This window comes from Actibacterium sp. D185-2, from assembly GCF_054954595.1.
The window spans coordinates 1-51,936 of record NZ_JBPWNX010000017.1 but is presented as its reverse complement, the minus strand read 5'-3'; the positions used below and the strand labels follow the sequence as shown (position 1 = coordinate 51,936).

Below are 51,936 nucleotides of genomic sequence, written 5' to 3'. Positions count from 1 at the left end.
GACGCTTGAGCAATTTGAGGGCTCCGCGCCCGACGCGCTTGCCCAAACCGAAACCGAGGAATATGAAAACCAGACCCGCAGACTCTCGTTATGAATGAGGGACCATCGGGGGGCAGGTCACGGACAACTGAAATACCACCATCAGTCGCCACTGCAATCGTCGGAACTGGCAGGCCGGTGTCCGGATCGACTGGCGCATTAGGCAAAACGGTCATCGCAACATCTTTGACCGACGGGTTGACTAAGACCGAGGATGAAGCGTAGGCCAAGAGGCCTTTGGCACCTGCCTGTTGCCATGTCCCATTTCGAGTGGAAATTGACGGCACGTTCATGTGCAGGTTCCAATAAACATGGCCGCGTACACCGATAGCATCGTCGTTCAGAAACCGCGCGACCAGTAGCCCGGCGAAGTTAATGCTTGCCGGAGACCCCGCGCACATGATGCCGTTTCGCATAGAAACGCTGTTGAATGACGTAAGAAGGCTTCCAACCCCAAGGCCGAACACCATCCACATCGGCAGTGCGGGATCATCCCCGTCGTAAATCGTGACCTTACCCACCTCAGCCACAATCACCGCGACCGCAGGGAACTCGCGCCGCGAGCCGCGTATGGCCGTGTTGAGCGTCTCGTTATACCAGCTCGTGTGCTGGCACCGCTTGCGCCATGCCCCGCCGTCGCTGTCGAGGCTCGTGTCGTAGATGAACACATCCACGGCGGTCATGGCCTTCTCCGCGAGAAACGCGCTGATGCCCTGATAGGTCACGCCAGTCTTCACGATCGCAAGATGGGTGGCAGCGTCGGCCACTTGCGTTGCCGCCTCGTCCCGGGCTGCATCGGTCGCGTTCTGTTCGGCCTGTGCCGTAACGACCGCCGCTTCGGCCAGCGCCACCTTGGCGTCGAGCTGCGCCTTGGTGACGTTCGCCTCACCGGTCAGCTCGTCGACCGAGGTGGTCAACTTCGAGATCGAGCTCATCAGGGTCATGTCGTTTTCCTCGATGGGGGGAAATGGGATGGGGGCGACACCGCGCAGTCAGCGCCTCCCCGACTGGGTCATGCATCGACGACCATGCCGCCGGCAGCCGCGATGGCCGCGCCGACCGGGGCCGTCGTGTTCGCCACCCGGCGCAAGCCCTTGAACACCGACCGGCCCGCCGACGTGCCGACGTGCAGGAGCCCGGTGTCCGGATCGTGCGCGAGCGCCGTCACCGCGTCCGACGCGCCGAAGAACGTGCAGGCGGCATTCTCTTGGAACAGCACCTTCTCGTCCTCGTAGATGCGGCGGATTTGGTCGGCGGTGGGGATCGAGTTGGTGATCCGGAATAAGGCCATCGCAGCCGTCGTCACAGGACTGATGCGGAGCTCATGCAATTGCGCTGTAATCCCGTGAGAACTGGACGATTTCAGACCCCCGTTTTGGTAGTGCTTGAACGAACCGCCTTGGAAGATCGCAACATGAAAGGCCCATTGACCATCGTGCGGAGGGCAGTCACCACCGACGTTGAGACTGGTCCTGCCCTGCCAAACAAAGCGCGGCTGCCCTGTGTTTGCGTCGAAGTAGAGGTTGAGGAAAGCCGTACTTGTCCCGCCGCCTGGGGTTTCAAACCATCTGAAACCTTGCGATGAGCGGTTCCCTTTCGCCCAAAAAATGACTGCGAAAGTCGATTGGCCGTTGAGATCCCCGGCAAAATCCCGGGAAAGATAGCTTGCGGAGTTGCACGTATAGCCCATCAGCTCCGCCCCGGTGACGACAGATGCCCGGGTCACGCTCCCGTTAACCAAAAGCCCACGATTGTTAGCCGATCGGTCGGCGTCAGCTGGACGAACCGAAATGTTATCGGCCAGAGAGAAGTCTCCGAGCGTCCCATCCGCGTTGATGATCTGCACCTGCGTCGCCGTCGATATTGCAACAAAGTGGAGCTCGTAGGCCCCAGTTGCGCTCACGATCTGCGTTGACAGCACAGCTAAATTAGTCTCGTTGCGTGCGCGGAAAGTAACGGCTGTGTTGCTGATTTCGATCTCCGCGGTGAGAACATAAGCTCGGCCGGGAACGGTCGCGATCGTCTGGGTCGTGCCGCCGAAATTTACGACATCGTTGTTGATCTTCAGCTTCCCATCGACCGTGCTCAGGCCAGCTCCGCCAGTTGCAGACCATCCCGTCGCATCAATATCGAACGTACCGTTCGTCACGACTTCCGAGGCCACAAGATCGGCGTCGTCGGTGTCCGCAAGGAACGCGCCTCGGATCACACCAGGAAGCCAGCCGGTGTTGTACGAAGAGGTGGTGTAGGCAACAAGATTAGGTCCGCCAGAAACACCGCGCTTGTGACAGACAAGACGGGTTCCGGGGTAAACTGTCGCTGCCGGGTGCGCCAAATCAAACGAAGAACCGCCAGCGGCAACTCTGCGTAGCGCAGTAGCGTAAGCGATGCTTTCACTTAGATTGACCCGCTGGAATGGGTAGTTATCATTTGATGCTTGATACCCATCCGGCAAAACATAATCCTGAGAAAGGCCAGCAACGTCGCAAGCGAGCCAGTAGTAAGATGCTTGCATGAAATATAGCGTTCCGCGGTCAAAAATGAGGCCACTGCTGGACCCGCCCCAGTTTGTCCCAGTGATGTCCCAGATGTTCCCATCGTCCTTTATTACCGACACGCCACCTGCAGTCGCCACGGCGATCGTCGGCACGGGCAGACCTGTCGCATGGTCGATAGGGGAGTTCGGAAGAACGGCCATGGCGACGTCGTTGACGCCAGAATTCACGATTGAACCAAGTGTGTTTCCTACCGAGATACCAAGGCTCGCATTCCGTTTGGCGATATTCGGGTGGTTTGTATAGCCGTTGTACCCGGAGCCGGACGCTTGGGCCAACCGCCCACGCTCCTTCACAAAATCAATTATGTGAAGTCCAGAAACACTTGAATGAAACGTACCGACCGTTAGCACGGCGTTTCGCATAGATATTGCTCGAATTGGCGCCTGATCGATTGACGCCAAAACCAGCATTTTCCCTGTGCCGTAGGACCACGAACCTTCAAAGACCATCCACATTGGCAGCGTGGGATCATCGCCATCGTAGATCGTAACCTTGTTGCTCTCGGCCACAATCACCGCCACCGCCGGAAACTCCCGCCGCGATCCCCGCGTCGCCGTATTCAGCGGCTCTCGATACCAGCTTGTGCCAGCACACCGATGCCGCCATGCGCCACCATCGCTGTCTTTCGAGGTGTCATAAATGAACACATCGACCGCCGTAACCGCCTTGGTTTGCGCGACGGCAGAAAGGTCCTGATAGGCAACAGCTGAGGCAGCCGACTGCGCGGCAGCGTAGGCCGCATCCTTGAAGGCCCCAGCCTGATCGCGGGCAGAAAGCGCATTCGCCTTGGCGGCTTGCGCCTGCGCGGTTGCGGACTGCGCATCGGCGACGGAGGCATCCAGGGTGGCCTTCTTGGAAACCACGGCCCCCCTCAGGTCTTCCACGGATGCCCTCAGGGCGTCCACTTGCTGTTCAACACTCATAGGCGGGGCTCCTTACGAAAAGGCGACGGCGGAGACATACCGCGTCTGCGAATTGGCGAAGGCAGTCGCCATTTCCAGCATGGCAGTCTGGATATCGGTGAGTGGCCCAGCAGCGTCTTGCACAGTTCCGATATTGGTCGCGACCACCTGGATTTCGTCGGCGAGAGGCTGCACGACGGCAGCGGCGGCGGAGGCCGTGGCCTCGCTGGCGGCTGCATTGGCTTCACTCTGAGCAGCGGCTTGTTCACTAGACAAAGCCGCCGCTTGGGAAGCTGCAGCAGCCTGTTCAGATCCCGCGGCATTGGTCTCGGAACTGGCCGCCTGCACAGCCGAAGCTGCTGCATCAATCGCGCTTTGCGCCGCCTGAGATGCGCTCACTTCCGACGCGTCTTCCGACCCCTTCGCATTCCCGGCCGACACAAAGGCCTCAGACGCTTTGGCTACTGAGGTAGTCGCGGCATTCTGCGCCGCCGTCAGTTGGCTGTTGAAAGTCGCAAGCTGCGCCTGCCCCGCTTCGATCGCTTCTTGCGCCGCCAACATCTGGCTGTAGGTCGCATAAGCCGGCAGGGTTGCATAATCCGAGGCACCGTCGCCCACCTTGGTGATGCCGGTATCGATCTCGAAGGCAAATTCGCCCTCAGACAGGATCGGGTTCGCGGCGGCCCATTCGGCCGCGGTGCCGCGGCGCATCTGGATTTTGGCAAAGACTGTGGAGGTCATGGGGTTTCTCCTTGGATGCGCCCATCAATGGTTCGAAGATTTGGATCGGCGGCAGCGCCACCGCAGTCGATGACGGCAAGACCGGCGTAGTCGGTGTCTGGTGCCCCGCCATCAAGGATCTGCGGGACGTAGGGCACCTCGATCTCGACGGGGCCTTGCGCGCGCAATCGAAACGGTGATTTCCCGAAGTAGACGACGCCGGACATGCTGTTTCCTTGATAAACGGTGACGGTGGCTGACGCAGTGTCTGCGCGCAGCCAAAGCGCCTCGAAAGGCGCGATGCCCCGAATGAGGCGCATGCCCCGGATCGCAAACCCGCCCTCGTTGGGCGGTTCATCCTCCGGTGCCACTTGCCCCCAGATCCGAGCACCGGCTGGAGGCACCACAAGCGCAGTGGAGGCGTTGAAAGCCACCATAGACCAGGCATCTGGGCTCAGGTCATACTTGGTCCCGTCCACGGATCACCTCGAGGATTTCACGGATCAGGGCCGCCAACCGCAGAGGCGCGCGCCGATTTCATTATGGGTGACGATCTGGGCCAACGTGCCGTCGCTGAGGACGTCCGCGCGGGAGGGCCGAATGGGTGCCGCCCAATCGCAGGCATTGCGATCTCGCCCCGGATCAATCGCGCATCCAGCGGTTAAGGCGGCGCTCAAGATCAGCACGATCAGAGTTTTGCACCTCATTTGACACCTCCTTCACAGTTTGCAGAGATCGGATCCGGGCATCGGCTCGGCGAATAATGAATTCGGCCTCAGCCTCCAGACGGCCGCGCCGAAACGCGATCCAGAGTGCAGCGCCAATCGCAACGACGATCGCGCCCCATAGAGCGGCCTTGCGGCCGATTTCGGAGAATATCGCGGTCAGGATCGAGATCATTCCTCGCCCTCCGCTGAGATGGGCTGGCCCGCCGTTCTGAAGCAGTGGGTGTTGAGCGACAGCACGGTGAGACTTTCGGCATCTGCCGCCGCTCGAATTTGGTCGTGGTTTAGGACGGCGGCGTCCTCGCACTCGGTCAATGTGCGCATCGCCACGGGATGGATATCGGACCCACAGGCCGGCGCACCGCCGATCGACATGCACATGGAAACGATCAAGACCCACATCACGGGGTCTTCCCACTGCGATGATCCTCGATCCGCGCATTGCGGGCTTTCAGGGCGTAGAAGATGACGCCAATGAACACAGCCGCCCCGATCCAGGGCAATGCCACTTGCACGGCGCCTGTCAACCCGACCAGATCTAGCACCCGTTCCGCGGTGTCACGCGCCTCTTCTGCCTGTGTCAGCGCCGGCGCAATCTGCGCGGCCACCGATCCTGCAGCGCCGAGGACACCAAGCCCGACCTGGGCATTCGCCGCCGTGATAATGCGACTGCCTTCTGGCACGCCCGCCGCCCGTTCCGGCGCGACCGGCCGCGGCTCTGCGCTGGCCAGCGCCTCCGTCAGCGCCACATCGATGATCGGCACCAGCGGCAGCCCAACTTCATCCCGAAACGCCAGGATCGCCGCGCGGGTGCGAGGCCCGAACTGACCATCAACCTGGCCCACCTCGTGATAGCCAAGTGCTTTGAGGCGCGCTTGCACCCCACGGACCGAGGGCGTCACGGCCGGGGCCACATTCCCCGCGCGCCGCACCCCGAGCAGCCGCGATTTCGCATAGCGCTGAATAGTAACAGCATCAGACTGATTGCCGCCCAGCACTTCGATCATGGCCCCTGTCGTTTTCACGAAGAAGCCGAGATGGCCCTGCCAGGATTTAGAACCCCTTGAAAAGACGACGATGTCCCCCGGCTGCGCATCGGCCAGATCAACCGGAATACCCCAATCGAGATAAGACCGTGCATTGAGGCGCCGGGTGGAGCGCAGCCCCGCCTTTTCCAAGCAGTGGCCCACGAAAGCCGCGCACCAAGCCACGGAGTCATGTTCCACCCAGTCATGCCCAACCGAGGCATACATGGCCATGATGGCCGGGTTGTCTTCAGGGCCGGGGCCTTCGACGGTGCCGATGTAGCCTTGGGCGATTTCAAGATGGGTCATGCTGGCCTCCTTGCAAAGGAAAACACCGCCCCAGAGGACGGCGTGTGATCAGGCGATCGATGTTTGGCGGCTGTTATTTCTTGCGGCCAATCCAGGCGCAGAGCAGGCTTTCGGCGCCACGGGGGCCGAGATAGGCAAGCGTGGCAACGAACCCGGTTGAGACCGGCTGGGTCAGACCGATGTAATTTGCCGCTGCATCGCCAATGAGCGCCATGCCCACGGCCACTGGGATTTCCCAGAGAAGTTCCTTGCCAAAGAAGCGGCGATTGCCAAGTTTCACCTCTCCGGAATGCCACATGAGCCTGCCGGTGAAGGCACCGATCAGGGTGGTGATGGCCCCGCCAAAAAGGTGGTTGATGGTTTCGATAAAGCTGTTGTCCGGCATCTGCCTGCCTCCTTGGTCTCAGAACGGCCCGGTTGCATCCGGATCGATGATGGGCGGCACATTCGCGCTTGGCGCCACTGGGCTTGTGCTTTCCACCCGCGCATCCGTACCGGCGCCGAGCTGAGGCTGTTTTAGCTCCAACGTGGTGACAAAGCCGCCCGCGCGGGTCAGCCTGTGGGTCACGGCCTCAATGCGATAGGACCCGTCCACGCCGGGCCGTGTGCCTGACACGGTACAAAGCCCATCGGGCACGGCCGCCGTATTGCCCTCGATCACCACTGTGCCTTCGCCCGCATCTCGGGCGGTTGTTGCGGCATCGCTTTCGCCCTGTTGGGTGGTTTCCAGCTCGCCCGCTCGGGCGAAACGACCGGCGTAGATGCTCGGTACATCAACGCCGGTTGCGCGCTCGACAACCTGCCAAACCCCGGTCGCCACATCATACCAGCGCCCTCTGACCGCCCCAAATTGCGGGCGACCGAGCCTCGGGGCAATGTCCCAGCTGTGCAGGTTCTGGCCCCAGGTCGCGGCAATAGCAGCCGCATAATCCGCATTGCGCTTTGAGAGCACAATCCGCCCGCCTGTGATGCGAAAGTTGCCACCGATTTCGCGGGCCAACCTCTCACCCATGGCGATCAGGCTTTCATCGCGCATCTCGAAATAGCCGCGGCTCAGGTTGCGTAGCGCCGGATCAATCTCGATTTGCGTGATCCCGACATGCGCCGCCGCATGACGCAGGATTGTATCCACCGTCGCCCCATCCCAATGGCGCTGCTGGCCTTCTTTGGCCCGGCCCGTCGTATCCATGCCTTTGGCCGTGATGCGGAGACGCCGGCCGGCGCTCCGGGTGCCAGAGGATTTCACCTCATCGACGGTGCCCTCGAAGACGACACGCATCCCCTCGCTGTCCCAGCCGAGCGCAATCGACGCGAACGCGCCGATCTGCGGTAGAACAATGCGCCCATCGGTGTCGTCAATTTCCAAATCCGCGCTATCGGTATGGGTGCCAACCTTGTCCGAGACTTGCAGGCCCAAAAGGACCGGCATGAGAGCTCTGGTGATATTCGTCCCCTCAATGGTCACGTTAAAAAGCGCACGCTTTGACATGGGCTGGCTTCCTCACCAAAGCCGGATCGGATCAAGAACCTGCTGCTCCCGCGGGATCGGGATGGGCATGTCGAAGCTCGTCCCTACCGGCAGGGTCTGGCCCAGATCGGCAAGGCCTGGATTAAGATCATAGATGACCTCCACGAGCCCCGGCATTGGCCGTTTGAACCTGCGCCATACGATCACCGACACTGTCAGCCCGTCGCCTTCCACGGTCACGGTTTCGATCACCTGGTCCATAGGAGCACATCCGCCAGAAGAGAGAAGAATGACCCCGCGCTTGGCGCGCTGGCCCGTTTCACGGTGATGTCGACATCGATCACCTTGCCGACGCCATTGCGGCCCAGATAGGAGGCGCGCTCGGTCACTGAGAGGATATTGACCCAACCCATCAAGGCCCCATCGCCCCGCATCATATATTGCGGCCGTCCCGAGGCGCGGGCTTGCGACAAAAGCGTCAACTGTCCCATGCCGCCGAACTTTTCTGGATAAAGCCGCGCCTTGATGCTCCAGCTTTCCGGGCCTTCGCCCACATATTCAAGGATTGGCCGCGCCCCGAGCACGGGCTTTTCGGCAAAGCTGGCCTCCGTGCCATGGCTGTACCCATCGGTGTTGAAGGGCAGGATTTCAAACTGGACGGGTCCGAGCATCATCAGCATCAGGCAAACCTCAACCCGGTATCGGCATAGACCCCACGAAACGCTTCGCGGATCTGATCGCGCAGCTGCCGGGTGATTTCTGCAGCAAGCTGCTGCGGGTCCGCCGTCGCGCCAGAAATGGTGATCGGCGCATTGACCGAGACCTCCACCGGCCCCGCACCGCCCATCCTTCCCGCCGGGTTTACATAGCCATTGCGATTGGCCGTAATGAGCTCCGGCCCACGCTCGCCCACCAGATAAGTGCCACCGCGCGAGATGGGTCCACCTGCTGCGCGTGTGCCATCGACGCCCGAGAATTCATCCACCGCCACGGCCGGGGATTCATCCCCACCGCCAAGCCAGGCCGGCATCGAGGGCCAGCGGATGATGTTCGTCAGATCAATATTCCCGATCGCCTCGACAATGCGGCTTGGGATGCCCCGGATCCAGGCAATCAGCTCTTCGAACTTGGCCACCATCCCGTCCCAAAGTGCCTGGATTGCTTCGAGCCCCTTGTCGTAAAGCCCGGTCACAAGCCCGGCAAAGCCATCGATGATCCGACCGGTCAGATTGGCCGCGTTCTGGGCAATCCGGGCCTGCTCTTCCTCGGATAGCACTTCCTGCTCGAAAAGCCCCGAGCTGAAAAAACCGGTGATGGCATCCACCGCTGCCCCGAGGGCCGATCCCAACCTCGAGAAAGCGCCCGAGATGGCATCGGTGATCGGCGTCAGAAAGCTGAGCTTTTCGCCGAGCCAGTCCAGCGGGCCCTGCAGGCGTTCGGAGATCGCTTGGCCGACGCCCGAAAGCGTGGCCGTGATCCGATCCCAATAGCGGTAGATCGTAAAGCCTGCCGCTGCGACGGCGGTCGCAACAGCTGCAAAAGTCGCCCAAACCGGTGCGGAGATCGTCGCCACGGCCGCCCCGATGGCGGCAATGCCAGAGGACAGCGCCCCAACACCTGGGACCGCCAGCGCAATGCCGGTCAGGCCGGCGCGTAGTCTCCCCAGGGTCCCGAGGGGCTGTCCGCCCATCGCTGCCAAGGCCGACTGCAACCCGATCATTTCCGTGGCGGCGGTCCGCGCGCCAATCGCCGCCCGCCCGATCGTGTTGTAGCCCGCCGCAATCAACGAGAGCACACCGCCGCGGCCCAAGAGCCCTGCGAACTGCAGCGCCGACATCGCGCCTTTGAAGGCGATCACCGCTGCGGTGGCCCCCGCCACAGCGAGTGTGACTTCCGGATAGGCCGAGGCTAGTTCGGAAATCCGCATGATCAGCGGGGTGATCGCCTCTGCCAGCGACGTGATCGCCGGCATCAGTGCATTGCCAATTGTGACCTGCAGCTCGGTCAGCACGTTCTGGAACCGCTGCATATTGGCCTGAAACGTATTGTTGCGCGCCTCGAATTCCGCGAATGCGGAACCTGCGTAATTGGCGCGATCGCCCACCATGCCAAGCGTGTCTTCCACGAGGCCGAGGTTGGTCAGGAGCGGCCCCAATGCCCGCGCCTCATTGCCAAAAAGCTGGCTTGAGATGGCGGCCTGCTGCTCACGCGGGATCTGACTGATGCGGCGCAGCACATCAAGCGTGGTGCCGACCGCGTCTTCCTGCATCCGCCGCGCGACAGCTTCTGCATCAAGCCCCAGCTCTTGAAACGCCTCCCTTTGCGCCCGCGTGGCTGCGGACCCGCGTGTAAGAGCCGCGCCCATATTTCGGAAACTCGTCGCCGCCACTTCGCTTTGCGCGCCCGCAGCCAACATCGCCGAGGCAAAGGCCGAGGCCTCTTCGGCCGAAAACCCGAAGAGCGTCGCTTGCGCGCCAACACGGCGGACCACATCGAGAATATCGGCGGCACTCGAGGCTTGGCTGTTGGAGAGATGGTTCATGGCGTCTGCCAGGGAAACCGTCTCGTCAATCGTGAGCCCCAAGGCCGTCATCAGGTTGGCCATAGAGGCCCCCGCCTGATCGGCGCTGATATCGAATGCCACCCCGATCCGCGCAGCGGCATCGGTGAAGCGAATGAGGTCTTGCCCGGCAATCCCGGCTTGCCCTGCAGCCGCAGCAATTTCTGCGAGCCCCGTCACGGCGATAGGAATGTCGCGCGACAGAGCAAAGAGATCCTGCTGGAACTGACTGAACCCCTCCGGCGTCGGAAAATCCACCACCTTGCGCACATCTGCCATGGCGCTTTCAAATTCGGACGCCGCGGCAATCGGACCACCGATGGCCTCGCGCAGCGCATAGAAGCTGGCGGCCGCATCAACCAGTCCACCCCGTGCAGCTGCAAGGGATCGGTTGTTGCGCGTGATCGCGGCGTTCAACCGGTCGCCGAAGGTCATAGGCAGACCGTTGTTTTCTCGGATGCGGGTCGAGATGCCGGCGAGCGCACTGGCCGCTTGCCGCGCAGGGCTTGTGACGCGATCGAGAAGCTCGATCACCAGTTGGGAGGTCAGCGTTGCCATGGGGTCAGGTTCACTTCGGTATTGCGGCGCGTGCCAGACGACGGGCCTCGGCGTGCCAAAGCACCAGCTCTGGCCAGTCCATATCCATCAGATCCGTGATCGACGTGTTCAGCCAGTGGGCAGTTTCGGCTGTGACGGCGCGCCAGTCGCGGATGCCGTGCCCTTTGGGAAAAAACCGGCGATCACCTCGGAGATCGCGGTAAAATCATCCGTATCCATCTCTTCGATCGCCTCGCGCGGCAGATCGGTCAGAACAGCAGCCATAAGAATGCCCTGTTCCAGCTGATCCTCAATCCCTGCCAACGCATCCTGCAGGGTCTTAAGGTCCTTCACTTTCGGCTTCTTGACACTGACCTCGGACAGGGTCTGATCCCCCAAGGTGATGGGTGCCGCAAGCGGCAGTCGTTTATTGCGATGCTGTGCCATGGGCCCCCTCAAAATCCGTTGGGAATGCGCAGAATGTTGCGTTCATCGGCGTTCTGGGAGGTGCCATCCACGCGCCAATCGGCGGTGAAAAAATCCCAGTAGAGTTTCTCGACCCCGCCAAAATGCAGCTCGTAATGCAGGATTTCCGAGATTGCATAGTCAAAGCCCTGCATTTCGCCGCGCTGGAAGGCTTCAGAGTTTGCCGCCCCAAGCCGGCCTTCAAGCACGGCTTTTGCCTCGATGGCCTCGCCCGTGCGCTTTGAGCGGATCGAGCCATAGGCGGTGAACTTCTTGCGCGAGGCAGCGCCCAGTCCGAACTGGGTCAGAAGATCCGGGTCCCATCCAGCCAGTTTGAAGCTCGCTTCCAGTTTCTGGATGCCGACGGCCACCTCGATCTGCACTCGGGATCCGCCCGGGTGATAATCCTGAAAGCTTTCCTGCAGATTGGGCAGCTGCAACTCGGTCAGCGTCAGGTGTTTCGAGGCCGTCGGGTCCTCATCGCCGCAAAAGAGGTTTGCGGCTTCCATGATGTAGATATTGCTCATGTTGCGTTCCCTCAGCCGGTGATGGTGCCGACCTGCGCGAGCAGGTCATCCAGAAGCGCATCGAGCGCCGGGCGATACCGGGCAGATTGAATGCCAAGATAGCGCAGCACCGGCGCCTCTTCGGCGGCAAAGCTGACGGTGAAGCGGCCCTGGCGCAGTTCCTCGGGCGTGTTCTGATCGCGGGTGAACTTCAACTCAAAGCCCAGAATGTCGCCATCGGCCTTGAGGTTCCGAAGCCCCGTTTCCATCGTGTTCAGGATGGCCTGAATGGTCTGGCCGGTGACGTTGAAGCGCCCGAGATAGAAGCGCAGGGTCCGGAGCAGCATCAGATGGATGAAGTCCCGCCCGCGCGTGACATTATAAAACCGCCAAAGATCATCCTCTCCGGCATTGTCGGTTCCGACGAAAATGAAACCGCCCTGACCGATGGCGCTTTCAACGCCCATTTCGCCCCTCAGAATGACACCGACATTGGCCGAGAGCAGGCGCTGCCCCTCGGTTGCGCCATCCGTCAGCGAAAAGTTGATGGGCCGAGAGGGGCCGACAATGCCCTGCACCGGTTGGTTGGCCCAGGAGTGGAACGGCCTGCCTTGCTTTTCGTGATCGCGGCGCACACCAATGCCTATAATGGCAGGTGATGCGGGTTGGACCACACTCACGCCCTCTGCATAGACCTTCACCGCCGGATCGACGGGAATAAGGCGCGACGAGGAAATCGTCTCGCGCCAGTCGATGGCGTCTTGCTCTGTCGTGGCCGGGCCGTCGACCACAGCATGGGCGAGGAGCTTTTCGCAGATGGGCGGCAGCGCGGCGCAGACCCGGTTGGCCTCAGTCCCCGTACGCTGACTGGTGAACCCCGGCGCACAAAGCAGCCGCGGGATCATGCCAATCTCGGGGCCTGCGCGCAGAAAGGCCGAAAGGCCCGTCAGCGCACCATCGCCTGCGACATTGGCAATCGTCGCCGCGGGATCGACGCCGTCTTCGACGCGAACCAGGACCACCTTGGCGGCCACTTGAAATTCGCCGAGTTGCGCGTTCAAGAGCACCAGCGCGTCTTTCAGCGTGCCGGCATCGCCAAGGGCGGTCAGCTTGGCCGCATCGTCAGAATAGAGAAACACTGGGTCATCGGCGGGAAACACCGCCGCATCCGCATCAGGTGCAGTGCCGATGATGCCGACCACCGACATATCGCTCCAGACTGGTGGGCGTGGCTCATTGTCGATCCGCGTGATCGAAATCCCGAAAGTCGGGTCGGACATGACTGTCCCTCCTCAAAAATGTCAGGGCAAAAGGCGCGGGTCAGTAGGACCCGCCATCCACTGTGGTGATCTGGGCCTGCAGGCCATCGAGAGTGCTTTGCAGGTTGGAGACCTGGGCAATCGTGTGCCCATGGCTGCTGGCCGCCTTGCTGGCGAGCTGGGCGGTGAGCGTTGGGATATCGCCGATCCCGAGCGCCACGGTGCCGGTTTGCCCGTTCACCGAGGATACCGGACCATTGGCCAGCACGCTTTCGGCCACGGCCGCGGCATCGGCGGCATCTTGAGCGGCCTGCTGGGCCAAAAGCAGCGTGTTCGCCACATTGGCGGCCGCCTCGATCAGAGCCGTGGCGAGGCCCGCGCTTGCGGAAATTACCCAATCATTGTGCTGCACGGCACCGATGTCGCCGTGCATGGCGACAACCTCCCCTGCGAGCCCACCGTTTTCGCGGGCATAAGCGGCCACCCGAAACACTGCCCAATCGTTCAAGCTATCCGTGCCGCCCCGGGAGATCACGACGTAGGGCGTGGGGGCAAAAAGCGCGCGCGCCGGCGTGTCGTCGATCGCAAAGGTGGTCTCGAGCCCGACCGCAAGCGTCAACGGCGTCGAGGACGTGGCCACCAGAAACCCGTTTTCTGCGGCGGCAGATGCTGTCGCCAGCGCAGGCCCCAGCACCTCATTCACACGGGTCAGCCCGAGCTTGACCAGATTGTCGGTCGCCGTACCGATCTGCGCGAGCTGCGTGTTCAGTTCTGCAAGGCTTTCCGCAATCAGGCGATAGCGGCGGTTGAAGAAATCCCGGTCGAGGTCTTGGTTGTCGCGCACGCGTAGGTCTTCGAACCTCAGCATGACGTCAGCCTTTCTTCAGCGGCTCGGATGTCGCGATGGCCTCGGGATAATCTGCCGATAAACTCTCGAAGATTGCCGCCGTGACGGTATACCGCGCGCCCGGCCGAAACCGGGCACCGGCAAATTCAAGGGGACGGTTCACCGTCACCCGGTAATGGGTCGGTTTGGAGGCCATAAGGCATGTTTCCTTGCTGGGATTAGCTTTGCGCGTATTCGATCAGCTCGCTGACGAGGAACGGCACTGCCGCGCTGACGGTCGAGCCGACAATCTTGACCGCGTAAGTGCTGACCGAGGTCACATTGAAGATGGATGTCCGCCGCACCGTGCCATCGGCCAAGACCACATCCTCGACCACATCCGCCGCCTCGGTGCCGGTCAAGCCCGCCCCGGTGAGCAAGGTGATGGTGCAATCGTGGTTTGCCTCTTCGAAATGCTGCAGATCCGTGACCACCTTGACGCTGGTTGTGGGTGAGCCAAGCGTGCGGGCCTCTGACACCCAGGTGAAGGCCGTCTTGGGGCGCGTGGCGACAGCTTGCGATCCAGTCAATCCAAAACCAGGCATCAGATCCGTGGTGCCCGTGAGCGTCACACGCAGCGGCAGAATGGCGGGCAGTCCCGAAAGGTCTGGTCCATTGGCCTCGCCATCAAGCGCCACCCAGGCCCCGTTCACCTGTACTTCGATATCGGTTCGACAGGCGGGCGGCGTCACGCCCGGGTGCAGCACATCGAGATCGAGAATGCCGCCCGCAAGCTGTAGGGCTTTGAGCTCGACCGAGAGCCGCGTGCGCTCGAAGCGGGCAAAGTAAAGCCGCATCTTCATGTCATCGACGAGATTGCCAGCGAAAAAGGCGCCGTCGGTCGAGACAAAGAAGGTGCCTTGCACCACCCCGTTGTCGGTATTGGTCATGGCCACATAATGATCGCCCGTGGTGACCAGCACGATGGCGTATCGCCGCCCGGCTGTCAGGAAGGTCGGCGTGATGGGCAGCTTGGTTTCCACCAGCGACGGCAGGCCCACTTCCGTGGAAATCGCCCCCACTTTGATATCCAGAACCGGCAGCGTTGTACGCGAGATAACCCGCGACAGATCCGGCATTCCGAAGGCGGTCTCGGTCACAAGAACTGTCACATCTCCTGCCGCAGCCTTGCGCGAGAAATAAAGACCCACCTGGCTTAGCCAGCCATCCTGCGAGTTCAGAAAGGTTTGTGCCACTTGCTGGCCATTGATCGTGGCCGTGGTGGTCACGCGGTCCCAGTACTGCTCCTCATAGGTGTCGATCCAGAAACGCCGCACCCGGATCCAATGCACATTGCCATTGGGCACCCGCGCGCCATTGGGCATACGGTCCGGCAGGCCATTGGTGACTTCCCAAGTCTCACCATCCCGGCGGAAGACATTGCCCGCGAGATCATAGGTGCCTTGGCGCCACCAGCGGCTATTGGTGCAGACCACCATCGAATTGCCATAGCGCCGCCGCGTGCGGGCGCGCGTGAGTTGACGGATCTCGGTGGTCTCAAAGGTGTATTGGGCCAGCCGCGTCTCGGAGGCGTAGCCCGTCAGGTCAAGCCGGACGCCATGGGCGTATTTGGGCAGAACAAAGCCGCTGGTGTTGGCGATGTAAACGTTGTTGGGGTTCAGCAGCGCCAGTTCTGAGGTTTCCGCCCCAGCCCGCGGGAAACGAATGCCTTCCTCGACCACCGCATCGAAACTGGGATGATCAACGTTCGACCCCTCCGCCGTCAGGAAGTGGTTCGTGCCATAGTAGATGTAGGCGCCCGGCGCATAGACTTCGGTGCGTAACTCATCGAGCTGTTCTGTCAGTTCGACGATTTCGGCTTTGGTGGCATAGCCTGCGAGCCGATCGGCCAGCGCAGACAGGTCCGTGCGTAACGTGTCCACCTGACCGCTGATTTGGCCGCGCCAGTTTTCAAGTGCGATTGTGCGGTTTGCAATATTGCGCAGGTTCGGGAGTTGCGTGGCCTGCCACTGTTCGATGGCCACCACGCCGGAGGTGTCCAAAAGCACATAGGCGATAACCGTGACATTGGCATCTGTCGCCGGATAGCTCGGGTCGGGCCCCTCTGTGCCTGCCACCGTTGAAATCTCCGCACGGCGCAGGCTTTCCATCGCCACAGATTGCGGCTCGGTGGTGCCAGTTTGCGCGTCGATCAGGAAATCCCGCGGCTGGATATCGGTCTCGACCTCTTGGCCGAAGCTGACGATCGCCACGCGTTTGCGGGTCACCAGCGGCAGCACGTTGAAGAGATCAACGATGATATCCTCGCCCCGCGCATAGACCGCGCCACCGGCGTAGAGCCGGCCTGCCGACAGGGTGAGTTCCGTGGCCGCCGTCTTCGTGGCGGAAAACCCCGAATAGGCTTTGCCAGCTTCAAGCGCATCGCGCACGATGTGATCCATCGAGGCGCGGCCAAAATCCTGCATGTTGTTGAGATCGGCGGACTGCAGCTCCTGCCGATCGCGGTAGATGACGGTGCGTTCCATGCCTCAAACCTCTGTCAATGCGCCGAGCGTGATATCCCCCACAGCGCGGCGGTCGCCCGGTCGCGGCACGCGCCAGGTCTTTGTGTTGATCAGGACCTTGTCCCGGAGCGATTTGGTGACCATCACCGCCTCCCGCGCATCGGCGACGGGCTTGGTGCTGGCGGCCACGACATAGCCATTGACGAACCGGCCAGCCGTCCGCGGGTGACGCCGGCCTTTGATGCGGGTCAGCACCTCGGCCGTATAGGGCGGCATCCCAAGGCGGGTGTAGCCGAGATGGGTGGAGCGTTTGCGCTCATCGAGCACGCGGTCCGGGTCGTGGATGTGCCAGCGGTCGTAGAGATGCCGCCAGGCGATTGTTTCCGGCAGGCAGGCGCCAGAGAGACGCTGCCCCGCAGCCCCCGGGAACAAGGACGTCGCCTGCGCAGCATGCGTCTCGGCGACCTGCTGCGGACGGACATCGATCAGATCGCCCTTGGGCAAGACCGTTGTGTATTGTTCCCGGCCAAGCCGATAGCTGTAGGTCTCATCGCGCGGGATGCGCACGATCCGCTGGCGCACGCCGATATCGTCGATCAGGAACGCCTGCGCTTTCGGCGGTGCGCCAAGATGAATGGCCGCCGTGGGCTTAGGCGCCAGGACAACCTCATCATAAGAAATCGCGTTGAAGTCCCCAACGCGTTCTGGGGTCACGGTGCGAACTGTCAGATCAGTTTCTGCGCCCCGGTCATAGAGCTTGGCTGTGCGGATGTATTTGGTCTCGGCAATCGAGACCGGATTATTGGGCCCCGCGAAAGCCGTGCCCGGGCCGTTCGGTGCCGACAAAAACCGGGTGTTCCGGCCGGAAACACCCCGCGCGATAAAGGGATAGATCCTCAGTTGTGCGAAGCGATCAAGATAGGCCGCGCGTTCCGTCTTGGTCAGCGCCTTCGACAGATAGGTCTTCGCCGGGGGCACAATGAAGCGCCGCGCTTCCGCGCCCATGACGGTGAGGGCTTCGGCGATGGCGGTCTGTGTGCCCTTGATGGCATGGAATGGCAGTGAACGTGCGGTGCGCGCGCGTTTTTTCTGCTCCGGCCAGTCCTTATCCCAGAGATCCACCGACAGCCCCCAGGCGAGCCAAGGCAGATGAGATGCTGGCACCGCCGCAGGTTGGACCAGTTCACGCAGGCCGATGGGCAGATCAGCGATGCGCGCGCCGGTGAGGTCAGCGGCCTCCTCAAAGGCCGTTCGGTTGTCGGGTAGCAAGGTTTCTTGAACCGTCATCGTGCCGCCTCCGGATATTTCAAGTTAGGTCGGCATCCTGTGCTTTGCTGTTGGCGCCATGCAGAGCTACACTCTGAGACAAAGGGGTTTGGCCATGACGACTTCAACAACGCTGTCACCGGACTTTGAAATCACGCTGCCACGTGATCTTTGCGTGCGACGTGGATGGGTTCCTGGCCAGGATTTCATTCTCCTGCCCAAGCCGAGTGGTGTGCTTATTCTTCCCGTCTCAAGCCTAGACGAGCTGAAAGGAATAGCGACAGGCGCATCAGCCCGCGATTTCCGTGAAAGGTGATCTACGCGTCGCGCAGATCCGCGACCGTTATGTTGATGGCCTCGACGGCGTAGACCTCGGTCGGCCCCAGAACGATATCTGCAGAAGGCGAAAGCAAATCCACTGAATGCACGCCCTCCTGGTGCAGTTTCGAGAAGATGGCTGATCGACGCAGGTTCATCCCCAGCATGCGGTTTGCTTCCACCCAATCGGTCAGCGCTGTGACGGCGCGATCGCGCACCAGATTGCCATCGGGCCCCGGATATAGCGTCAGTGTTGCCGTGATGGTCACCGGATGCACCCCGGGTCCGAGCACCTCAACCATATCGGTAAGCGGCCGGACGTCGTTGTCGATCAGCGAAAGGCGCACGGCTTCGCGTTCCTCGAGGCTAGGCATGGGATCATCGCCCGCGCGCAACATGGTCACCCGGACGCGACCCGGCGTCGTCATGATCGCACTCGCATCCCGCGCCCATGGGGCCGCACTGAGGGCGTGGTAAACATAGGCGCCCTCTGGCCCCGCGACAGAAAAGGCATCCGGAGCCAGCTGCACCCGCCGACGCAGGCGCGCGTCGTCTTCAGCAACCAGCGCGCCGGTTTCGTCATCGATCTGCATTCGGGCTGTCGCAAAGAGTGCGGCCAGATGATCGAGGTTCGTGCCATAGGCCGAGGCCAGGAGAACGGAGCGCGCCGCGTCATTGATCCGCGCGCGCAGGAACAGTTCCCGATAGGCAAAGGCCTCGATCAGCTTGCGCGCGGGCTCGCTTTCGAGATCGATGACGCCGGCGATATCCGGAAACCGCACGACCAGATCGTCACGCATGTCTCTGACGATGGTCTCGTAGTCCAGCGCCTCGATCACATCAGGTGGCGGCAGACCGGCCAGATTGATGGCGGTAAAACGGCTCATGCCAGGGCCTCACGGGTTTCAATCAGGACACCATCGGGATTCGCATAGGCATCAATTCGGCGCGCACCCTCCACGGTGTAATCGCCAAACATCGCCCGGGGGCGGTATTCGCCCTCGAGAAAGACATGCAAGGCGCCCGCGCGTGTGACCTCGACGACTTGGATGCGCGTCACCCGGTAGCGCGGCTCGAACTGCTCGATGGGCGAGGTCACCGCTGCGAAAAAGGGCGTCACCTCGTTTGGACTGATCGTGCGCCCCATGAGGTGCGGCACGAAAGACCCATACCATTCCCGCATGACCCGGCTGCCAAACCGTGTGGTGAAGATATCCTGCAGGCTTTGCACCACATGCGGCCAACCCTCCAAAATACGGCCTGTCGTGGCATTCAGACCGACCGACGGATTGGGGGAACGGCGGGCCATAGTTTTGGGTTATTCCTTTGCCTCGGGGGCGTCAGGTTTTGCCGCAGCTTTTTCGGATTTCGCGGCTTTGGCAGCGGGTTTGACATCCAGCGCGCGCAGAGAACCGAGGCGGATCTCGTGTTCGGCCTGTTTTTCGGTAAGCTCCAGCACGGTACCCACGCCCGTATTGGTTTGGCCCGCCACAAAGCGGCCGGCGGTTTCGGTGATGGCGTAGCGTGGCATTTGCGTTTCCTTTTCAGTTGGCTGGTGCGCCGGTGACCGAAGGTCCGGAGCGCACGCCGCTATGGATGTGGCTGTCGCCGATATTCTTGCCATTGTGGCGGACCTCGCCGCCGGTGATTTCAACGTTGGCGCCGTCAACCTTGAAACGCACACCCCCAACGGCAATCTCGAGGCTGTCTTCGGCCAGCGTCACCGTGACATCGCCAAAGCTCAGCACATTCTGGTCGGCTGCCGTCGTGGGCGACGGATTGCCACTCGAATGGGTCAGCGGAACGGCGACCGCCTGCTGGAAATCCCCGTTCGGCGACATCGCCGTGAACTGCTGCCCGATGCTGGGCGGTGTATGGACCCGCAGGGCGCCCGAGAATTGTGCATAGGGGATCCAGGGCGACAGAAATCGCCCCTCAGTCCCATGCGCAGGGCCAAAATCCAACCGGATTCGTTGCGTGTTCGTGTCGACCTCAGCCACAGTGCCGTGCCGCATCATGCCCGAGAAGCGGCGTTCGAGTTCTGCGATACGCGCGACCAATTCCACCAATTCGCGGATGGCCATGTCAGGGCCCCGCTGCCGCGGTGATCGACGCATCAATTGTGGTCACACGGTCGCCTGCTTCATCGAAGATGACTGTATCCAATGGCACTGGATCGCTTTGATCGTCGAGCGCGGGCAAAACGCCCAGCTGATCCATGACCTCCAGCGGAATCCCCAGCATCTGTGCAGTGCGCGCCCAATCGGGGACATCATCGCCCTCGATCTGCTCGCGCAGCATGGCAGCAATCGGCGCCAAGGTTTGATCGGCCTCCATCAGCACAAGGACCTCGCCCCAGGCTGTGCCGGGCGGGATGTCCGCCCCCGCCGCTGGCGTGTCGACCAGGTCGCAGGTCAGAACCAATTGCCGGGCGGCGAAGCGCACGCCGTTTTCCGATGACGCCCCGCGACGTGAAAGCCGCCGGGTCACGCGGGGGACCAGTTTCATCCAGGTGCGCGCCCAGGCACTGTCATCGCGGGTCAGCGCGGTGAGGACTTGGTGCTCCATCATATCAAGCGTCAGTTCCATCCCCTCATCCGTATGCGGAATGGCGATGGTGATCTGGCCGCCCTGACCGTCACGGGCAGGCACCTCGACACGCGCCGCGATAGCGAGTTCGATGACCAGATCGCAGCGTTGCGCGTCCCCGGCGAGGTCACGGCCGGTGACGTCGGCCTCGTGCTCATCTGTCGTCAACACCAGAAGTGGCTGGCGGTTTTCGGCGATGGTCTGATCGATTGGGTCGACCGCGCTGTCGAACACCCGGGCGCCCGCCAAGGTGCGGTCGCGCAACGCACGAGCCGCAGCGAGCCGCATGACAAGACGCGTCAGGCTCATGGAGTTTCATCCTCTTGGATAAGGATCAGGGTCAAATCGCCCAAATCCGAGGTCGCAACCCTTGAGATTGCATAGATCGGCTGGCCACTGCGTGCCGTCAGGACAACCGCATCGCCGGTGATCGGCAGCCAGGGCAGCTGATCGATCTGCGGCTTGGCGATCCAGAACTCGGCAGCGGCGGTCGACAGCTTGGTCGTGCCAGGCATTTGCACACCACGCGCTTGCCCGCGCAAATCCTCCTGCGCAGGTCCAGCCGAGAAGATGCCATAGGTCATTGCCTCTGCGCGGTCTGGGTCGGCGCTGCGTTCCGCGTATTGCGTGGAGACACGGGGGCGCAAAATGGCCGGTTCGGCGAAAACAGAAGATGCCGCATCTGACAATGCGGCATCCAATTCTTTGAACGACAAGCTCATTCGAAGATCCTTACCAAGGCTAATGCCTTCGGCCGAGATCCTTAAATGGACTGGATCAGTTGGCTGGCATCTGTCGCTGCAAATTCAATTTGTACCCCAAAGCCTCTGCAACTTGGGACAAGGTGCTCAGGGTTGGGTTGCCACCTGAGCGGAAAGACTTGTACATGACTTCACGGCTGACGTTCGCTTTGCTCGCGATTTCAGTCATGCCACGCGCCCGGGCGATGTCGCCAATCGCAGCCACGATCAAGTCGGGATCACCATCCTCAAAAGCGGCCTCGAGATAAGCCTCTTGCGCTTCTAGTGTCTCGAGACGATCGACCGGATCCCATACAGTTGTCTCAATTGCCATCGCTCAGCTCCTTTGCCATCTTCTTGGCACGTTCGATATCTGCGCTCTGACGCTTTTTGTCTCCACCGCAGAGGAGGACGACGATCCGGTCCCCTTGCTTGGTGAAGTACAAGCGATATCCTGGTCCGTAATCGATCCGGATTTCGCTCACGCCGTCGCCGAGAGATTTGACATCTCCCATATTGCCCAGTGCTAAACGACGAAGCCGAACATCAACCCGGGCTACGGCGCGCTGATCTTTCAGCCCCGTAACCCAACTGATGAACACTTTTGTCTGCCTAACCTCGAACATCTGTGGAATATAATACACAGATCAGACGGCGTCAACGTCCTGCAAAACCTGGAACCATCACGTCCGCTTACCCGGGATCAGGACCCGCGGGCGCGTGCAGTAATGCAGCGCATTCATCTGGAACTCGAGGTTCACGCCTTTGCCGTTCTGCATTTCCCACTGCTTGCCATAGAGGCGCTGACCGGGCGTGTTCACCGTCTCAATGTAGTCAGCCGGCGCGTACACCGTGCGGAAGAGTCCGGGCACGCCCGAGGGCACGAGATGACACTTGTCAGTGTCGATGCCGACATTTTGGCCGCCGCGGTAGTTCATCCAGGTGATGCCGCCGAACTCGAAGGCGCCGTAGATGCCGGAATTGCCCGAGTTGATATAGGCGTTCCGGAGCGACGCCGCGTCAGCATAGCCCTTGTAGGTTTCGCGCACCTCCTGATGGGCGATGAGATCGTCAAAGAAAGCGTCGCCACAGAGCGCCATGATGCCTGTGTAGGGCAGACCATCTAGGATCCCGGCCATCTGACGGATGACGCCGGCGCATTTCTTGCGCAGTGCCCCATCGGCGGCGCTGGCATTGTCGAGGTCGAAATCGACCACGGCCTGCTGGCTTTCGCCAAACTCAGTGAAATAATCAAACAGCACCGAGCCATCAGCATCGAGAAGCTGGCCAGTCTTGAGAATGTTCAGGCGGTGGTATTCCTCTGTGAGCGCGAAGAACTGGCTGGCCTCGGCCGCACGGTCCGCGATCTTCTGCTGCAACCGCTCGACGGCTACCTCCTGACCAAATGCACGAACCTGCTGCACCTCGTCGGCATAGATCGCGTCATCGACCTGGAAATGCGGCACCTTGAGCATGCGCACGGCGCGCTTCGATTTGTCGAAGGTCTGGCCAGGCCCACCGCGTGGGCTCGCCGAGACCAGCATCCGGTTTTGCTCTTTGTCCTTCTCGATTGCGATGTCGAGTGTGTCGATGCTGGTGGTCTGGAACAGACCCATCTGGCCGATGCGGGACGGGGTATATTTGATCTCACGAAGCGCGTCCGTGAGGCGCATGACGCTGAAGGCGTCCTGACTGAAGATGTTGAGGATCGACATGGGAGGTCCTTTATTGCGTCGGCGCGCCAGCGACTGGCCACGCGAGATCACCCCGCTGTCCGAGGACGCGGGAGATCAGATTTCAAAATGTGAGGGTTGGGTGCAGTTGGCGGTGGTTACCGCACAATAATCCCGACCGCCGCGAGATCGGCTTGGGCGGCTGCCTTTTCTGCAGCTTGATCGCGGTCGGGGTGGTAGGTCAGGATCTTGCCGTTGACCTCGGCGTCCCGCGTGATCGCGGCAACACCAACATCACTGGCCGTTGCATCGCAGCCGTAGAGCGCGATCGCCACGGCCGTCTGGCTGCCATCGGTCGCGCCTACGGCGCTCGCCACATATTTCCCGCTGGCGGTGATTTTGCCGAGCACGGTGCCCGGTGCGATAATGCCTGCGCCGCTGGCGATGGTGATGTTTTCCCGCGAGCGCTGGCCATTGGCCTCGGTCATCAGGAATTCGCCGGGATGCCGGCCTTCGATGAGAACAGTCATGGACGGTCTCTCCTATTCAGCTGAAGCGCGCATTGGCCTGGGTGATGGCTTTCGCCCACCCGGCTGCATTGCGTTCAGATCGATTGCGGTGATCGGCCGGCGTTTCAGCCCCGAGTTCAGCCTCTTGGGCGGCTCGGTCGGCGATGGAGGCGGAGATGTTTGCCTTCGGTGAGGCCGCAAGCACCTTGGACGCGTCTACTGCCGCCATTTCGGTCTCAAGCGCCAGCACCAAGGCCTGCGCCTCGCGGCCTTCCGTTTCGGGCGCAGTCAGGATGGACTTGATCCGCGCTGTGGCCTCCGCCTTGCCGGCGGTGACGCCAGCCGCATGGGCTTCCGTCCGGGCTGCCTCAACGGCCGCCGACAAATCTGTGGGGCTTATGGCAGAGACGTCACACGCGGGCGCCTCACTTTGGGTCGTTTTGGTCATAGATCCTCCCTTTCTCTGGGGGCTAGCCCCGGAGGGCGGTTGCGAAAGCGCGGTGATCACCTCCTCAAGGCTCGCCATGCGATCAGCGAGGCCCTGGGAGATGGCATCGGCGCCAAGATAGGTCCGGGCTTCCGTTGCACGGATCGCGTCCGCGCTGATCCGGCCAGTGCGCCCTTCGGCCACGAGACCGACGAACTGGTCGTAGATTTTCAAGACCTCGGCCTGCAGGTCTGCGCGGACCGCGTCTGACAGTGGCCCAAAAGGATGGCCGTCGACCTTGTGTGCACCGGCGTGAATGAGTGTCGGCTTCACACCACGGTCTTCAAGCTCGCCCGAGCGATCGAGGTGGGTCAGCACGACGCCAATCGCTCCCACCATCGAGGTGGGCGAGACGATGATTTCCGATGCTGCGCTGGCGATGCCATAGGCGGCAGAGGCCGCCACATCGTTGACAAAAGCCACCACAGGTTTGGTCTTGTTGACCGCACTGACCAGCTTGGCCGTGGCAAACATGCCCGTGGCCTCGCCCCCGGGACTGTCGATATCCAAGAGCACCGCTCGCACATCCGGATCAGCTTCCGCCTCGCGCAGCTGCGCAGCAATCCCCTCATAGGAAACGAGGCCGGAACTCGCCCCGATCCAGGCGCCGCGGTTCACCAGGCTGCCCACAATCGGCAGGATGGCGACCCCGTTTTCCACGCGCATAGACCCGACACCGCCATTGTCGCGCCGATATGTGCCAACGAACCGGTTGGTCTCGGGCGTGACCGTTTGCAGCGGCTCAATGCCAATCCGTCCTTGCAGCACATGCAAGATCAGATCAGCCTTGTCCGGGTGCAAAAGCAGTGGTCGGTTCAGAACGCGGCCCGCAATCTGCGCCAGGGACGGTCCCGCTTCAGCGACGGCCGTCTGTTTGATATCGGGCTGTTCCGTCACCTCAACCCTCCTGTTCCAAGCGCAAAGCGCCGCGGGCCGCGGCCCTGCAGGCGCGCGCATGCTTCTTCAAAACCGCGAATGACCGCCAAAAGCCGATCGGGATGCGCCCTATGATAGGTGACGGAGCGTTCCACGCCGTTTGATCCGGCCCGAAAGCGCACCTCCATGGCGCCTTCGCCAGCGACAAGCCTTACATAGACCTGCCGTAGGCTGGCAGCGGCGGCGCAAGGATCGGCCTCATCGATGCTGATCGTCATGCCTCGGCCTCGTCACCTATATCTTCTGCGGCACTCAGCCCACCGCCCTGCGCCCCCATCATCTGTGGCTCGGGCAGCCCGTACTCGGCACGCAGCGCCTGTTCTTGGGCCAGTTGCTGGTAAACATCGTCCACATCCGCCCCGAGATCGGTGCAGATCATCGCGTCCGACATGACGCCGAGCCGTTTCCAGACCTCGTGCGCCTTGGCTTTCTTGAGATCGTCAGCTTGCGGTCTGGGATCGCCACGCCACTCCGCGCGGCACGCCGCCGTGCGATTGGCCATGAACCCGGCAATGCCACCGGGAAACGGCAGACTTCCGGCCTCGATCTCTTCTTCGAGCCAGGCCTCGTAGATCGGCTGGCAAAACGGCGCCATGATGTTGCGCCGCCGCGCCTTGGTGATGGCGAAGATCTCTGTCGTTGCCGCCTGCAGCGAGGAATAGGTTGCCCCAACATTGTCGCCCGTGGCGCTTTCGTAGGTCAGCCCTAGGCACCGCGCGAGTTCGCGCAGCAGATGCATCGAAAATGCCGCGTAATCCGAGGACGGATGGTTGCTCGTGTGGAACTTCAGCTCTTGGCCTGGAAAGAGGTGGGATAAGCGGCCATTTATGCCAACGTCGAGCGTGCTGCCGTCATAATAGCCCGCCACCATCTCGATATAGGCCTCCATCGGCGAGATGCCTTGGGCCAGCATCTGCGCCTGTTCCTGCGGTGTCAGCAGCCCCTGGAGCACCTGCTCGGTCGGCTCGTCGGAGGTGATGGTCACCGCAAATAAGGTTTGAACGATTGCCGCCATCAGCGTGGCATCGGCCAGCTGGTCGAACTGACGGGCCACCTGCAGCGCCGGCACCAAGGGCGAGATGCCCCGATGTGTGCCGGGCGCGCCTTCGAAGATATGGATCACGCGGGGCCGACCTGCGGCATCCCGGGCGCGGACGTCATATTCCACGTCGTGCTTAAACAGGTCCTTGCGGATCGCGCGGTAGCCCACCGGCATGCCATCGGCATCTGTATAGACCCCGTTGATCAGCCGCCGCATGCTTTCGGTCTTGCGCGACAGGCGATGTGGCGGCAGCAGGCGCACTTTCGTGCCGTAGCGGTTCCACGGTCGCTTGCGCCAGGGCAGTTCGGCAAGGATTTCGCCGGTGATGAGCCAGGAGCGGAACGCCGCCGCCTGCATTTGCCCGAAGGTGCGCAGACCCTGAATATCACACTCCTGCGCGCTGCGCGCCCAGAGCTCGAAACGGCGTTCCACCGTCTTGGCCCAGTCCGAGGCTTGGGCTGGCGTCATGCCAAAGGTCTCGTTCTCCGGCAACGCCTTCAGCTGCAAACCTGTGCCGACGGTATTGGCCACGCATTGCTCCAACGCGCCTGCAAGCCATCCGCTGTTGTGCAGAAGGTCATTGACCCTGGCCGCAGCATCGTCCCAAGCCTCACCGATATCATCTTGGGCTTCCCGCAAGGCGGGCTTCCAACCGGCGAAGGTCACGCCCCGTCCGCCGCGCATGTATTTGCCGGAAGGTTTGGGGAGGCTCATCCCCTCCGGCCCCGCCGCCGGAGGCAGCGCCTCGGCCAGCAGATCTTTCAACTTTGCGATCACAGACATGTGAGCTATCCATTCAGCCTGCTGCCATGGCGGGCAAACCGCCCGCGCAGTGCGCCGCTGCCGCCGCGACCTGGGGAGGAGCGCGATGTCGGCGGCGGCGCCTTTGATATATCAGGCTCTGGCGCGCTCACCTGGGTTGGGTCATGCCCGTCGGGCACTGCGGCCTCGAGGGCTGCTTTGCGTTCCACCCCTTCCGGGATCCGCTGGACGTTCAGCGTGTAGCCAATGGCGGCACAGAGCGCCTCGCAGTCCAGAAAGTGGTTGTTGCGCGAGCGTTTCACCCAGACAGGCTTGCCCTCAACCACAACCCGCGCCTCCGAGGTCAGCTGCTTGCAGTAATCCTCAGAGACCGCCTCATGGACATGAAACGCCCCCGGCTGATCGGCCGGCGTGCGAATGCGCGACATCACCAGGGATTTGAAGAAATCGGTCGAGAGCGTCACGAGGTCGATAGAATAGAGCGCCTTCTTACCATCGGGCTTCACCTCGATTTTTGAGACCCGGTATGGCGGGCTCTGGATGTCTTTCCCCTTCGTCGGCGCGCAAAGCCAGCTGTAGCGACGGCAAAACTCGTAGACCTTGTGCTCATTTCCAAGCTCAGGCTTGTCCGGCCGGAACCCGGAGTCCACAAACGCCTTCTCGATTTGCATCCCGCCCACCGGCGTCAGCATCAGATCCGCCAGCGCCGACCAGACATCGTCATCTTCCGTGGGCCCGTAAAGCTGGCCATTGTCGATCAGCCAGGACGTGCCCCGCGCGCCAAACGCCCGGATCACATAGACCAGGCTGAACTTCTGGACGTCGACGCCCATGACCAGCCGCAGGCCCCCGGCAGGCACATCGCCCGGACGGTACGGCTGGCGGCGTTCCATGATTTCTTGCCAGTCCGGCACATCGCCCGAGGCCGTCATGGCGTAGCATTCGCCAAAACCCGCATTCATCGCCGTCTGGATGCGGTCGTGATCGCCCGACTGCAGCGCCGTCAGATAGGTTTCCGCGCGCTGACCCCAAGTGACGAAGGGCGAGCAGAGCCCCGATGTCCACATCGACAGCGTCGAGCTGTCGGCGGGGGCGCCGGTGACATATGGGGCGTCATCCTTGAATTCGACCCGCTGACCAGGGGCCACCATCGTGCCGCGGGCGTTCATCCAAGCCTTATCGGCCTCAGAATGCTGGCCGCCACAGCGCGGGCATTCGAGCGTGGCAGCCTGTTTGGCCTGCGCAGGTGTCGCGCGGTCGGGCCAGCGCAGCTGCTTGAACCGCGGAATGAAGAATTCCGCACAATGCCGGCACGGCCAAGTCCAATGGTGCCGCGTCCCCTCCTGCCAAAGTTTCCAGATCGGGCTTTCGAGATCCTCCGGCGCTGAGCGCGCCCAGAACTCGAGGCCACTCGTGTCATCCGGTTCGATTTCCACGAGGCCCCGCGCCGGTGTGCTGGTGATAGCCGTCACAAAATCAGCATAGGTTTCGCCACGGGCCTCGACGAGGCCCAACACATCACCTTGGCCTTTCACATTGGCCATCATCTCATCGTATTCATCGATCAGCGCCAAGGCTGCGGGATCGGATTTCAGGGCCGTGGAGGATCCCGCATGCGCAAGGCGCAGCCGCACACCTGCCACGTGCTTCAGCGTCTTTTTCATCCGGCGGCCGCGCACCACCTTGTTTGCCAGCGTGTCGGCCTCGTCCAATAGCGCCATCAGGCGCGGTTCGAACTGGTCGGTTAGAAACTCCTTCGTCGGGCCCACGTACAATATTGGTGCCGGGCGCTGGTCGAGCCGCGCGCCAATGATATCCAGCATGCTGTCGGTCTTGCCCGACTGTGCCGAAGTCACCGCCACCACCCGGCGATAGCCGCCGCGATGCACGGCCGCCGACCACGGGATCATGTAAGGCGTCAGCCCCGGATCACGGGGGCCGGGAATGCCGGCGGTTTCCGGGTATATTCTGTGTGCGGCCGCCCAAGGCGCCGGGTCACGCTTCTCGCTCGGCCTCCAGATCGCCGCTGCCAGCGACCAGAGCTGCGCCTGCTTTGTCGGCCGCCCCTGCAATACGTTCAAGCGCGCCATCGATCACCTCTTCGAGCGCGCGCCGCGCCTCCATATCGCGCGTGTACCGCGCGGCAAGCCCGGCAAGTTCCGCGCGCACCAGTGCCGCCATCTCACCCACGACGGCCTTTGCATCCTCCATCGGGATCAGTTCCCGGCTGCGTTCCTGTATCCTGAGTTCAATCTCGCGCGTGCGCGCTTCCGTGGCCCTGCTTGCGACCGCGGCCTTGTTGTTCTTGGAGAGTTGGTCTTCATAATAGGCCAGCGCCCCACGGATCACGCCCACGAGCGTGTATTCCCCGCGCTGCGCCCGATCCATGTAGCCGGATTTGACCAAGCCCTGGACCCATCGTTCGGACCGCCCCAGAAGGGCTGCCGCTTGAGAGACCGTGATGGTTTGGCCTCGGGGTTTGCCGTCGGACATGGGTCAAAGCCTCCAGCGGTTAAACAGCCGGCGAAGGACGTATCCACGGGCAAGCGATACAGCTGTAAAGATCAGCCCAAGGCCAAGGTTCTCGACCACACCGACGCGCAGGCCAAAGGCCGGAAACACTGCGAACTGCGTTGCAACCGCCAACGCGTAGCCTATCACCGTGTTGGTCACAGCCTCGATCAGCGACCCGCGTTTTGATTGCGCCATGCGGCCCTCTAAAGCCATGTAATTGCTGCGATTATAGTGGATATACTCAGTCTTCAGAGCGAAGATTCCTTGACGCAAACGACGCACCCAAGGACCTCGCCCATGACCATCGCCGAACGTTACAACGCCGCCGCCAACAAACTCCTGCCGCATATGGCTGCCGACCTGGAGGTCGATCCGGCCATCACGGATGCCAACCACATCGACGAGATTGTCTTTCGCCGCAGCGAGTACCTCGGCGGCATGGCCGTCGCGATCCTCGCCATGATCGACCAGCCGAACTGAGGGACCCAAACATGAGTGCGATTACCACCATCCGCATTTACCACGACACGCTGCCCGCGCATTTCGATCGTTCACGGCCGGATGCTGTTGCGGAGGCCATCCAGAAAGCACTGCGCGAAGATGGAATCGCCGCTCAAGCCTCCGACGTTTTCTCACATCTGAAGATTGAACTGCCCACAAACCAGTTGCTCGAGGCAAGCCGCGTCTTAGCCGAACTTTATCTCATTTGACGGAAAACACCGATGAGCACGCGCGCACAGATCGCTATCAAAACCGGCCCCAAGGAATGGGCTCATGTTTACTGCCACTTTGACGGCCACCCAGAGCACATGCTGCCCGCGCTAGCGCCTTGGACGCCCGAGGACATCCTTGCTGCGCAGGAAATCCGCCAAGTTCGTGCCGACGCGCTGGACTGTTTCGATCCGCCCCGTGCACCCCGCATCCTGCCACAACCGACCTGCGAGCTCTCTCACCTCTACATCTGGCAGGACGGCGGCTGGGTCGATGCAACCGCTCCGGTCGAATGATCGATTAGCAATAATAGAACACTGATTTTGCTACACTTTATGGCGCAGTGGAGCGACTCTGACCTCACAGAACGAGACGCAACTCAGCCCGCGGAGCCCGCAATGACCAACGCCACCGTCCTTCCCAGCCGCAACACCGATTACGGGTTCTTCGGAACCCTGACCACCTGCCCGGAGCGCGACAGGCGGACGAGCGAGGTCTGGATCCTCGCCAGCCGTCTCATTGCCCAAGCCGTCAACGCCACCTCCGAGGAGGAGATGATTGGCATTCGCGACTTCCTTGATAGCCGCTCGGGGCGGCATTTCGCGGACGAGGTGGTTGGCGCGCTGCAGTGCGGTGCGCCGGATTGCGAAACCGCCATCGCCGCCGCCATCACCAAATGGCAAGACTGGCGGATCACCCGGGCGACAGAGCGCAGCGACGGAATCCCCGCAGGGCTGCCTTACCTCACGGGCTGGGTTCAGCATTTTGCGGTCACCGCCACCATGGAAGAGCAGCACTGAACCTGCGCCGGACCCGATCAGCCCGCCCGCGTGGCGGGCTTTCGGCAGTAGAAGGCGTCGCATGCTGCCACGCCGAACTGCCGGAGAGCACCATGGCCAAGGCCGCAAAGACCACGAACCCCGAGACACCTGAAGAGCAAGACGCCCCGGCCCCCAAGGCCCCTCGTGTCACCAAGCAGCAGATCATGATCGACATGTTGTCGCGGCCCGAAGGCGCCACCATCGAGGAACTGGCCGAGGCCACACAATGGTTGGGTCACACCGTACGAGGCGCCATGTCTGGTGCGCTGAAGAAAAAGCTCGGTCTGACCATCACGTCAGAAAAAGAGGATCAGCGTGGGCGGGTTTACAGGTCGTCTTGACCACCGCAACATTGGCTTGCAGAGTATTTTCAATAGCGGTGCAGCAGCCGGACTTCCGTGACAGTCCTACCGGTTAAGAACCACCCGTTGGGGAGTCGAAAATGATCAAACCAAACCAAGATACTCAGCTTGGCCAGCAGGCTCAGGCAGAAAACGCATCAGAGACACGGCAATCCACGGACGCCGATGCCGAACATGGAGAGGCCATTGCGGGCATTACGAAAGGGCTATCGCAAGCCCTCGCGGGACGTGGCGTAGAAGCCAGACGATTCTTCCAAGAACTACAGGCGTCTCGAGGGTAGAATATTCACAAGCCGCTGATCACTCTTCAATGGCTTGCCTTATTTTAACCTCGAACGCGGTGACGTAAAACCGTCGCCGGTGAGAGCGGCATCCTCGGCCAGCCATGCCGCGGTCATGGGGTCGTCCTTTTCATATCCTCCACCGGTCCTGCGAAGCCATAAGCCAAGCTGACGTGCAACAGTCGCACCCAAGATGGCGCCAATCCCGTCTGCAACAAGGTCCGCCCACTCGGCCTGTCGGCCAAAGAAGGGCTGGATCACCTCAATCGCTCCACCATAGGCAATGACGCTCAGAATAACCCACACCGTCCAGCGCGGCCGCACAAGCGGCAGCGGGAACGCGAGACAGGCAAATGCCAAAATATGGTAAAGCTTATCAGACCCAGCCGGACCACCAGAAGGCATCGGCGCCAAGGTGAGCACGGCGATGACCACCGCCAGAACGATTGTCATCGTGCTGCCGATCGCCATCCGTCTCAGTTTCTTCTGCCCTTGCACCACATATCGCTCCTCTGGGTGGACGCCCATCAGCGCGCTTTTCCCATGGAGTGTCAATGGCGTAGCCTCTTCAGGCCCCGGCTTCGGCGTCGACCGGCATGGTCTCGCCGGAGTTCAGATCATCAAAACTCTGGCCGCTGCTTTCCAATACAGCGGTTTCACCAGTGAACTCCTGCCAGCGACGAACAATGACATCGACGTATTTCGGGTCGAGCTCGATCAAGGACGCGTGGCGCCCGGTCTTCTCGGCCGCGATCAGCGTTGTGCCACTGCCACCAAAGGGATCAAACACCAGATCGCCCTTGCGGCTCGAATTCCGGATCGCGCGTTCAACCAGAGACACCGGCTTCATCGTGGGATGCAGATCGTTCTTGTGGGGGCGTTCGATGTTCCAGACGTCGCCCTGGTCCCGATCCCCGCACCAGTGACGCTTTACGCCCTCAGGCCAGCCATAAAGGATAGGCTCGTACTGGCGCTGGTAATCGGCGCGACCCAGCGTGAACCGGTCCTTTGCCCAGATGATGAAGGTCGACCAATGACCACCGGCAGACTTGAACGCCGATTGCAGCGTCTGCAATTCGCTGGACGACATGCAGATATAGACCGCGCCTTCGGTGTGCGCGTTGATCAGCACGCAGGCATCGTAGAGGAACTGACCGAAACCCTCGCCCAAGGCATCATTCTTGATCCGCCGACCCTTGCCGGCCTTTTCGGCGCCGACACCGCCGGCGTAATCCACGTTGTAGGGCGGATCGCAAAAGCAGAGATCAGCCTTCACATCGCCGAGCACCTTCTGCACATCAGTCGCAACCGTACTGTCGCCGCAGAGCAAACGGTGTTTGCCCAGGAGCCAGACATCGCCGGGGCGTGTTACAGGGGCCTCAGGAACCTCTGGCACATCGTCGGGGTCGGTCAGCCCGCCCGTCGTGTCGATCAGAGCATCAGGCAGGATCTCGGCCAAGTCCTCGGCGCTGAAGCCAATCAGCGACATGTCCTCGATCCCGAAATCTTCCCGCAACTCCCCGATCTCGATGCGCAGCATCTCGGGGTCCCACTCGGCGATTTCCGCCAGGCGATTGTCAGCCAGAGTGTAGAGCCGCCGGTCCTCCTCGGACCAGCCGCGGGCAACCATCACCGGCACCTCGGCCAACCCCAACTGGGCCGCCGCCATCAACCGACCGTGGCCTGCGATGATCGTGCCATCTTCGGCCACCAGCATCGGAATGGTGAAGCCGAACCGCTCCATCGAGGCCGCGATCTGGTCGATCTGTTCCGGCGGATGCTGGCGGGCGTTTTTTGCGTAGGGAACCAAATCGGCCACCTGCCACATCTCGACCTGCGCCGCGGGCCAGGCCTGCGGGGTGATTTTGGATTGGGCTGTCATTGGGATCCTGTCGGGCATGGGCCAACGCCCCGCTGAACCGAAACGAACCGCAGGGGGGCATTTCGTTTCGCGGCAAGCAAAACGTCCATGTTTTATTGGGGTTCCGCGCGTGTGAACGAGGCTCAGCTTGCGCGAAACGAAGCGGGTTTCAGGGGGGTGCATTTCGCCAATTCAGGACCTAAACCCCTGATTTCATTGAGGCGGACCCTCTTTGAAACGAAGCGAAATGGGTTTTTGAAACGAGAAAAAACGTTCAAATATCGCGAGGCGGCGACCCCGCATCGAACTTTCTCTCAGAAGGGACCCAAGGGGTCCCCTGTTTGTCTCGCGTGGCCGGTCAGCACGCTGATTTGGCCCTTGCAAATGTTTTATCGCGGCCAAGACTCGCGGTCCAACAAATAAATGTCCCGCTGTTTTCTTTTCTTGTTGCCATTGGAAAGACTCACCTTTTTTGTCCCGCTCGGCCTTCACCCGTGCAAAAGCTGCTCAATTTGACGCGTGGCCTCGGCCAGCACATCGGGTTGCGCGGCCTCAAATGCGTCGCGTGTTGCGTCCTGCACCATCTCCTTCGGGATGGCTGGGCCGAACATCTTCTTGATCGGCAACCGGGCATTCCCCTCGCGCACGAAGGCGTTGTTGGCCAGCGAGCCCACGAGGAAGGCGCTATCGAACCGCTGCCAGCGCCCCCAGGGCTTGGCACGCACACCGTAGGCAAACTGCCGTGGGCTGAAATGCGACAGGCCCAGATAGTCGCCCTGCGCCTCGATCGTGTAGGTCAGGTTCGAGAACGTCGACCGGATCGAGCGTGTCTCGCGATTGATGAGCGCAGCCTTTGCGCCTGTTTGTTGCCGCAGAGCCCGCCGCACCTGGGTCCGGACCTTGTTGCCCTCGTTGTTCAGCGCACGATTGAAGGCGCGGGTTGCCGCCTGTTCACCCAGTTGGGCCGCGGCGGCTTCGAAGTGAATGCGGGTCTGATCGAGGTCGCGGATGATGACATTCACAGCCCCTGCCTCCCACGCGGACAACACCGAGTATATCGTTTCTATAGCCTCCTGGACCGGATCTGTCTCGCTTTCCGATGTCCCGCTGAAAAGTGTCCCGCTGTAACGACAGGGGTTGACAGACTTCAAGACAACCCGATTGCGCTGGCCAAGGCTTTCCGGTAATATTGCCGGAAATAGGAGCGATCATGAGCACAAGTCAGTCCAACACGACCCAATGGCGTAAGCGCCAAGCGGCACTCGGCTTCGTTCGGGTCGAGGTCCAAGTGCGCAAAGAAGATGCCAGCTTGGTGCGAGAGATTGCCAACGCACTTGGCGATCCAGCGCGCCACGACGCAACCCGCGCAATCTTGCGCCAAAAGATCACACGTTCGCCTTCCAAAAGCTTCAAGGCGCTTCTTGCATCTGCGCCCTTGGAGGGTATCGAACTTGATCGTCCAAGCGATTTCGGTCGTGAGATTGATTTGTGAGTTACCTGATCGACACCAACGTCATCTCCGAGCTGCGCAAAGGCGACCGATGCGACCCGGCGGTTGCCGCCTGGTGGGCAAAGGTGAACGAGGATGAACTCTGGACCAGCGCGCTCGTTCTCGGCGAAATTCGTAGGGGTATCGAACTTGCGAGGCGTCGCGATCCACAAAAAGCAAAGGCTTTGGAAGCGTGGTTGGAAGAAGTGATCTCTGGATTTGGCGACCGCGTTCTCCATGTAGACGCGCAAGTAGCCGATGAGTGGGGTCGGATGAATACTATTCGTCCACTTCCTGTCATCGATGCCTTACTTGCCGCCACAGCGAGAGCCAATGGTCTCATCTTTGTCACCCGAAACGGAACGGATGTTCAGGGCGTTGGTGTCGACATCCTTAATCCTTTCGCAGACTGAGAAAGTGCGACGTCATCGCCACGCTATGCCGGCGTCTCACTGCGGGCGACAATTGCGAACTTCAGCCCGCCAAGCCAAGCTGCGAAGGTTTCCTCGGAAATCACGCCGGAGGCCAAGTTTTCCATCGCCGTGACACCGTCGAGCGGATCCGGACGCAAGCCGAAGCCATTCAAACGCAGAAACGTGGCGGAGGTCACAAAGGCCGTCCGCTTGTTGCCGTCAACAAAGGCATGCGCCTTCGCAATCCCAAACGCATAAGCCGCGGCAATCTCATCAAGGCTCGGCTCGCCATAGGCCGCCTTGTTGCGGGGACGCTCCATCGCGGCCTCGAGAAGCTGGATGTCGCGCATGCCTGACGCACCGCCGTGGCGCGCGATTTGGCGATCATGGATGATCAGAACCGCCTGCAACGGCACCCACACTGGCTGGTTCACGCAAGCGCCTGCAGCATGTCACGGTTTTCGTCCATGACGATTTGCGCTGCAGCGAGAGCTGCGGCCAACTCAGGGTTCTGAAGCGTGATCTTCAGGCTGCCATCGTCGCCACGCACCAAGTAGACCGTGTCCCCTTCGCGGGCATCAAGGGCCGCCAGCATCTCAGCCGACAGCGTAACCACGGCTGAGTTGCCGACTTTGCGGATGCGGGTTTCGAACATGACAGGCCTCCTCGTGAATACATCGGTATATACGACTATCAGCCTTGGCAGTCAACGATGCGCCATGGCAGCACACCTCCACTCTGCATGACGAAGCCCGTACTTCCAGCAAAACCAAATTCGATGCCATCTCGCTGTTCCACGTCTGAATGTCAGGCGGATCGATGTGGACGCTAAACCCGATAGCATCCTAACTGGTCAACGGGTCCACGACGAACCACCCGGTCCGGCAATAATGTCCGCCAATGGGTGACCATGGCGTTCGTGCCAGTCAGCCTGCTCTGCAAATTTGAGCTCGTCTTCATTGACCTCTGGTGCGCGTTCTACCGAAGCATCGTCAGGCATGGGAGAGGTCATTCGCTTTGTTTTTTTGGCCATTTTCGTGCTCCCACCAACATTGGCAGGTTATTTTCAACATTCGCCTGGCGCAACATCGATCAGAGTGCGACGGCAAGAAGGGCTTTCAACCGTCGAGCCGCGCCATCCTTTAACAACGTTGGTCCGCTATTAAAGGTTTTGGCGCTAAGCTTTAATAACGGGCTGATTTCATTAAATCCTACACCGTCTGCTCAATGACGTACTCCATCGACCGCTTGCGCGGCACAGTTCTGCCGTTGAGCTTCCAGACGATCACGGCCAGCCCATACTCGTGCCGTCGGTTGGCAGCAGAGCGGCTGATGCCATGGTGCCAGCTGATTTTCTTCCAGGCGTCGCGGTTGGCGCGCGCCCAGAGGATTTGGCCGATGTCCTTGTCCACCCACCGGAGCCAGAGCATAGCCTCATCGGCCTGCGTGATCATACGCGGCGATGGCAGCGGCTTTTTCATCTTTGGCTCTTGCTCGACCTGATCGGCAAAAGTCGAGACGTATTCCGGCCAAGCGCTGACGTAACCCTGTGGGCGGACCGGCGGCATGGAGCGCATGACGTCTGCCGCGAGGTCCAGCCGGTCGGCTACCATTGCCCGTGTCCATTCATCGGCCATGACGTACCTCCCTCACGGCTGGGAGCTTGCCATATAGCTTCTCGCCCAGCTGACGAACAAGTTCCCGTTCCGGCCAGGTCAGGCGGTGGTCATCAATGGCCACGGCCAGCAGGCCTTGCTCCTGCCAACCCTCACGCTTGACCTGTTCAGGGTCACGGCGATTGCCGCCGTAACCCTTGGGAGTGAACCGCATGCCCATCAGGCTAGCCCTCCCTGTGTCTCAATCGCCCAGAGCAAGATCGCGATGGCGTCCGCCTCGTTGTCATCGGTGGGGCTGAAGCCGCGCTTACGCGCCGCATCGATCATGGCCTGCTTGGGCGCGTTTCCCTTGCCGGTGGCGTGGCGCTTGATGGTTCCAACCGGCACGCCCTGGTAGGGCACGCCCCTCAGCTCGGCCCAAGTCTCCAGCGTTGCCATCAGGCCGCCGTAAACGTGAGCCGCGTCAGTGCCTGCGTGCCGACGGACCTCTTCGAAGTAGATTGCCTCGATCGGACCGGACAGGCGATCGATCTCGGTCAGCCAGTTGGTGAACCGCAGGTAGCGCATGCCGCCGCCATCGTAGCGGCCCGGCTTGAAGCTGACGGTGCCGCTGGTGATCAGCCCGTCAAAGCCACGGATGGCCCAGCCGGTTGTCGTGCCGAGGTCGAGGGCCAGAATGGTTTTGGCGCCGCCAAAGGTCTCAGGCAGCGTCTGGCTCGGGATCAAGTCTTGTGTGTTCATTGTGAAGGCTCACGAATTCGAGTGGGCCTTCGGCTTTGGTCTTGATCAAGTTATCCCGCCGCAGCGTGACGGACAAGAAAATTCACCAGGTGATCACCTGTCACCACCTGTCACCACTTCGAGGAAAGGTGGTGACAGAAATAACGATTTAAAAACAACGCTGTCACCACTGTCACCACCTGTCATCACCAAATTCCTTTGTCTGTATGAGTGAGGGTGAACTGGGTGACTAACACACCTGTATATGTATAAGGAAAGAAGATGGTCGCAAAAGTGGTGACAGTGGTGACACGATTGATTTTGCTTATTTTTTTCCGTCACCACCCTTTCTGCAAGATGGTGACAAACGCAAGGTGGTGACAGCCCAAAGGAAAAAAGGCACCCGTCGGGGTGCCATCGCCGACGAAACCGGATGATGGCGTGATCAGCGTTCCTGGCAGAGGTCACGCGTCTTGCGGATCCGATCAAGTCCCGCTTGCGTCAATAGAACCTCGTACGGCCTGTTTACGAACAAACCTTCGCGCACCCATCGCACATAGGCCCACGGCTGACCGACTCCGGTATAGCGGCAAAGATATCTGGCCCGGAACAGGAATAAGAGAAGATCATCAGGCGGAGTGCCCAGCAAACACGCCGCGCGAGGTATATTCATTCCGGCGTTGGGCCCGTCTTGCGGTACCTCCATTCGCGTCCTTCCCCCGTCCTGCATTGATACCTCTCCCAGTTTCTGGATTTCAGCCAAGCCCCCACGCGCATCTGGTCCAACTTGGTCCACTTCGCTGGCTCGATAGAAAGAGCGCCCTGAAGGATTTCTCCAACCGAAACGTCCTGAAGCGGTTCCAATCGTTCGAATTCCTCTTCCTGCCAGTCATCGACACCAGCGTAGCTGCGATTTATGGGGCGCTTTTCATGGCTCAGCCAACGGTCAATCACCCCGTCCCAGGCATCAGATTGGTACCGGTTGTCCTGCTCCTTTTTCGCGGCCTTGATGAGTGCATTGTCCTCAAGCCACCAGATGGCGCCATCCTTGAACCGGACTACGGCCTCGGCCCAGAGCTGGTCGCGATCCCGGCGCAGCGCATCAACGTCGATGTCGCCGCAGCGGATCGGCCAGAAGCGGCGGTTGCCGGTCTCGTCACGCAGATAGGTGTCTGGGTTCACCGTGCCGGCAAAGACGCATTGGCGTTTGATCTCGACCGTGTGGCGGCCATAGGGTGGCCGGAACCGGTCGGTGGTGCGGGTCAGGAATGCCTTGATCCGCGAGACCTCGGCGCGGCCGATGGCATCGAGCTCGGCGATTTCCACGATCCAGACACCTTGCATGTGGATGGCGGCGTCCTTGGACCCGAGGTCTGGCAACTCGTCCGTGAACCAGTCTTCGCCGGCCAATATTTTGAGCGCGGTCGATTTGCGCGCACCTTGCTCGCCCTCGAGGATCAGCATGTGGTCAGCCTTCACGCCCGGCCGATAGACACGCGCGATGGCTGATATCAGCCACAGGCTGCCCATGGCATGAGTCAAATCCGTGGGCTCAGCGCCCAGGTAGTGACTGGCCCAGGTCTCGATCCTCGGCGTGCCATCCCATCGCAGCAGGTCGAGATAGGCGCGCACCGGGTGAATGCGGTGGTCGCGGGCAACTGCGCCAACCGAGCGGCCCACGACGAGCGGCGCAACATTCACTTCCCGATGCTGTAACCATTCGGCCAGCCGGATGTCATCGCTGTCTTCCCACGGGCGCGGATAGTCCATATCCTGCTCATCCCAAGGAACTGGCTGCAACACGACCACCTCCTGGCGGAATTCATCAAAGGCGATGGTGCCGGCAAAGGCCGGATCGGAGCTCAGCGCTATGATGACATTGGCCTCGTTGCGCTCGGGCGTTCCCGAAAGATCAAGGCGCAGGCGGTTCGCCCAAACGGGTCGGGCAGCGGGCTTCATAAGATCGCCGGTGCTGTTCAAACGGCGGCGCAGGACGCCAAGCTGTTTGTCGAGGATCGACATCGCGATCCCAGTGCGCACTTTAATGAGCGACAGCACATGTCGTTCTTCCATGGGCTCAAGTCCCTCTTTAACGATGCGCCCCATGAGTGTGCCCAACTGGGCGAGATCGGGCGGATTGGTGAGCGTCTCGGTTGCGGTGGCCAGCGCATCGGCGGCATGCTCCGGATCCGTTGCAGGCATTGCTGCTCCGCTGTCATCGGCAATAAGCGTGCCCTCGGGGGTAATTGCCGGACTGTCATAATCCGTCTTCACTGCCCCTCGCAGCAGATCGTCATTGAAATCATCGCCATGGAGCGGTGCTATCACCTCGTTTGGGATGTCCGCCATATTCAACCGGTCTGACAAAGTTGCGGCCGCCTGACGCCCTACCTCGCCCGCATCGGCAAAGATCGTGACGTGGCGTGTGCCCTGAGGCCATTTGAACCTTGCCATGCCATCGGCCGACAAGGCCGCCCACACAGGTGTCCCGAATAATACTCGCGCCGCGAGCGCCGTCTCGATCCCCTCTGCGACACCAAGATGGCCGTCTTCGGGCAGCGGAAAAAGCCGCACCGCCGCCTCCGCGATCGTGCCCAGCATCTTTTTGCCCGCCGGTGCCTTGCTGCTTCCGTCGTCCGTGAGGAAAGTGCGATGGATCCCGCCAACCAGCTCGCCGCTTGTCAGACGCGGGATCGCCACCATGCCTGGCCAGCCACGGCGACTGTTGTAATCGGTGAGGTCAGGATGAAAAAGGAGGTCTGGCGAGCCCGGATCCCTCAGCCCGCGCGAATGCAGATACGTCTCAGCCAGTCTGCCCGCCAAGGGCACACATTCGTCCAGGATGCGACGGATTTCCATGCTGTGGTCGGGGCGTGCTGGCGCTGTTGGTCGTGCTGGCAGGTCGCGCTCCATACGGGCCAGACGGGCAGCCTCATCAAAGAGGCGCCCTTCGCTCATGCCCGTGGCGTGGTAGATCATGTCGATCGGCCCCGCGCGTTCGCCGGTCGCGAAGTCGAAGCCCCAACCTGCGTAAGGCCCATCAAGATGGATGATACAGGAGCCCTCACCGCGAGAACGGCGCCCGGAAAGATCGGCGCACCGCATCGCGCGTTTGTCATGGGTCAGCTGCGCCTCCGGAAAAAGCGGCGGCAACCAATCGTGGGCCGTGGCCGCGAGCCGCGCCTTGATGGCGGTCAGGTCATGTCGGGCGGCGGGGACGAATACATCGTTGAGATCGATCACGGGCCATACCTCACGCAAGGAGCACGAGACCGCGCTCCGCGCGGGTGATCGCCGTGTAGAGCCACCGGCGGCGGTCAAGCTCGCTGCGACCAAGCCCATCGTCCCAGACAATCACGTTCTCCCATTGCGAGCCTTGCGCCTTATGCGCGGTGATCGCCCAGCCAAACGTCGCCTCGATCAGATGCTTTTTCTCCTTCCAGTCGCGGTCATGGCGCGTGCGATCGAAATCTATATGGTCTTCGAAATGTCCCTTGTAGATACGCAGACGGCCAGGTTTGCCATTGGGGTGAGGCGTTCCCACCCCACGGCCATCCTCGTCCGTCACCACGGCCGAGAAGTAGAGGCTGCCTTCGTCCACGATGTCTTCGAGCGTCAGGAACATGCCATTGATCAACCCGAGGTCATTCTGGTTCTTTAGGCAGATGATCTTCTCGGCGCCTCCTGAGGGCAGGACGCCACCAGCCAGACCGGCCGCTCCGCGCATGGCATTATTCAACTGCAGCCGCGTCGCGTTCATGCCGCAAATGAGCTGCCCGCCGCGCAGCGCCTGATCGGGCGTGATATCGGCCTTGTGCATCTTTGCGACATGGTCATCATAGCTGCCGAAGCCAATCGGCTGGCCCTCGCGCGCCATGGTGGCCAGACGGATGATGGCGCTCTCGGATGCCTGTCGGTGGATCTCGGTCAACATCACATCCGGAGTGACGTTGGTAAACGCCCCGTCGCCCTTGATCGGGGGAAGCTGACCAGGATCGCCCAGCACAAGGATGGGTTTCTTGAAGCTCATCAAATCCCGCGCCATTTCCTCACCCACCATAGACACCTCGTCGAGTACGATCAGCCTGGCGTCGGCAGCATCGCTTTGCGCATTCAACGCAAAGCGGGGTTTTTTCATCGCGGACAGCGCCTGCCGCATTGCCTCAATTCCAGCTTCCGCCGCTGTCCGATCAAACCCGGACAAGGATCTGACGCTGATTTCTGCCTCGCGCACTTTCTGCGCTGCCGCTGCTATTTCCTCTTCTGTGGCCTCCGACACGGAATAGATCAGGCTGTGAATGGTGCGCGCAGGCGTGCCCTTTCGGCTCAAAACCAGAGCCGCCTTGCCGGTGAAGGTGGCGGTGACGACGCCGGGCACGCAGGTGCCGTCGCGGGCGCTCCGGTGTGGCGAAAGGCCCAGTTCGTCAAGCGCGAACTTCAGCACTGTGGATTTTCCGCTTCCCGCATACCCGAACAGCCGGAACACCTGCTGCTCATGGGTTCGAGTTTCAAACCAGGTCTTGATCGCGCGGATGGCAGCCGCCTGACTGTTGGAGGGCGTGAAACTTGTCATGCGGCTGATCCCTTTACGATGTAATCCTTGACCACGCCTCCCTGTGCGGGATCGCCAACCTGGCATTGGCGCACAAAAACACGACGGCCGTCTGCAAGCTGACGCCAGTGGCCACGGCGGATATGCCATCGCGGACTGGCATGGGTGCCGCCGAGGTCCCGGGTTTTGGCCCGGGCACGCGCAAGATCGATGGTAATCTGGTGCCAGGTCCACCCACGCACGCCTGCCTTGGCATACGGGCGGCGCAGCGCTGGCATCACCTTGCGCGGCTTGTCATCGCTCGCGAAGGCCAAGATGCTTAACGACCGCCACACCATACCTGAAACGGCTTCCATATACATTTTGGCCTGATCCTGCCTGATCCCAGGATGTACCGAGACATCCGCCCAACCCGGCTTGGCAAAAACGGCGTGTGCGAGACAATCAGTCCAGCGCAGGCGTTTTTTCCAACGAGAAAACAGCGCGGCTTCGACACGGCCCTCAAACTGACGCACATAAACCAGCAAGGACTCACGCTCGGGGTGGCGATCCTTTACCTCGAAGATGACTTCCGGGTGTGGCAGCTTCAAATCCTCAGCCATAATCAGCCGACCGAGCGCCTCAAGCTCATCGCTGTCAAATGCAGCCTGATCAGCAAAATAATAAACCGGTGCTGCCTCAACCCCATCCAGGAAGAAGCCATAGGTGGATTTCAGGCGCATTTGCGGTGCCAACCGTTTGAACTCATAGCCATAGGGGATCATGACTTTGCCCTCCAGCACCGTTGCGCCCAGGCACAAGGCGGATGCCAATGCCCCGCCGCCATGCCCCCCTTGCAAACCACAGAGGTCGGCTCAGCTGCCTCGCGCGGCAATACTTCCTGTGCGTCCGACGCCCGCACCACTGCGACAGCGCGATCGCTCATCTGCTGGGCCAGCGCCGCGTCGAACGGCACCAGTTCCGCGTAGATTTCCATCGTGTCGCGATTGAGCGCGGTGAACAGGGCCGGGTTGGGCAGGTCCAGATAGGCCTGGTAGAGCGCAATCTGCGCCGCGTAGACAGGCTTTGAAATTGTGACACCGCGCTTGACCGTGTCTTTCCAACTCGAAGCCCCGAGCGCCTTGGTTTCCCAAAGTGCGGGATAGGACATCTCGACCGGGCCACTGACGATATAGCCATCAATATGGCCTTTGAACCGTCCGCCTAGAGCCGTGAAGCCAAACTGCCGTCCATCGTCGCGCTCGGTGCGCAGGTCAAACCCCGCAAGCCGCATCCAGCTGGCCACCATATCCTCGCCGCGATGACCCGCCTCAAAAATGCGGAGGGTTTTGGGCGCGAAGTCACGACCTTCGTCTTTGGGCACGGCCAGATAATCGTACTGAATCTGCCGCATGCAGGCGCGACCCAGACCGGATGAGCTGACATAACGACGCGGACGTTCACTGCGCTGTCGGGCGCCAAGGCCGATGTCGATCGCATCGCTGAGAGCCGTGGTGATATCAGGCGTGGGGCGCGAGGTCGTGTATTGCGCGCCAGACCCATGGTTCAGATCAATCATGGGGAATACCTCAAAATGGAATGGGGTCTTCAGGCAGACGGCCGTCGCGTTCCGGCTGCGCGCCCTGGGTCTGCATGCTGTCGATGTAGCCGGTGACCGCCGCTTCAATCAGCTGGTCGATCTCGGCTGCCGTGCGGTCAAAAAACGGGGCCATCAGACCAAGCGCCGTCAATGCTTCCGCAAAATCCTTGCGGGCATCGCGGATGGCCTGTGCCTCGCGTGCTGTCTTATCAATCATTCCGTAACTCCTCTTGGCGAGGTCCGCGCCGATGTCCTGACACCGGCGCGAACAGAATTTGTGGAACGGGAACTGCGACCACTGCAGGCGCAGGCAGAAGCCGAAGCCCCGAGCTTCTCGGCCGCAAACCGCGCAGACACCTGGGCTCCCTGAAACCCTCCCCCGGAGGGTTTCTGAAACGCCGCTCACCCCAACAGCAGGTTTTCGAGGTCCTGATGTGCCCCCGGGGCCTCCCGTATCTTGTGGGATGCCAGAACGACGAAGCGGCTGATGGCCACCGAGGCCATAGCGTCGAGATCCGTGAGCCGCAGGCTTGCGATGGGCCGGTCCAGTCTTCCGCGGGCCTCGAGCCATTTGCCGATCTCCTTTGCCGCTTCGCGCGTGACATGCGCCTGCCATTCATCCGAGGTCATGGGCTCAGCTGTTCAACCAGGCAGGAGCGCCCCCAGGCGTTGCTGCCGATGTGGGCGCGCTAGGCTGTGCTTGCGCGGCCGGGGCCTGATGTGGCGCGTTGGACCAGCCCGTCTGGGCTGGGGCTTGTGCGTTCCAGGCTGCCGGCACCGCCGCTGGTGATTTGCGCGGCGGCGCATTGACCGGCTCGGGCGAGACGGTTTCTCCGCGCATGATCGCGGCGTAGGTCGGTTCATTGGGCAGCACCACATTCGCGATCTTGTTGCTGTCGCGGTAGTTCGGGTTGTCCGGGGCCTCGACCATGATCCGCGCGGCAAATGTGATGCCATCAAGCTGCTTGAGCCCTCCGATCACACGTTTGGCGCGGGCGGCCTCGCTCAAATCATCAGGTTTGAGGCCAAGGGCACTGTCGATCATCGCCCGAAAGGCGCTTTTCGAGATGTTCCAGCCCTTCGATTGGCCCTTTTCGTCAAGCTTGCCGCCCGCCACGGTGAAGTTCTGCCAGAACTTGCGCCGGGCATAGGGGCCCTCGGTTACTGTGAATTCACAGTCGAGCATCTTCGCATCGCTGTGCGGCGAGGCTTTCAGCAGCCCCGCATCGATCTCACTGGCGCCATTTGCACCGCCAGGGCGGAGTTTCATCATCACCTTGGCAAAGGTGCCATCGGGGATCAGCTCGCCCATAGGTGCCATTTGCGGGCCGGCGTCGTTCAAATCAAAACTCATGGGAGTTGTCCTTTGCTGTTCAGACGGAGGATGAGGTGGGAAGGGTCAGTGCCGAGCGGCCGTCAATCTTGGCTAGCAGCGCTGCGAGGTCTGGCGGCTCGGTCATGTCGAGGCGGCCCGAGCGATCCTTCGCAGGTAAGCCCCAAGGATTGCCGGATTTGCACACGAGGCGGCGGTCGGTGGATGTGTCATCGAGCGTCCAGGCGCCATCCATATCCTTGCCAAAAAGCTGCATGGAGAGGACCTGATCGACGATGCCCGGCAATTCGCGACCCGCTTTGGTGCCTTCCATTTGCGGCACCCAAGACGACGCCCCGTATTCATCGGTGACCTTTTCCAGGACGCCGACAAAGATGACGGTCTTGCCGCGCGCATGCTGCAGATGCTTCAGCGCCTGAATGACCTCGCGGCCCAAAAGTCCGTAAGCTCCGCGCACATCCGGTTTGCCCGTGCGGTCCGAAAACGCCTCCGGCTGCTGTTTGGCATAGGCCATCGCCTGACGCGTCAGATCCGTGATGCTGTCGACGAAAATGATCGAGCGGTCTTTGAGAAAGGCTTCCAGCCCGCTTTCGGCATATTCGCGCTGCACATGGGCGTGGTACTCCGGACCATAATAGCTGCCTGGGTGCTGTGCTGGATCCGGACCTCCGATCAGGATCACAAGATCCCGGAAATCAGGAAAACTGCGGATCGGGATGCTGGGCCCGCGCCAGTCCTGCACGGATTTCATGCCAGCCTCGAGATCAAAACACACCGCCTTATCCGCGGGCAGCGTCTTGATCAGCGTGGTTTTCCCCACACCCGGCGGGCCGAAGACCGCCAGCGATGTCTTGTTTTCAGATGCCGACAATCGTTCGTCGGCGGTGATGATGCGCAATGCCATGGCGCGCTCCTTTGGTTGGGTGAAAAATCAACGGCGGCGGGGGGTGACCGGGCGCCGAAGGGGAGCCTGCCCTGCCTTGCGGTCAGGGCGTCCCCGCCGCCGCATTCAGGGGGCTTTGGCCGGCTCGAGTTTGAAGCTGGCCTTGCCAGAGCCAACCGTGCGCGCAGGCTCGAAGCCTTTGCGCCAGGCCTGAGGCAGCGCCCCATACTTGCGCTCCGAGACAGTCAGCTTGGTGTCGATGAACTCGGCCGGGTCCTCGCCGCTGTCAGCAATGTTCCGGGCGATCTGCGCCAGCGTCTCCTGGTCCCATTCGACGCGTTTCGGCAGATCAGCCACCACGGTGTAGTCACCATCGGCCAGGCGAACCGTGCCGGTGTCCTTGCCGCAAGCCCGACGCGCCTCCGCGGCGCGGGTCGCGTAGCGCACCTCAAGCGCTGCGCTAAACCGGACGGTCGCGGCCTTCAGTTGTTTGCTCGCGTGATCAAGCTCGCCTTGAAGAGCGGCCAGCAACTCCACCGGCATCTGCGCCAGATCGCCAGTCGACATGTTGAGCATGTCGTCCACGCTCGGGGTGTTATCGGGATAAGTCATAGGGGCTCCTTTTCGGGGGATGGGTCAGGCAGCTGCCGCCAGCTGCTTCACTGATGCGGAGAGAACGGTGCCCTTGTGCGGGCGGGCGATGGCGAGATAGGCGAACCGGTCCGGACCAAGGCGCTCCTGGACAAGGTGGATGCGGCCCAGTTCTGAGAGCCGGTACGCTGCGTTTGCCGTGGCGCGCAGATCCTCGAGCGCGGGTTTGCTGAGCATCGAGACATTGGGCGTCGTGTCGACCACGAGAAATCCTCGGTGATAGACAAGGCGCGCGCCGGGCTCGGCAACATCAACCCACGCCATCAACGTGATTTCCGAAACTATGGGTGCACTGGTTGAGAGATGCGCGATCATGCGGCGCACTCGACAACAGTCAGGGTCGGCGCTGGTCCAGCGGTCTCGATATGCTTGGCCTCAAAGGCCTGGATATCAATTTGGCGATAGCGCACATGCCGGCCAATCCGAACGAATTGCGGGCCACGACCTTCGGCGCGCCAACGTTCCAGGGTGCGCGGCGCAATATTCCAGCGCCGGGACAAGAGCTTCGTGCTCAATAGGGTGTGATCTTGTTCCATGGCGGTCCTCATCGAGTTGATGAGGGCACCTTGCCAAACCCTTGGGTTGGAGGTCGTGGCACGAATGGTCGGTGGCATAAATTAATTTTTGTTGGAAAATCAATGCCCGATAAATTTTCGGTCGGAGCTCCAACCCAACACCAACCAATCACCGACCAAGCTCCGACCGAACACCGACCGCAGGGGGCTACACAATGAGCGACAAAATCGAATCACGATGAGCGCTGGACACAAAAAAGCCCGCGTGAAGCGGGCCTGTTCAGCGTGAGGTTCGGTATCAGGGGCCGACGCGCATCGTCACCACCAAGGCGGGTTCGATCATGTAATACCCTCGGCGCTTCACAACGGGATGCACGATGTCGCGCCACCCCTTCCGGCTGGAAAACAAATAGCTGAGTTTCAATGAGGTCGACCCTGCCGCCGCCAAGATCTGAGCGCCGCGCTGCTCCGGGTCACCCGTGATGGCGCAGATGAACAAATAGTTCAAAGCTCGCGCCTGCATGTCTGTAAAAAGGTAGTGCTGTCCATTCAGGTCAAACGACAAAAACCGATCATAATCATTGGCATGGGGGACGTCTGCGGCCATGATCGTCGCTTCAAAATGCTCGCGCTCTGCGGCGCGTACAAGAAGCGCGTCACGGTAGACCACCCAATCTGTGCTGCCCTCCGAGGTTGTCACCATGCAACCGTTTTGTGCAAAGGATGGAACAGAACAGGCCTGCTTTCGCAACACGCGCATGGCGTCACGCCGCTCCAGATCCACAACGCCCTCGAAATCAGGATTGCACCGGCCAGGCCGATCCTTCCGATCGGCGACCACAAAGGAGCCATAGACACGGACCGACAGTGTCAGCTGGCCCATCTCCACAACGTAGCCCAGCTCCGACTCGGAGATGCCCCAGTCCGCCAGAACCTCCTGTAGGGTGAAATAGTCTCGTGGAATCAACACTGGCAGCACCCCCTTCTTGTTCATGCATTGTTCTTATCTATTTGACTGTCCATTTTCAACAAAATAGATATCCAACTTAGTCCACAACAGACTGGGGATAACCATGATCGTCACGAACATCGCACAGCGACTGAAGGCTCGCGCGTTTCAGCTCGACATGACGCCTGCAGCGGTGGCCGAGGCCTCAGGCCTGAACCGTTCCTTCATCTACGACATCATCCGCGGCAAGTCCGTGCGGCCGAGCCGTGCCAAGCTGCAGAAGGTCGCAGAGGTCTTGAAGGTCGATGTTGACTGGCTGATCGACGGTGATGGGACGATAGAGGGTGAAGCCCCCAAAATCTATTCTCCAGACACGACCTTCGTCGGCATTTCTGGCGTCAAGGCGAAGGCCTCAGCGGGTGGCGGCACAATCGTGCATGGCGAGGATGAGCAAGCCAGCAAGCTCTATCATTTCCGGCTGTCCTGGATTGAAGATGAGTTGGAGGCCAATCCGAAAAATCTTAGGATCCTCCGTGTCACTGGGGACAGCATGGTGCCCACACTGAATGATGGCGATACGATCCTGGTCGATATGGGGCGCAAGTCGCCCTATCCGCCAGGGCTTTTCGTATTGCACGATGGCATGGGGCTGATGGCCAAACGGATTGAGCACATTCCGTCCAGCGACCCACCGCGCATTCGCGTCACCTCCGACAATCCCAACTACTCGCCCTATGAATGCCTTCTCGATGAGGTCAACATTGTTGGCCGGATTCGCTGGTACGGCCGTCGGGTCTAAGCCGAGCCGCCGACATGGGGCGCCACAAACCGACACAAACCGACAAGCTATTGTTTTTACTTGAATAAGTGAGAAGAGGACGGTTCTCTCAGCGTACAAATCTGAGAGAACCCAAAATGTACGACGATATCTTCGCGCCGCTGACTGCGGCCAATGCTTTGCATCCTACGAAAATGACGCCACGCGAGCGGCGTGCTGAATTGTGCAAGATCCTTGCTGTTGGGTATTTGCGGATGCGCGCTCGAAAAAGCAGGCAACACACTGAAAATAGTAGAGAAAGTTCTCTACACTTTCGCGCAAGACGGAGCGTTCATGCGGAACCAACTCACAAGGAGGTCCCATGACCAAAGAAGATCCCGTCTACGCCCGCGTCGCAGCTCTCAGAATTAAAACGCCCACCGAATTGCGCGAAATCTGGCGCGACCTGATGGGGACAGAGCCACCGCCCTTCACCCGGCGCTATCTGGAAACTCGTCTGAGCTATCGCATCCAGGAACTCGCCTATGGCGGCCTGAAACCAGAGACCATCAAACGGCTCGAGGAATTGGCTGAGAAATGGGACGGCGACAACTCCGCCAAAAGGCGCATTCGCCATGATCTCAAGCCCATCGCAGGCACCCGCCTGATCCGTGAATGGCAAGGTGAAGAATACGTCGTGACCGTCACCGCCGATGGCTACGAGTGGCAAGGCCGTCCGTATCAATCCCTCTCCGCCATTGCGCGGGCCATCACCGGCACACGCTGGAACGGCCCGGTGTTTTTTGGCCTCAACAATTACAGGAAGCGCAAATGACAAAATCGGCACCCAGAAAGATGCGCTGCGCCGTCTATACGCGCAAATCCAGCGAGGAAGGGCTCGAGCAAGAGTTCAACTCGCTTCACGCCCAACGCGAAGCCTGCGAGGCCTATATCGCCAGTCAGCGCTCGGAGGGCTGGGTCGCTCTTCGTGAACACTATGATGACGGCGGCATCTCCGGCGGCACATTGGAGCGGCCCGGGTTGAAACAGCTGCTGGCCGATATCGAGGACGGCTTGGTTGATGTGGTCGTGGTCTACAAGATCGACCGTCTATCGCGCTCGCTGATGGACTTTTCCAAACTCGTAGAGGCCTTCGAGCGAAATAACGTGACCTTCGTCTCCGTGACGCAATCGTTCAATACCACATCCTCGATGGGACGATTGACGCTGAATATCCTGCTCTCATTCGCCCAATTCGAACGCGAGGTGACCGCCGAGCGCATCCGCGACAAGGTCGCTGCCTCAAAGAAGAAAGGCATGTGGATGGGCGGCGTCCCACCGTATGGCTACGTTTGTACAAACCGACGGCTTGAGATCAACAACGCCCAAGCCGCAGATGTGCGGTGGATCTTTGAGCGGTTCATCAGCCTCGGCTCGACCCTACTCGTTGCCAAAGAGGCAGAAAAACGCGGTTTGAGGACGCCAAAAGGGAATCCAATCAGCAATAGTTATGCCTACAGGATCCTGACAAATCCGATCTATATCGGCAAGATCGTGCACAAGGACGAGACCTATCCCGGCCTGCACAAACCCATCATCGACATGGAAACCTGGGAAAAGGCCCGCGCGATCAATAGTGAAAACCCGCGCATTCGCGCCGCCAGCACCCGCAAACAGACCCCTTCACTGCTGGCTGGCCTCATACGCGGACCTGACGGCGCGATGTTTTCGCCGTCCCACACCCGCAAGCGCAACCGGCTTTACCGCTACTATGTCAGCCAGACGATCCTGAAACACGGTGCTGGCAGCTGTCCTGTGGGTCGCATCCCCGCCGGTGAAATCGAAGCCAATGTAACCGCGCAGTTGCGCGCAGTCTTCCGTCAACCCGAAATCGTGGCCGAGGCCTGGCGCAACGCGGCAACCGACAAGCGGGCCTGCAGCGAGCAGGATATCCACGCTGCGCTCAAAAGCCTTGACCCGCTGTGGAGCGAACTGTTCCCGGCTGAACAAGCGCGCATTGCCTCGATCCTGATCGATCACATCGACGTTTCCGAGACGGATATGAAGGTGCACCTGCGTGTCGACGGCCTTTGCCACCTCGCCCAGGACCTGAAATCCCGAACTCTCCCCAGAAAGGACGCAGCATGACGGACAAGACCACCACAACCGAGACCATCACACTGACCATTCCCTTCAAGCTCAAACGGCGCGGCGGGCGCAAAGAGATGGTCCTGCCAGATTTTGCCACACCACCGCCCAAACTGGATAACGCGCTGATAAAATCGCTCGCGCGGGCGCATCGCTGGAAACGACTTGTTGATGAAGGGCATTTTGCGTCGATTAAAGACTTGGCTGAGCACGAGAAAATTCCAGCCTCCTACATGATCCGCACCATGCGACTAACGACCCTGGCGCCTGACATTGTCGAGGCGATCCTGAAAGGCCGAAACCCGAACAAAACCCTTCGTGAGTTGCTCGATCCCTTCACGCCGATGTGGGCGGAGCAACGCTGGGAGTTTGGCTATCACGATATGCCATGAAAGTGGGCGTCTGCATGGGCGTGAACCAACCGGTGCCGCTCGGCGCGAACATTAGACGATTGGCATGCTCAACATAATCTCCGCATAAAATGCGGAGATTATCGCCGGTATTCTCCGCATGCGCCACAACAGTCGCGCATCGGCAGAGCCGCTCTCCTTGCTCAGCGCCTTGAGTGTTCGGATTGGTTGTGATCTAGTATGAACTATTCCGACACAAGGCAAAGAAGGCGACCGCATGGCACGACTGACCATTTCGATGCCAGACCAAATGAACGACTGGGTTGAAGCACAAGTTAGCGCCGGTCGTTATGGGAATGTTAGCGAATACTTTCGCGATCTTGTCCGACGCGACCAGGAACGGCGTGATACAGCCATCAATGAACTTCGCATAATGCTTGAACGCGCGGAAGCGAGCGGGGTTAGCAAGCGCTCATCAAGCGAAATCTTAGACGTCGCACGTGAAGAGGCTCGGCAGAAGGGCCTGCTCGATTGCGAGAATTGAACTTACGGTCGAAGGCAAATGGGAGTGTCATGAACTCTGTGTATCTGGTTTGGCCCATGCGGGTTTCAGATACGGTCACGCGTTGAAGCGCTCATCGAACATGATAGCGAACTGATTGCGGGCGGCAAACCATTCCCGGAC

General features: G+C 60.9%; 68 protein-coding genes. 12 read left to right on the top strand and 56 right to left on the bottom strand.

The window, feature by feature from the left end; genetic code table 11:
• The 35 genes from ACSR1C_RS17975 to ACSR1C_RS17805 form a co-directional block, all read right to left on the bottom strand.
• A partial coding sequence (locus ACSR1C_RS17975; protein ID WP_460260546.1) for a hypothetical protein occupies positions 1-983 on the bottom strand: 983 nt, incomplete at its 3' end.
• Positions 984-1,051: 68 nt separating this feature from the next.
• Positions 1,052-3,520: a LamG-like jellyroll fold domain-containing protein gene (locus tag ACSR1C_RS17970; protein WP_460260545.1), complete on the bottom strand. Its 2,469-nt coding sequence runs from the start codon at positions 3,518-3,520 to the stop codon at positions 1,052-1,054.
• 12 nt (positions 3,521-3,532) lie between these two features.
• Positions 3,533-4,240, bottom strand: coding sequence for a hyaluronate lyase N-terminal domain-containing protein (locus tag ACSR1C_RS17965; protein WP_460260544.1), 708 nt, complete (start codon positions 4,238-4,240; stop codon positions 3,533-3,535).
• Positions 4,237-4,698 (bottom strand): hypothetical protein, encoded by a 462-nt coding sequence (locus ACSR1C_RS17960; protein ID WP_460260543.1) that lies wholly within the window; start codon positions 4,696-4,698, stop codon positions 4,237-4,239. The genes ACSR1C_RS17965 and ACSR1C_RS17960 overlap by 4 nt, the downstream gene beginning before the upstream one ends.
• Before the next feature lie 163 nt (positions 4,699-4,861).
• Positions 4,862-5,119: a hypothetical protein gene (locus tag ACSR1C_RS17955; protein ID WP_460260542.1), complete on the bottom strand. Its 258-nt coding sequence runs from the start codon at positions 5,117-5,119 to the stop codon at positions 4,862-4,864.
• Positions 5,116-5,346, bottom strand: coding sequence for a hypothetical protein (locus ACSR1C_RS17950; RefSeq protein WP_460260541.1), 231 nt, complete (start codon positions 5,344-5,346; stop codon positions 5,116-5,118). Before ACSR1C_RS17950 ends, ACSR1C_RS17955 begins: the two co-directional genes overlap by 4 nt.
• Positions 5,346-6,278: a C40 family peptidase gene (locus ACSR1C_RS17945; RefSeq protein WP_460260540.1), complete on the bottom strand. Its 933-nt coding sequence runs from the start codon at positions 6,276-6,278 to the stop codon at positions 5,346-5,348. Before ACSR1C_RS17945 ends, ACSR1C_RS17950 begins: the two co-directional genes overlap by 1 nt.
• 73 nt (positions 6,279-6,351) lie before the next feature.
• Complete coding sequence (locus ACSR1C_RS17940; RefSeq protein WP_165809745.1) at positions 6,352-6,663, bottom strand: phage holin family protein; 312 nt, start codon at positions 6,661-6,663, stop codon at positions 6,352-6,354.
• Positions 6,664-6,681: 18 nt separating this feature from the next.
• The gene (locus tag ACSR1C_RS17935) at positions 6,682-7,767 is read right to left on the bottom strand and encodes a phage late control D family protein (protein WP_460260539.1); all 1,086 of its coding nucleotides are present in this window, start codon (positions 7,765-7,767) and stop codon (positions 6,682-6,684) included.
• 12 nt (positions 7,768-7,779) lie between these two features.
• Complete coding sequence (locus ACSR1C_RS17930; RefSeq protein WP_460260538.1) at positions 7,780-8,007, bottom strand: tail protein X; 228 nt, start codon at positions 8,005-8,007, stop codon at positions 7,780-7,782.
• Positions 7,995-8,426, bottom strand: a complete 432-nt coding sequence (locus ACSR1C_RS17925; protein WP_460260537.1) for a phage tail protein — start codon at positions 8,424-8,426, stop codon at positions 7,995-7,997. Before ACSR1C_RS17925 ends, ACSR1C_RS17930 begins: the two co-directional genes overlap by 13 nt.
• Positions 8,426-10,864, bottom strand: a complete 2,439-nt coding sequence (locus ACSR1C_RS17920; protein WP_460260536.1) for a phage tail tape measure protein — start codon at positions 10,862-10,864, stop codon at positions 8,426-8,428. Before ACSR1C_RS17920 ends, ACSR1C_RS17925 begins: the two co-directional genes overlap by 1 nt.
• Positions 10,865-10,972: 108 nt before the next feature.
• Positions 10,973-11,290: a phage tail assembly protein gene (locus tag ACSR1C_RS17915; protein ID WP_460260535.1), complete on the bottom strand. Its 318-nt coding sequence runs from the start codon at positions 11,288-11,290 to the stop codon at positions 10,973-10,975.
• An 8-nt stretch (positions 11,291-11,298) separates the two neighbouring features.
• Positions 11,299-11,835, bottom strand: a complete 537-nt coding sequence (locus tag ACSR1C_RS17910; protein WP_460260534.1) for a phage major tail tube protein — start codon at positions 11,833-11,835, stop codon at positions 11,299-11,301.
• A gap of 11 nt (positions 11,836-11,846) precedes the next feature.
• Positions 11,847-13,094 carry a phage tail sheath family protein gene (locus ACSR1C_RS17905; protein ID WP_460260533.1) on the bottom strand — a complete coding sequence of 416 codons (1,248 nt, stop codon included), beginning with the start codon at positions 13,092-13,094 and terminating at the stop codon, positions 11,847-11,849.
• Positions 13,095-13,134: 40 nt separating this feature from the next.
• Complete coding sequence (locus ACSR1C_RS17900; protein WP_460260532.1) at positions 13,135-13,941, bottom strand: phage tail fiber repeat family protein; 807 nt, start codon at positions 13,939-13,941, stop codon at positions 13,135-13,137.
• Between the two features lie 4 nt (positions 13,942-13,945).
• Positions 13,946-14,116 (bottom strand): hypothetical protein, encoded by a 171-nt coding sequence (locus ACSR1C_RS17895; RefSeq protein ID WP_460260531.1) that lies wholly within the window; start codon positions 14,114-14,116, stop codon positions 13,946-13,948.
• A 22-nt stretch (positions 14,117-14,138) separates the two neighbouring features.
• Positions 14,139-16,445, bottom strand: coding sequence for a hypothetical protein (locus tag ACSR1C_RS17890; protein ID WP_460260530.1), 2,307 nt, complete (start codon positions 16,443-16,445; stop codon positions 14,139-14,141).
• Between the two features lie 3 nt (positions 16,446-16,448).
• Positions 16,449-17,711: a phage tail protein I gene (locus ACSR1C_RS17885; protein WP_460260529.1), complete on the bottom strand. Its 1,263-nt coding sequence runs from the start codon at positions 17,709-17,711 to the stop codon at positions 16,449-16,451.
• 296 nt (positions 17,712-18,007) lie between these two features.
• On the bottom strand, positions 18,008-18,895 hold the full coding sequence (locus ACSR1C_RS17880; protein WP_460260528.1) for a baseplate assembly protein: 888 nt from the start codon (positions 18,893-18,895) through the stop codon (positions 18,008-18,010).
• Entirely contained in the window at positions 18,892-19,317 is a 426-nt protein-coding gene (locus tag ACSR1C_RS17875) for a GPW/gp25 family protein (protein ID WP_460260527.1), read from the bottom strand. Before ACSR1C_RS17875 ends, ACSR1C_RS17880 begins: the two co-directional genes overlap by 4 nt.
• A 9-nt stretch (positions 19,318-19,326) precedes the next feature.
• Positions 19,327-19,539 carry a hypothetical protein gene (locus ACSR1C_RS17870; RefSeq protein WP_460260526.1) on the bottom strand — a complete coding sequence of 71 codons (213 nt, stop codon included), beginning with the start codon at positions 19,537-19,539 and terminating at the stop codon, positions 19,327-19,329.
• A 13-nt stretch (positions 19,540-19,552) separates the two neighbouring features.
• On the bottom strand, positions 19,553-20,092 hold the full coding sequence (locus tag ACSR1C_RS17865; protein ID WP_460260525.1) for a phage baseplate assembly protein V: 540 nt from the start codon (positions 20,090-20,092) through the stop codon (positions 19,553-19,555).
• A 1-nt stretch (position 20,093) separates the two neighbouring features.
• Complete coding sequence (locus ACSR1C_RS17860; RefSeq protein WP_460260524.1) at positions 20,094-20,906, bottom strand: hypothetical protein; 813 nt, start codon at positions 20,904-20,906, stop codon at positions 20,094-20,096.
• Positions 20,903-21,319 (bottom strand): hypothetical protein, encoded by a 417-nt coding sequence (locus ACSR1C_RS17855; protein WP_460260523.1) that lies wholly within the window; start codon positions 21,317-21,319, stop codon positions 20,903-20,905. The genes ACSR1C_RS17860 and ACSR1C_RS17855 overlap by 4 nt, the downstream gene beginning before the upstream one ends.
• A 55-nt stretch (positions 21,320-21,374) precedes the next feature.
• Positions 21,375-21,671, bottom strand: coding sequence for an addiction module antidote protein (locus ACSR1C_RS17850; protein ID WP_301066714.1), 297 nt, complete (start codon positions 21,669-21,671; stop codon positions 21,375-21,377).
• A complete protein-coding gene (locus ACSR1C_RS17845; RefSeq protein WP_460260522.1) occupies positions 21,661-21,963 on the bottom strand; it encodes a type II toxin-antitoxin system RelE/ParE family toxin in 303 nt (100 codons plus the stop codon). Before ACSR1C_RS17845 ends, ACSR1C_RS17850 begins: the two co-directional genes overlap by 11 nt.
• A gap of 57 nt (positions 21,964-22,020) precedes the next feature.
• Positions 22,021-23,052, bottom strand: a complete 1,032-nt coding sequence (locus ACSR1C_RS17840) for a major capsid protein (RefSeq protein ID WP_207186752.1) — start codon at positions 23,050-23,052, stop codon at positions 22,021-22,023.
• Positions 23,053-23,168: 116 nt separating this feature from the next.
• A complete protein-coding gene (locus tag ACSR1C_RS17835) occupies positions 23,169-23,540 on the bottom strand; it encodes a head decoration protein (RefSeq protein WP_460260521.1) in 372 nt (123 codons plus the stop codon).
• Positions 23,541-23,556: 16 nt separating this feature from the next.
• Positions 23,557-24,903, bottom strand: a complete 1,347-nt coding sequence (locus ACSR1C_RS17830; RefSeq protein ID WP_460260520.1) for a S49 family peptidase — start codon at positions 24,901-24,903, stop codon at positions 23,557-23,559.
• Entirely contained in the window at positions 24,900-25,160 is a 261-nt protein-coding gene (locus ACSR1C_RS17825; protein WP_460260519.1) for a hypothetical protein, read from the bottom strand. Before ACSR1C_RS17825 ends, ACSR1C_RS17830 begins: the two co-directional genes overlap by 4 nt.
• Positions 25,157-26,749: a phage portal protein gene (locus ACSR1C_RS17820; protein WP_460260518.1), complete on the bottom strand. Its 1,593-nt coding sequence runs from the start codon at positions 26,747-26,749 to the stop codon at positions 25,157-25,159. Before ACSR1C_RS17820 ends, ACSR1C_RS17825 begins: the two co-directional genes overlap by 4 nt.
• A 23-nt stretch (positions 26,750-26,772) precedes the next feature.
• Positions 26,773-28,836, bottom strand: a complete 2,064-nt coding sequence (locus tag ACSR1C_RS17815) for a terminase gpA endonuclease subunit (RefSeq protein ID WP_460260517.1) — start codon at positions 28,834-28,836, stop codon at positions 26,773-26,775.
• Positions 28,742-29,239, bottom strand: coding sequence for a hypothetical protein (locus ACSR1C_RS17810; RefSeq protein WP_460260516.1), 498 nt, complete (start codon positions 29,237-29,239; stop codon positions 28,742-28,744). The genes ACSR1C_RS17815 and ACSR1C_RS17810 overlap by 95 nt, the downstream gene beginning before the upstream one ends.
• 3 nt (positions 29,240-29,242) lie before the next feature.
• Positions 29,243-29,455 (bottom strand): DUF7220 family protein, encoded by a 213-nt coding sequence (locus ACSR1C_RS17805; protein WP_460260515.1) that lies wholly within the window; start codon positions 29,453-29,455, stop codon positions 29,243-29,245.
• A 102-nt stretch (positions 29,456-29,557) separates the two neighbouring features.
• On the opposite strand from ACSR1C_RS17805, the gene ACSR1C_RS17800 reads away from it, so the two are divergent.
• From ACSR1C_RS17800 to ACSR1C_RS17780, 5 genes are all read left to right on the top strand, one after another.
• Entirely contained in the window at positions 29,558-29,740 is a 183-nt protein-coding gene (locus ACSR1C_RS17800) for a hypothetical protein (protein WP_317275119.1), read from the top strand.
• A gap of 11 nt (positions 29,741-29,751) precedes the next feature.
• Positions 29,752-29,970 (top strand): hypothetical protein, encoded by a 219-nt coding sequence (locus ACSR1C_RS17795; protein ID WP_460260514.1) that lies wholly within the window; start codon positions 29,752-29,754, stop codon positions 29,968-29,970.
• A 12-nt stretch (positions 29,971-29,982) separates the two neighbouring features.
• Entirely contained in the window at positions 29,983-30,267 is a 285-nt protein-coding gene (locus ACSR1C_RS17790) for a hypothetical protein (protein WP_460260513.1), read from the top strand.
• Positions 30,268-30,369: 102 nt separating this feature from the next.
• Entirely contained in the window at positions 30,370-30,771 is a 402-nt protein-coding gene (locus ACSR1C_RS17785; protein WP_460260512.1) for a hypothetical protein, read from the top strand.
• A 92-nt stretch (positions 30,772-30,863) separates the two neighbouring features.
• Complete coding sequence (locus ACSR1C_RS17780; RefSeq protein WP_460260511.1) at positions 30,864-31,133, top strand: DUF3489 domain-containing protein; 270 nt, start codon at positions 30,864-30,866, stop codon at positions 31,131-31,133.
• A 341-nt stretch (positions 31,134-31,474) separates the two neighbouring features.
• On the opposite strand, the gene ACSR1C_RS17775 is transcribed toward ACSR1C_RS17780, so the two are convergent.
• The 3 genes from ACSR1C_RS17775 to ACSR1C_RS17765 form a co-directional block, all read right to left on the bottom strand.
• Positions 31,475-31,990, bottom strand: coding sequence for a VanZ family protein (locus tag ACSR1C_RS17775; RefSeq protein WP_460260510.1), 516 nt, complete (start codon positions 31,988-31,990; stop codon positions 31,475-31,477).
• Between the two features lie 13 nt (positions 31,991-32,003).
• On the bottom strand, positions 32,004-33,335 hold the full coding sequence (locus ACSR1C_RS17770; protein WP_460260509.1) for a site-specific DNA-methyltransferase: 1,332 nt from the start codon (positions 33,333-33,335) through the stop codon (positions 32,004-32,006).
• Between the two features lie 449 nt (positions 33,336-33,784).
• On the bottom strand, positions 33,785-34,318 hold the full coding sequence (locus tag ACSR1C_RS17765; protein ID WP_460260508.1) for a hypothetical protein: 534 nt from the start codon (positions 34,316-34,318) through the stop codon (positions 33,785-33,787).
• A 188-nt stretch (positions 34,319-34,506) separates the two neighbouring features.
• Here ACSR1C_RS17765 and ACSR1C_RS17760 point away from each other — a divergent pair, with 188 nt between their 5' ends.
• Positions 34,507-34,788 carry a hypothetical protein gene (locus tag ACSR1C_RS17760; RefSeq protein WP_133618558.1) on the top strand — a complete coding sequence of 94 codons (282 nt, stop codon included), beginning with the start codon at positions 34,507-34,509 and terminating at the stop codon, positions 34,786-34,788.
• Positions 34,785-35,198 (top strand): PIN domain-containing protein, encoded by a 414-nt coding sequence (locus ACSR1C_RS17755; protein WP_460260507.1) that lies wholly within the window; start codon positions 34,785-34,787, stop codon positions 35,196-35,198. Before ACSR1C_RS17760 ends, ACSR1C_RS17755 begins: the two co-directional genes overlap by 4 nt.
• A 23-nt stretch (positions 35,199-35,221) precedes the next feature.
• Here ACSR1C_RS17755 and ACSR1C_RS17750 read toward each other — a convergent pair whose 3' ends face one another.
• The 18 genes from ACSR1C_RS17750 to ACSR1C_RS17665 form a co-directional block, all read right to left on the bottom strand.
• Positions 35,222-35,632 (bottom strand): type II toxin-antitoxin system death-on-curing family toxin, encoded by a 411-nt coding sequence (locus ACSR1C_RS17750; protein WP_460260506.1) that lies wholly within the window; start codon positions 35,630-35,632, stop codon positions 35,222-35,224.
• Complete coding sequence (locus tag ACSR1C_RS17745) at positions 35,629-35,853, bottom strand: AbrB/MazE/SpoVT family DNA-binding domain-containing protein (protein WP_093321644.1); 225 nt, start codon at positions 35,851-35,853, stop codon at positions 35,629-35,631. The genes ACSR1C_RS17750 and ACSR1C_RS17745 overlap by 4 nt, the downstream gene beginning before the upstream one ends.
• 198 nt (positions 35,854-36,051) lie before the next feature.
• Positions 36,052-36,231 (bottom strand): hypothetical protein, encoded by a 180-nt coding sequence (locus ACSR1C_RS17740; RefSeq protein ID WP_460260505.1) that lies wholly within the window; start codon positions 36,229-36,231, stop codon positions 36,052-36,054.
• A gap of 178 nt (positions 36,232-36,409) precedes the next feature.
• On the bottom strand, positions 36,410-36,835 hold the full coding sequence (locus ACSR1C_RS17735) for a DUF6362 family protein (protein WP_235935714.1): 426 nt from the start codon (positions 36,833-36,835) through the stop codon (positions 36,410-36,412).
• Positions 36,825-37,034, bottom strand: a complete 210-nt coding sequence (locus tag ACSR1C_RS17730) for a hypothetical protein (RefSeq protein WP_459565281.1) — start codon at positions 37,032-37,034, stop codon at positions 36,825-36,827. The genes ACSR1C_RS17735 and ACSR1C_RS17730 overlap by 11 nt, the downstream gene beginning before the upstream one ends.
• Positions 37,034-37,555: a crossover junction endodeoxyribonuclease RuvC gene (locus ACSR1C_RS17725; protein ID WP_460260504.1), complete on the bottom strand. Its 522-nt coding sequence runs from the start codon at positions 37,553-37,555 to the stop codon at positions 37,034-37,036. Before ACSR1C_RS17725 ends, ACSR1C_RS17730 begins: the two co-directional genes overlap by 1 nt.
• A gap of 648 nt (positions 37,556-38,203) precedes the next feature.
• Positions 38,204-40,777, bottom strand: coding sequence for a VapE domain-containing protein (locus ACSR1C_RS17720; protein ID WP_460260503.1), 2,574 nt, complete (start codon positions 40,775-40,777; stop codon positions 38,204-38,206).
• Between the two features lie 10 nt (positions 40,778-40,787).
• Entirely contained in the window at positions 40,788-42,107 is a 1,320-nt protein-coding gene (locus ACSR1C_RS17715; protein WP_460260502.1) for an ATP-dependent DNA helicase, read from the bottom strand.
• A complete protein-coding gene (locus ACSR1C_RS17710; RefSeq protein WP_460260501.1) occupies positions 42,104-42,850 on the bottom strand; it encodes a hypothetical protein in 747 nt (248 codons plus the stop codon). The genes ACSR1C_RS17715 and ACSR1C_RS17710 overlap by 4 nt, the downstream gene beginning before the upstream one ends.
• Positions 42,847-43,644, bottom strand: a complete 798-nt coding sequence (locus tag ACSR1C_RS17705) for a hypothetical protein (protein ID WP_460260500.1) — start codon at positions 43,642-43,644, stop codon at positions 42,847-42,849. Before ACSR1C_RS17705 ends, ACSR1C_RS17710 begins: the two co-directional genes overlap by 4 nt.
• Before the next feature lie 10 nt (positions 43,645-43,654).
• Positions 43,655-43,882 (bottom strand): DUF6511 domain-containing protein, encoded by a 228-nt coding sequence (locus ACSR1C_RS17700; RefSeq protein ID WP_206027185.1) that lies wholly within the window; start codon positions 43,880-43,882, stop codon positions 43,655-43,657.
• Between the two features lie 185 nt (positions 43,883-44,067).
• On the bottom strand, positions 44,068-44,295 hold the full coding sequence (locus ACSR1C_RS17695; protein ID WP_460260499.1) for a hypothetical protein: 228 nt from the start codon (positions 44,293-44,295) through the stop codon (positions 44,068-44,070).
• Between the two features lie 4 nt (positions 44,296-44,299).
• Entirely contained in the window at positions 44,300-45,019 is a 720-nt protein-coding gene (locus ACSR1C_RS17690; protein WP_460260498.1) for a hypothetical protein, read from the bottom strand.
• 19 nt (positions 45,020-45,038) lie between these two features.
• A complete protein-coding gene (locus ACSR1C_RS17685; RefSeq protein WP_460260497.1) occupies positions 45,039-45,902 on the bottom strand; it encodes an ATP-binding protein in 864 nt (287 codons plus the stop codon).
• 105 nt (positions 45,903-46,007) lie between these two features.
• Positions 46,008-46,493, bottom strand: a complete 486-nt coding sequence (locus ACSR1C_RS17680) for a hypothetical protein (protein ID WP_165809791.1) — start codon at positions 46,491-46,493, stop codon at positions 46,008-46,010.
• Between the two features lie 24 nt (positions 46,494-46,517).
• Positions 46,518-46,847 (bottom strand): hypothetical protein, encoded by a 330-nt coding sequence (locus ACSR1C_RS17675; protein ID WP_165809792.1) that lies wholly within the window; start codon positions 46,845-46,847, stop codon positions 46,518-46,520.
• Entirely contained in the window at positions 46,844-47,068 is a 225-nt protein-coding gene (locus ACSR1C_RS17670) for a helix-turn-helix transcriptional regulator (RefSeq protein WP_181317750.1), read from the bottom strand. The genes ACSR1C_RS17675 and ACSR1C_RS17670 overlap by 4 nt, the downstream gene beginning before the upstream one ends.
• A 277-nt stretch (positions 47,069-47,345) precedes the next feature.
• On the bottom strand, positions 47,346-48,041 hold the full coding sequence (locus ACSR1C_RS17665) for a hypothetical protein (RefSeq protein ID WP_165809793.1): 696 nt from the start codon (positions 48,039-48,041) through the stop codon (positions 47,346-47,348).
• Positions 48,042-48,120: 79 nt separating this feature from the next.
• Here ACSR1C_RS17665 and ACSR1C_RS17660 point away from each other — a divergent pair, with 79 nt between their 5' ends.
• The 5 genes from ACSR1C_RS17660 (at position 48,121) to ACSR1C_RS17640 (ending at position 51,795) form a co-directional block, all read left to right on the top strand.
• Positions 48,121-48,795: an XRE family transcriptional regulator gene (locus ACSR1C_RS17660; RefSeq protein WP_165809794.1), complete on the top strand. Its 675-nt coding sequence runs from the start codon at positions 48,121-48,123 to the stop codon at positions 48,793-48,795.
• Positions 48,796-49,135: 340 nt separating this feature from the next.
• Complete coding sequence (locus ACSR1C_RS17655) at positions 49,136-49,588, top strand: DUF2924 domain-containing protein (RefSeq protein ID WP_165809795.1); 453 nt, start codon at positions 49,136-49,138, stop codon at positions 49,586-49,588.
• On the top strand, positions 49,585-50,901 hold the full coding sequence (locus ACSR1C_RS17650; protein WP_165809796.1) for a recombinase family protein: 1,317 nt from the start codon (positions 49,585-49,587) through the stop codon (positions 50,899-50,901). Before ACSR1C_RS17655 ends, ACSR1C_RS17650 begins: the two co-directional genes overlap by 4 nt.
• Positions 50,898-51,293 carry a hypothetical protein gene (locus ACSR1C_RS17645; RefSeq protein ID WP_460260496.1) on the top strand — a complete coding sequence of 132 codons (396 nt, stop codon included), beginning with the start codon at positions 50,898-50,900 and terminating at the stop codon, positions 51,291-51,293. Before ACSR1C_RS17650 ends, ACSR1C_RS17645 begins: the two co-directional genes overlap by 4 nt.
• Positions 51,294-51,528: 235 nt before the next feature.
• Positions 51,529-51,795, top strand: coding sequence for a type II toxin-antitoxin system ParD family antitoxin (locus tag ACSR1C_RS17640; RefSeq protein ID WP_460260495.1), 267 nt, complete (start codon positions 51,529-51,531; stop codon positions 51,793-51,795).
• Positions 51,796-51,936: the final 141 nt, after the last annotated feature.

Excerpts from the sequence above, each read along its gene's own strand:
- ACSR1C_RS17685 (WP_460260497.1), bottom strand. The coding sequence starts at position 45,902 with ATGGCATTGCGCATCATCACCGCCGACGAACGATTGTCGGCATCTGAA.
- ACSR1C_RS17735 (WP_235935714.1), bottom strand. The coding sequence starts at position 36,835 with ATGGCCGATGAATGGACACGGGCAATGGTAGCCGACCGGCTGGACCTC.
- ACSR1C_RS17795 (WP_460260514.1), top strand. The coding sequence starts at position 29,752 with ATGAGTGCGATTACCACCATCCGCATTTACCACGACACGCTGCCCGCG.
- ACSR1C_RS17930 (WP_460260538.1), bottom strand. The coding sequence starts at position 8,007 with ATGGACCAGGTGATCGAAACCGTGACCGTGGAAGGCGACGGGCTGACA.
- ACSR1C_RS17760 (WP_133618558.1), top strand. The coding sequence starts at position 34,507 with ATGAGCACAAGTCAGTCCAACACGACCCAATGGCGTAAGCGCCAAGCG.
- ACSR1C_RS17935 (WP_460260539.1), bottom strand. The coding sequence starts at position 7,767 with ATGTCAAAGCGTGCGCTTTTTAACGTGACCATTGAGGGGACGAATATC.
- ACSR1C_RS17695 (WP_460260499.1), bottom strand. The coding sequence starts at position 44,295 with ATGACCTCGGATGAATGGCAGGCGCATGTCACGCGCGAAGCGGCAAAG.
- ACSR1C_RS17945 (WP_460260540.1), bottom strand. The coding sequence starts at position 6,278 with ATGACCCATCTTGAAATCGCCCAAGGCTACATCGGCACCGTCGAAGGC.
- ACSR1C_RS17955 (WP_460260542.1), bottom strand. The coding sequence starts at position 5,119 with ATGATCTCGATCCTGACCGCGATATTCTCCGAAATCGGCCGCAAGGCC.
- ACSR1C_RS17670 (WP_181317750.1), bottom strand. The coding sequence starts at position 47,068 with ATGGAACAAGATCACACCCTATTGAGCACGAAGCTCTTGTCCCGGCGC.
- ACSR1C_RS17970 (WP_460260545.1), bottom strand. The coding sequence starts at position 3,520 with ATGAGTGTTGAACAGCAAGTGGACGCCCTGAGGGCATCCGTGGAAGAC.
- ACSR1C_RS17900 (WP_460260532.1), bottom strand. The coding sequence starts at position 13,941 with ATGCTGAGGTTCGAAGACCTACGCGTGCGCGACAACCAAGACCTCGAC.
- ACSR1C_RS17715 (WP_460260502.1), bottom strand. The coding sequence starts at position 42,107 with ATGACAAGTTTCACGCCCTCCAACAGTCAGGCGGCTGCCATCCGCGCG.
- ACSR1C_RS17905 (WP_460260533.1), bottom strand. The coding sequence starts at position 13,094 with ATGTCCGACCCGACTTTCGGGATTTCGATCACGCGGATCGACAATGAG.
- ACSR1C_RS17770 (WP_460260509.1), bottom strand. The coding sequence starts at position 33,335 with ATGCCCGACAGGATCCCAATGACAGCCCAATCCAAAATCACCCCGCAG.
- ACSR1C_RS17700 (WP_206027185.1), bottom strand. The coding sequence starts at position 43,882 with ATGATTGATAAGACAGCACGCGAGGCACAGGCCATCCGCGATGCCCGC.
- ACSR1C_RS17640 (WP_460260495.1), top strand. The coding sequence starts at position 51,529 with ATGGCACGACTGACCATTTCGATGCCAGACCAAATGAACGACTGGGTT.
- ACSR1C_RS17745 (WP_093321644.1), bottom strand. The coding sequence starts at position 35,853 with ATGTTCGAAACCCGCATCCGCAAAGTCGGCAACTCAGCCGTGGTTACG.
- ACSR1C_RS17740 (WP_460260505.1), bottom strand. The coding sequence starts at position 36,231 with ATGGCCAAAAAAACAAAGCGAATGACCTCTCCCATGCCTGACGATGCT.
- ACSR1C_RS17850 (WP_301066714.1), bottom strand. The coding sequence starts at position 21,671 with ATGGCAATTGAGACAACTGTATGGGATCCGGTCGATCGTCTCGAGACA.
- ACSR1C_RS17805 (WP_460260515.1), bottom strand. The coding sequence starts at position 29,455 with ATGGCGCAATCAAAACGCGGGTCGCTGATCGAGGCTGTGACCAACACG.
- ACSR1C_RS17785 (WP_460260512.1), top strand. The coding sequence starts at position 30,370 with ATGACCAACGCCACCGTCCTTCCCAGCCGCAACACCGATTACGGGTTC.
- ACSR1C_RS17655 (WP_165809795.1), top strand. The coding sequence starts at position 49,136 with ATGACCAAAGAAGATCCCGTCTACGCCCGCGTCGCAGCTCTCAGAATT.
- ACSR1C_RS17865 (WP_460260525.1), bottom strand. The coding sequence starts at position 20,092 with ATGGCCATCCGCGAATTGGTGGAATTGGTCGCGCGTATCGCAGAACTC.
- ACSR1C_RS17920 (WP_460260536.1), bottom strand. The coding sequence starts at position 10,864 with ATGGCAACGCTGACCTCCCAACTGGTGATCGAGCTTCTCGATCGCGTC.
- ACSR1C_RS17725 (WP_460260504.1), bottom strand. The coding sequence starts at position 37,555 with ATGAACACACAAGACTTGATCCCGAGCCAGACGCTGCCTGAGACCTTT.
- ACSR1C_RS17875 (WP_460260527.1), bottom strand. The coding sequence starts at position 19,317 with ATGGCCCGCCGTTCCCCCAATCCGTCGGTCGGTCTGAATGCCACGACA.
- ACSR1C_RS17925 (WP_460260537.1), bottom strand. The coding sequence starts at position 8,426 with ATGCTGATGATGCTCGGACCCGTCCAGTTTGAAATCCTGCCCTTCAAC.
- ACSR1C_RS17650 (WP_165809796.1), top strand. The coding sequence starts at position 49,585 with ATGACAAAATCGGCACCCAGAAAGATGCGCTGCGCCGTCTATACGCGC.
- ACSR1C_RS17880 (WP_460260528.1), bottom strand. The coding sequence starts at position 18,895 with ATGAGCCGTTTTACCGCCATCAATCTGGCCGGTCTGCCGCCACCTGAT.
- ACSR1C_RS17885 (WP_460260529.1), bottom strand. The coding sequence starts at position 17,711 with ATGACGGTTCAAGAAACCTTGCTACCCGACAACCGAACGGCCTTTGAG.
- ACSR1C_RS17860 (WP_460260524.1), bottom strand. The coding sequence starts at position 20,906 with ATGAGCCTGACGCGTCTTGTCATGCGGCTCGCTGCGGCTCGTGCGTTG.
- ACSR1C_RS17675 (WP_165809792.1), bottom strand. The coding sequence starts at position 46,847 with ATGATCGCGCATCTCTCAACCAGTGCACCCATAGTTTCGGAAATCACG.
- ACSR1C_RS17810 (WP_460260516.1), bottom strand. The coding sequence starts at position 29,239 with ATGTCCGACGGCAAACCCCGAGGCCAAACCATCACGGTCTCTCAAGCG.
- ACSR1C_RS17965 (WP_460260544.1), bottom strand. The coding sequence starts at position 4,240 with ATGACCTCCACAGTCTTTGCCAAAATCCAGATGCGCCGCGGCACCGCG.
- ACSR1C_RS17895 (WP_460260531.1), bottom strand. The coding sequence starts at position 14,116 with ATGGCCTCCAAACCGACCCATTACCGGGTGACGGTGAACCGTCCCCTT.
- ACSR1C_RS17815 (WP_460260517.1), bottom strand. The coding sequence starts at position 28,836 with ATGGCGCGCTTGAACGTATTGCAGGGGCGGCCGACAAAGCAGGCGCAG.
- ACSR1C_RS17950 (WP_460260541.1), bottom strand. The coding sequence starts at position 5,346 with ATGTGGGTCTTGATCGTTTCCATGTGCATGTCGATCGGCGGTGCGCCG.
- ACSR1C_RS17915 (WP_460260535.1), bottom strand. The coding sequence starts at position 11,290 with ATGGCACAGCATCGCAATAAACGACTGCCGCTTGCGGCACCCATCACC.
- ACSR1C_RS17910 (WP_460260534.1), bottom strand. The coding sequence starts at position 11,835 with ATGAGCAATATCTACATCATGGAAGCCGCAAACCTCTTTTGCGGCGAT.
- ACSR1C_RS17645 (WP_460260496.1), top strand. The coding sequence starts at position 50,898 with ATGACGGACAAGACCACCACAACCGAGACCATCACACTGACCATTCCC.
- ACSR1C_RS17870 (WP_460260526.1), bottom strand. The coding sequence starts at position 19,539 with ATGCCACGCTACGCCATCACCGAAACCGCCGGCCGCTTTGTGGCGGGC.
- ACSR1C_RS17665 (WP_165809793.1), bottom strand. The coding sequence starts at position 48,041 with ATGAACAAGAAGGGGGTGCTGCCAGTGTTGATTCCACGAGACTATTTC.
- ACSR1C_RS17855 (WP_460260523.1), bottom strand. The coding sequence starts at position 21,319 with ATGAGCTTGTCGTTCAAAGAATTGGATGCCGCATTGTCAGATGCGGCA.
- ACSR1C_RS17680 (WP_165809791.1), bottom strand. The coding sequence starts at position 46,493 with ATGACTTATCCCGATAACACCCCGAGCGTGGACGACATGCTCAACATG.
- ACSR1C_RS17730 (WP_459565281.1), bottom strand. The coding sequence starts at position 37,034 with ATGGGCATGCGGTTCACTCCCAAGGGTTACGGCGGCAATCGCCGTGAC.
- ACSR1C_RS17690 (WP_460260498.1), bottom strand. The coding sequence starts at position 45,019 with ATGAGTTTTGATTTGAACGACGCCGGCCCGCAAATGGCACCTATGGGC.
- ACSR1C_RS17710 (WP_460260501.1), bottom strand. The coding sequence starts at position 42,850 with ATGATCCCCTATGGCTATGAGTTCAAACGGTTGGCACCGCAAATGCGC.
- ACSR1C_RS17835 (WP_460260521.1), bottom strand. The coding sequence starts at position 23,540 with ATGACTGTTCTCATCGAAGGCCGGCATCCCGGCGAATTCCTGATGACC.
- ACSR1C_RS17705 (WP_460260500.1), bottom strand. The coding sequence starts at position 43,644 with ATGATTGATCTGAACCATGGGTCTGGCGCGCAATACACGACCTCGCGC.
- ACSR1C_RS17825 (WP_460260519.1), bottom strand. The coding sequence starts at position 25,160 with ATGACGATCAGCATCGATGAGGCCGATCCTTGCGCCGCCGCTGCCAGC.
- ACSR1C_RS17660 (WP_165809794.1), top strand. The coding sequence starts at position 48,121 with ATGATCGTCACGAACATCGCACAGCGACTGAAGGCTCGCGCGTTTCAG.
- ACSR1C_RS17780 (WP_460260511.1), top strand. The coding sequence starts at position 30,864 with ATGGCCAAGGCCGCAAAGACCACGAACCCCGAGACACCTGAAGAGCAA.
- ACSR1C_RS17845 (WP_460260522.1), bottom strand. The coding sequence starts at position 21,963 with ATGTTCGAGGTTAGGCAGACAAAAGTGTTCATCAGTTGGGTTACGGGG.
- ACSR1C_RS17940 (WP_165809745.1), bottom strand. The coding sequence starts at position 6,663 with ATGCCGGACAACAGCTTTATCGAAACCATCAACCACCTTTTTGGCGGG.
- ACSR1C_RS17890 (WP_460260530.1), bottom strand. The coding sequence starts at position 16,445 with ATGGAACGCACCGTCATCTACCGCGATCGGCAGGAGCTGCAGTCCGCC.
- ACSR1C_RS17800 (WP_317275119.1), top strand. The coding sequence starts at position 29,558 with ATGACCATCGCCGAACGTTACAACGCCGCCGCCAACAAACTCCTGCCG.
- ACSR1C_RS17790 (WP_460260513.1), top strand. The coding sequence starts at position 29,983 with ATGAGCACGCGCGCACAGATCGCTATCAAAACCGGCCCCAAGGAATGG.
- ACSR1C_RS17840 (WP_207186752.1), bottom strand. The coding sequence starts at position 23,052 with ATGTCGATCCTCAACATCTTCAGTCAGGACGCCTTCAGCGTCATGCGC.